This is a genomic window from Oscillospiraceae bacterium, from assembly GCA_025757985.1.
GTDB lineage: Bacteria > Bacillota > Clostridia > Oscillospirales > Ruminococcaceae > Gemmiger.
This window is the reverse complement of record CP107210.1, coordinates 1,779,913-1,837,583: the sequence shown is the minus strand read 5'-3', so window position 1 is coordinate 1,837,583 and position 57,671 is coordinate 1,779,913. Positions and strand designations below refer to the sequence as shown.

Sequence of the window (57,671 nt, the reverse complement as noted above, 5' to 3'; positions counted from 1 at the left end):
ACTTTATCTTCAATGCGCTGCTCATCTTCGGCATAGGGCCGTTCCCGCGCATGGGCGTGGCCGGCGCTGCCATTGCCACGGTGCTGTCCCGCTTTGTGGAGCTGGCCATCGTGGTGGTGGGTGCCCACCGCAGCAGCGACCGCTACCCCTTCCTGCGGGGCATCTACAGCAGCTTTGCGATCCCCGGTGCGCTGGTGCGGGACATCCTGATCCGCTCCACGCCGCTGCTGGCCAACGAGCTGATGTGGGGTGCCGGGCAGGCTGTGCTGCTGCAGTGCTACTCGGTGCGCGGCATTCAGGCGGTGGCCGCACTGAACATCTGCAACACCATCGCCCAGATCTTCAATGAGGTGTTCCTCTCGCTGGGCAACGCCACGGCCATCGTTGTCGGGCAGGAGCTGGGTGCCGACCGGCTGACCGGGGCGCGCCGCACGGCCTGGCGTATGATCACCCTGAGCCTTACCAGCTGCGTTATTATGGGTACGCTGCTGGCACTCTGCTCGCCCTATATTCCGCGCATTTATAATACCGAGGAATCCATCCGCCTGCTGGCGACCGAGCTGATCTGCATGGCGGCGCTCTGCATGCCGCTGTACGGCTTTTCCAACTGCGCGTATTTTACGCTGCGGTCCGGCGGCAAGACCTTTATCACCTTCCTGTTTGACAGCTGCTTTACCTGGGCTGTCTCGGTCCCTCTGGCCTACGGCCTGTCCCGCTTTACCGGGCTGAATATCGTTGCGATCTATCTGCTCGTCAATGGTATGGACATCGTCAAATGCGCCATCGGCTTTGTGCTGGTGAAAAAAGGCATCTGGGTGAAGAATATTGTAAAGGAATAGTTTCCTTACCGCAGGCCGGTGCCGGGCATCGGCCTCTATAAGTCCCATGAAGGAGATGTACACCCCTATGACCACCGCACACAAAAGCCGCGTGCTGGATATGACCCGGGGAGACCCATTCCGACTGGTGCTGCAGTTCTCGCTGCCGCTTTTCTGCTCAAATCTGCTGCAGCAGGTCTACAACCTGACCGACACCGCTTTGGCGGGGCATCTGCTTGGCTCCGCCGCTCTGGCGGAGATCGGCGCTACCGCCGCACTGTACGGGCTGATCATGAACTTTGCCTTCGGCATGAACAATGGTCTGGCATTGACGGTCAGCCGCTGCTTTGGGGCAGGGGAGCGAGAGGGCATCCGCCGCGCCGTCGGCTGGATGGTCACCCTTTCGGCGGCGGTGTCGATAGTGCTGACCACAGTGTCGCTGCTGGGACGCGGTGCGCTGCTGCAGGCGCTGCAGGTCCCTGCCGAGGTGTGGGACGGCGCAGCTGCCTACCTGACTGTTATTCTGCTGGGCATCCCGCTGACAATGCTGTACAATATGGAGGCCGCCCTGCTGCGCGCTGTGGGCAACAGCGTTACACCGCTTTTGTTCCTCCTGTTCAGCAGCGTGCTGAATGTCGGCTTGGACGCCGCCTTTATGGGCCCGCTGGGCATGGGGGTGCGCGGTGCCGCTGTAGCCACGGTGTTGGCGCAGGGCATCAGCGCCGTGCTGGGCGCAGTGTATCTGGTCCGCAGCTATCCGGAGCTGCACTTCACCCCCGCGCATTTCAAAAAGTCTGCCCGCCGCGCGGTCATGAATATGTTCTGGGCCGGTATGAGCATGGGCCTGATGAGTGCGATCTACAATCTGGGCAGCGTGGCGCTGCAAAGCAGCATCAACGCGCTGGGCAGTGTCTATATCACGGCCCAGACGGCGGCCCGCCGCATGGCAGAGATGTACTTTATCCCGGGCGGTGCGCTTGGCATCGGTGTGGCAACCTTCAGCAGCCAGAACCTCGGCGCAGGCCGCCGCAGCCGCATTGGTCAGAGCGTCCGCGCAGCGCTGAAGATCTATTTTGTCTGGTGGCTTTTTGTTCTGGCGTTTACCTTCCTGCTGGGCGAGCCGGTGCTGCGCCTTATCACCGGCAGCAGCGATGCGCGCATCATCTCCAACGCGATGCTGTATCTCAAGATCAGCGTACCGATCATCCCGCCTATGGCCGTACTGGTGATCCTGCGCAATATGCTGCAGGGCATCCGCCACACGGTCGAGCCGCTGCTGGCCAGCGCGCTGGAGCTGATCGGCAAGGTGATCTTCGCAGTCTGGCTGGTGCCGGTCTGGGGCTACCGCGCTGTCTGCTTCTGCGAGCCAACGACATGGATCATCTGCTTTGTGTTCATCCTGCTGGCAGTCTGGCGCTGCCGCAGCGACCTGCAGGACGCCTGCCCACCCGATAAAACACCGGCCTGAAAAAAATCTCATATTTCGACCCGCACACCCTTGGCAAACCGGATAATTTCTGGTATACTATATAGTACATCTGTGCGGGCCGTTAGCTTAACGGTTAAAGCCGGCGGCTCATAAACATTGGATGTTAGGATTTCGTTCCTCGTAAAGTAACGATTCAACGCAGATTATTCGCTTTTTCTCAAGACGATTTCCGCTTTCATCTACAATTCATCTACGAGCACCTTTCGGCTCCTCGGTGGATTGTAATATGCGGGCCATTAGTTCAGCGGTTAGAACTCTCGGCTCATAACCGAGTTATCGCAGGTTCGAATCCTGCATGGCCCACCAAAAAAAGACGTGCAAGCGTAAAGCTTGCGCGTTTTTTTTATCTTGCGGAATTTTTGTTTTTGTAAAGCGTCTCGCTCATCTGGCTGCGGATGGAATCCTGCCGCTTGTGGTAGACCTGCGTATAAATTGCCAGTGTCGTGCTGGGTTGGGCATGGCCCGCCTCAGCCGCCACTGTAGCGACACCGATGTCCGGGTTGGAGAGCAGGATACTGACAAAGGTGTGACGAAACATATGCGGGTGGATTTTGCGGATGCCCGCTTTCTCAGCCACGCGGTCAACAATTTTGCCATAGTGGTCGGGGCTGATGGGCCAGCCGAAATCATTGATAACGATAAAATTTTTCCCGCGCAGCTTTTGCAGGGATTCCCGGTACGATTCCCACTTTCCGTCCATGCAGGTCTGCCAAGCACTGCCCATACGGTGCTTTTGTGCAAGCCATTGGTCACGGTAGGTTTTCAGATATTCCATAAATTCGGGTGCTACATCTATGTCACGGACGTTGTCCTCTTTCGTGGTCGTTAGGTGATAGCCTTTGTTCACTATGAGCAGTGACTTATCCACATGGACGGTGCAGTGGTCGAAGTCAATATCTTCCCATGTCAGCCCGGCTAACTCACCGCGCCGCATTCCGGTATTCAGCAGCCCCATAACGATGACTTGCTCCAGTGCGGAACAGCGCGGCAGCACCTTAAAAAGAGCCTCTACTTCTTCCGGGTGCAGGCAGTCTACCGGGCGGCTGCGCGTACCTTTAACCGCGAGTGTTTGGGTATCGTTGTCTATGCCGTACTCGCGTTCGGCATATTGCATTACGAGCCGCAGAAAGATGGCATACTCCTTGATGGTTTTTCGTGCAATAGGGCGGTGATCCAGTTCAATATGAAACAGCTTTTCGGGCTTACATTTGAGAGCTGCTGCAATTTCCTGTGCTGTTTTTAGTGTGGTACGCTCTCCGCGGAACACTCGCTCTACAGATTTTGTCTGTATGGAGCATTGTGCTGCAATTTGGGGACAGGACAGTTTCTTATATTGCTTTGCGTTGGGTTTCAGCACCGCATACCCTTTCACGCTGCGCACATCGGCCTCACCCAGCAGATCCAGAAACTTCTCGCATTCGCGCTTATTTACCTTTGAAATCGGCATTTCTGCAAATGCCGGGCTGATTTCACAGATTCGCCGCAGCATGGTTTCCTTACCTGCTGTGGTGTTGGCTTTATTCTTATGCTGTTCGTAGTCGCCCTCCAGACGAACGGAGGGATCAAGCATCGATTTTTTGGAATCAATGTATGCTCTTGCTGCATCTCGAAAGGGCGTGTTTTTGCCATCTTTTTCATCGTCGGCTTTCTGTTGCTCTGCGCGTTCAAAAACGAGTGCGGCTTCAATGGCAGCGTTTTCACGCTGGCGGTGGGTTTTCAGTACAGTGGGGTTAAAGTCAAAGCGCCCATATCGCCGCACCCTTTTTCCGTGTACGGTCACATTAGCGGTCAGTACATAATAGGGGGCGCTGCGTTTGGGTATCATAAGTTTTGCCGATGCCATTATTCCGATTGCTCCGTTTTTTTTGTTGTAGTAGGCCGCCAGCTTGCCAAGGTTAATGTACCACTTAACACCGGACTGAAATGCAAGGTCCGGATTCTCGCGGCAGACACGCCGAAGATAATATGGCGGCAGGTTCATAATCTCGCTGGCCTGTTTGATGCTGACAATCTGCGGCAGGGTGATTTTTTCAATTTCGCAGGCGGACGCCTGCGGCGGCATTTGCACAGGTTCTTTCATCGTTCTTCACACTCCACATAGTAAATTGGCTTTCGGTTGTGGCGGCGCAGCAAGCGTGCGTCCAGCCCCGTCAGAAAGAGTTCATATCGTAGATTAGTTTCGGTCGTAATCAGCACTGCACCGTAATTTTGCAGAAAGCGCAGGATGCGGTATAAGGTTGCAATGTCGTGACTCAGTCGGTCAAGGCTCTGCACCATGACGGCGTTGACCCGGCCCTGCTGCACGGCGGTGAGCATGGCAAACAAATCAGGTCGCCAGAACTCGGTGCCGTACTTCTGCTCCATGCAGGAGTTGACAATGATGTAGCCGCGCCTGTCGGCTTCGCGCATGACTTCTGCAAGCTGTTCTTCCAATGCGGGCAGGTTCTGTGCGGCACTGCGGGCAAAAGCCCACACTTTGTATTCTTTCATGGGCGCACCTCAGAATTGATCCATCAGAGGGAGACGAACATCAAATCGCGGCTTGCCGAAAGATGCCCGCGTGAAGCGGTCACCGACAAAGCGTTCAAGGCCGCTGTTGATGAGCTCGTCGTTTAGGTCACATTCTGTGGTGATGAGATAAACATCATTTTGACGCAGAATTTCAATAACTCCCACCAGTATGTAGCTGTTGCGGCTGATCTGCTCCAAATCGCGCACCATCACGGCTTCGACCCGACCGTTCTCTACTGCGTTCAGCATGGTTCGCAGACCGATGCGGTCTTTCAAGGTGTTTCCGCTGCAATGGTCAAAAGATGTGCCGCGCACAAGGAATCCATGCCCTGCTGCCTCGTCGATAAGGTCATACAGCCGGTCAAAGGCAATGCGCGGATCGCTGTTGGCGCAGCGCACATAAATCCAGACATCGTGGTTTCGCATAAGGTACATCTCAGGTTCCTCTTTTCACAAAAAGTAATCCGGGCGCTTCTGCTCCCGAATGAATTGCTGCACATCTTCAATTTTCTCGGTGATTGGGCAGGTCGGCAGCGCTGCCAGCGCGGCGTCATGGTACTTGCCGCCGATACCCGCACGTTCGTCCAGAATAGCGACCACACAAGAGTCCTGCTCGGTACGGATGGCACGGCCAAAACCCTGCCGCAGTTTCTTCTGCATTTCGGGGATGACTTCGGCGTTTATGTAGTCGCGCAGATTCGGGTACTGCTGGCGCTCATAATCGCTGACCGGGTCGGGTATCGGAAACGGCAGCTTTGCGATAATCAGCAGTGACACCATATTGCCGGGAAAGTCGATACCCTCCCAGCAGGAACCAGCCGCGAACAGAATGCCGTTTCCGGATTCTTTGAACTGCTGGATAATTTTGCCGCCGTTGCGCCACGCCTGATAAGTCGGATATGTCCACTGACAGTCTGTTAGTGCGCGGACTTCTGCCATCTGGCGGTACGCTGTGAACAACACCAGCGCATGACCGTGGCAAGCATCCACCAATCGGACGATTTCTTCGGCCATTTTGCGGTTGTCCATTCGCGCTTTTACGCGCGGTGGAAAGTACAACAGACATTTTTTCTTGTAGTTAAACGGAGAATCTGCACGGAAATGACGCAAGGGGCGATAGGTTGTCAGCCCCAAAAGCTGTTCCGTGTGGCTGAAATCCCCGGCTGCTGCCAGCGTGCCGGAGGTCAGAATCGCGGGTTCGCGTGCGTTCCACAGCGCACTACGGAGCAGCTGCGGTACGCGGCTGCTGGCTGCGCAGAATGTGGGCTGCCCATCGGCATCGTAGTCGATGTAAAGAATGCGCGTCGGCACCTCCAAAAGAAAAAGGCGCAGGAGGCTTTCTGCTTCTCCCAGCCTGTTCAGCAGGTATCGCGGCACATCCGGCAATCCGCCAGCATTTTGCAACAGTGCTATACAATCGATGAGAGCAGCGCGGCGGAACGGTGTAAGCACGAACGGTTCGCTCACTTTTCTTCGCAGCTTGGAAAACCCCTGCGTGCAGGAGAACGACAGCGTAAGGAACGCCGTCCGCAGCTGTCTGGCAAAATCCTTGTAGTGCGCCTGTTGTAATAAAAGGCACAATTCATCCATGGCGCGCGAGGATAGTGTTTCCGTGTACATTTGACGGGCGGCATCGGGTAATTTGTGCGCTTCGTCCACCACCAGCGCCTGATAACTGCGCAGGAGCAGTGGTCTATCTTCAAGTCGGTGCGATGCGTCTGCCAGCAAATAATTGTGATTGCAAATTTGGATATCGGGCTTCATGGAATCCCGCAGATATTGCTGGTAGCGGCAATCCTCGCGCATAAAGCAATCGCGCGAGCAGGACGGTGGCACACAAATGCGGCAGCGGTCATACCGGGAAAGTTCCGGGATATGATCCATGTCCAGAATGTTTTCTGCAATGTGCAAGCTGTTCCGTTGCCTTTTTCTGCTTGGCTGCACCAGCGATGCTCTTTCGGCAAGGCGGGCGTCACAGACAAAGCGTTCCTTGCCCTTGCGGACAACGGCTGTGATGGGTGCGGTAATGATACCTTCGTCCAGCAAGACAGCGGACAGGTCGGGCAGATATTCCGTAAGAATTGCATCCTGCAAGGCAACGCTGGAAGTGGAGATAACGATAGGCAGTTTCATCCGTTCGGGGCGATGCATCTGCCAAAGGATACAGCCCACGAGGTAAGCCAGCGTTTTGCCGGTTCCTACGCCTGCTTCGCAGAGGGAAATTTCCTTATTATATAAGGTATCTAAAACTTCATGGCAAAGCGCGATTTGTTCCTCGCGCACCGCCATACCGTGCCGGGGTAAGATCTCCCGGAAAATCTGTTCGGCTATGTGGTGGGATTCCGCATAGCCCGTTGGATAGGTTTGCATTTTACACCCCTGTTTTCCATCCCGTTTAAAGCAAAATGATGGGCAGCAGGCGCTTGGGGTCCTGCTGCCCACGATTTGCCCTAAACGGCAAAAGTAGATAGTTAAGTAAGTGTGCCATATTTGCCGCCCGCACCCCTGACACCGGGAACACAACAGGCAGGCCGCTGGCGGCGGCCGTTCGCTGACTCTGCCGGAATCTTACTGCTTACAATTCCGGCTCGGTCACCCCCTCTGACGCTGGAGGCAGCAGGTGTATCATTATGGCCTTTCCCTTGGCATCTTATGGTTTGCCAAACCGCCCATCGGGTCTGCCGGAAAAGGAACGTACCTGTTATGCTGGGTATTCAGTTGTCAAGGTGCTGGGTAATCATAATTGACTACCAAGCAAAATCGGTCAAAATTGTCTCAAGGATTTTCTTGATTTCATCAGGGACATACAGCAACGCTCTATGTAATGCGAGTGCCTGAACAGGAGTCATGTACATTTTCTTGAACAAGTGGTATCCGTCTGGTAGGGAAAGGCCTCCATTTCGGCCCCGGACTATTTTTATTGGATAGTCCTCGTTTAATGTTGCTATGTCCCTGCTGATAGTATCTGTTGAAACATGGAATTCTATTGAAAGATGCTCCATCGTATCTTTCCGGCGCTTATCTAACAAGCGAATTATTTTCTTTTGTCGCTCGTTAGATGTCATCTTTGAAATTCCTTCCGAATTTGCTTTGCACTTATAATATCGCAAATACCCCGCAACTTTTGCGGAGTTAAACTTTAAATCCGTTCGAATTTTATCTAGATCACTATAATTTATAAATATATGAATTTCTGCTTGTTGGTTCATGTGTTTGCCCGTCAGCATTTTCTGCCGGCATTCTGATGCCACCTCACGATGGATGCCCTTGCCTTCGGCTAGCGCTTCCTACTGCTAAGCGCGTAGCATCCTTTCGCCAGTTGTTGCCCAACCGAGCACACAAAAAAGCCCGCCGCATTTTGAGATGCGACGGGCTTGCAATTTTATCTCACTCAGGAGTCTTTCTACTATTTATGCTCCTGCGTTTTGGACAAGGCTTTCTCCGGGCGGTGCGGCTGATAGAAGAAGCCTAAACATTCCGGCGGCCATTTTTCAACGCCCTCCAAGAAAGAATGTCGAATCAGTTTTTTTGCAACAACTTCCATTCTCTGTGTGGTTTCTTTACGTTTTCCCATATGCGGCCTCCTAAATTTATTGTGATTTACGCCGTACTGTGAGCAATGAAATAGCCACAACAGCCACTGCCACAGCTATACAGTACGCCTTTTCCATATTGGCAAACACAAACAGTAAAAATAAAACCGTTAAAATCAATAAACGTATGCGAACGTGTTTACGCATAGCAGTCATTTCGGCTTCTGTAAGATGCATCTGTAGACTATTTGTAGGGGCAATCGCAAGAATTATACTGGAGCCAACGAACATCAGAATCAAAGCGGTGATAAAATTCAAAAGAGGAACAATATGCAAAGATAATAGTGTTACTGCCAAACTAAGGAAAATGCAGGCAACGCAGCTTTTACAATGATAGCCATTTGTGTATGTACGGAGAAACAGAATACTTACTATCAAAACGATTGTGTTACTCCATTCGCCCAAAAGAGCGCCTACAACAGTGAGAACGCAAAGAACCGCAACGGTGAATGTATGACGGATAAGGTTGTAGAGGCACATTTCTACTTCGTCATCAGAAATATATCCCTTTGCTGCCCAATTTTGGACAACTTTCTTCGCAATTGTTTGCATTTGATGACTCCTGCTTGTTTGAGTTGATTATAGTTTACAAACGGAAAAACTGCACGGGATTTGTAATGAAAAAGCGTTTTTATGTCATAAAATCGGGTAATTATCAATTTCTCCCGTAAAAGTAAACCACCCCTCATCATATTCCATTGCATATTCTCCGTTATACTTGCGTAAAAGAGTTTTTACATTTTCCAAACCAAATCCATGTAATTGTGCGTTTGGCTTTGTTGTCGGGATATACTCTCCGATAATCTTGACCGGCTTGCAAGTATTACGTATCGCAAAGAACAATGTATTTCCAAGTAGTACTTTTACCTGAATCTGACTGTTTTCTCCATAAATTACGCAGGCCTCAATCGCATTGTCAAGAAGATTTCCCAATATCGTAGTAATATCAACCGAATCCAGTTGCAGATTGGATAAATCATTTACCTCAAAATGGATTTGAATATTTTTGTCTTTGGCAATGTATGCTTTCTGATTCAGCAAAGCGTCCACGATAGGATGGTGCGTGTTTACAAGCAGAGAACGAGTAGTTTGCTTTGCTTGAAGTGCAGTAACAAATTCTATGGCATCTTTGTTGTCGCCGTTTTTCAATAGGCATCCAATCGTTTCAAGCTGAGAATTAAAATCGTGTGTGATTTTTCGCTGTGCAGAATACGCTTTTCCCAAGGCTTCCATATTCTGTGCCTGCAATTGAACGGTCTGCTCCAAAGCGAGTTTCTGCTTAATTGCCTCATCGCTGCTATCTACCCAATCAAGCAGTAAGAATACAGCGATATTTGCAACTACAAGAAAAGTGCCGCAAAGAAGAAAAGCACTACTGTTATTAGGAAAATTCAGGCTCGTAAAAATCAATGTAAGAAGAACAACGAAACTGGCCAGTGGGAACAAAAATGTAAGAAATAGAATTGGCCATCGTATCGAACTTGCCCGTTTTAATGGATGAATCTTTTTGACAATAGAGCAGATTAACAATAACAGCAAGTAGTTTATGATACTACTTGCAATAAATGGAAAATATGTCTGCCGTAAGTTTTGAACGCTGATTCCAAGTAGGTAAGCTGAGGCACCTGTCACTGAAAAAGAGATGAAATAATAAACCACACAATATATCAGCACCAATAATGCCAGAAGTGTAATGTTTGTTGCCTTAAAAAGCAGGAAAGCCCAAATAAAAAATACAGCATAAGCGGTTAAAGTATGTAAAACCGTAATACCACTGACAACAAAATTAAACAAGTAGAAGGAAACGCCCAAGTTAACCGCAAAAACGCCCCAAAACTTCCAATCCTTATACCGGCGCGCCATAAATGCATCCATGCACCAGATCAATCCTAATTCGTCCATTGCCACATAAAGTAAGCTCAAACAATATTCCATCTGTTTTTGGCCCTCCACAAAGAATACCGCTGCTTGATTTCGGAATGGTTCTTTTCGCTCGACTTCAGCACAATGCCACCCTTTAGTCTTGTCTCGCCGTATTTAAGCGATTCTATATACTCCATGTTGACAAGATAGCTTTTTTGAATCCGCAAGAATCCCATAGGCTCCAGTTCCGCAGCCATTTGCGTCATACTCGCATAGAATCTGTGACAAGCTCGGTCACTTTGGAGCAAATGCATCTGCATAATACGTTGTTCGGACTCAAAATATAAAATGTTATGTACCGGCACTTCAATATGCTCGGCATCAATAGAAAACGATACAATCTGGTGATTTTTTTTGTATGCTTCCAGTGCATCCTCAAAAATTCGTTCGAAATTCTTATCCATCTCCGGCTTTAGCAGATACCGGAACGCGTTTACCTCATACCCTGCCGGTGCATACTCAATATAATTTGTGACAAAGATGATGATTGCATTCGGATTTTCGTTATGTAATTTTCTGGCCAGATCTATACCGTTATAGGGCTTCATATCAATATCAAAAAAGGCTATATCGCACTGATTTAACGGACTTGCCAGACACTTTTCAACGTCGGTATATTTTACAACAGACACTGCCAGATGGTGCTGTACAGCGGAACGGCTTACCAGTTCGGCGATTTTTTCTGCGGCGAATCGTTCATCATCACAAATTAAAATGTTCATACCTGTTCTCCTGTCGGCTAATTTCCATAGCTTGTTCGTTTCTTCCAACATAGCGTATCCCCCTGAGATAGTCAATGTAATTCCTGTAATATCGTATTTTAACAAAATAATACTACGACAATATAGAAATTGCAAACGGTAGACTATATATGTAAGGGGGAATATTCTATGGAGCGCTATCTTGGAGCCAAAATCAAGGAATTGCGTCAAAGTCGTAATTGGACGCAGGCATATCTGGCTGAACGGCTTAACAAATCTGTATCGACTGTCAGTGGCTATGAAAGCGATGCCCACCCCGTTCCCACCGATGTACTGATTAGTATGGCTGAGCTATTTGGTATTTCGTTAGACGCTTTACTTGGTCTCGAAAGACCAACGGGCGTCTCCACGCAGGGACTGTCAGCTTCGCAGATAAAAATTGTTGAGGCACTGATTCAGGAATTCCGTTCTCCCACAAGCAAGGGAAGTAATCTCAGCAAATCCAAAATGAACATTCTTCACGATATTCTTGAGGATTTTGGCAGAGGTTAGTGATACAAGGCAGCGAGGCAAATGACTTCTGGCGGACAATTTCCCCGTGAAAATAGCACATAATAATATGAAAAGGGTTGCAAATCGTTTTGGCGGTTTGTAACCCTTTTGCCGTTTTCATAGCAAAAAATCCGTCTTGTATGACACTTTCGTTGATTTTTTTCATTCCCAATGGTATGGTTATGGCAAATCAAAGCACATCTTTTCTCAGATTAGAGTTTCTATGTATAATTAAGCGTCGGTGCACAGGCGCTTGTAGTTGTCCGAATATCAACCCTACAAAATCCATTAGATTGGAGGATTACAAAATGACAACCATGAAGAAACGCATCCCCATGTTCCTGCTCGCTCTCGCAATGATGGTGGCTATGGCGGTACCCGCTTTTGCTGCCACTGCTAGAGCTGTCCCGTCGAACACTTTAACTCTTTTTCCGTCCGCAAATAACCATGGCGTTCTGACCGTTGCGACCTATGGAAACGCAGGAAACAATGACCCTGTATATGCGTGGTCCGAGATGACCGATGGGAACCAATCTACAGTTGTAAGCCAAATGTGGATCGTCCAAAACAACGCCAAGGGCTTGATTGTCAAACCCGCGAGCAATCAAAGTTTAAGCCTAAATGTGTACCGCTCTGGGAACTGGCCATGCACAGTTTATAGCATTAGCGACAATAGTTACGAAGATTATATCTTAAATTCGCCTAGTTATGGTAACAACCTTTGTCAGTTTCGTTTGACTTATCGTAACAACTATGCATTGACCGCTTCGAATACTTCGGCTCCCCAAAAATTCTCTAGGGGTTCTGGCTATATTGCCACTTGGACGTCCAGTTCTGGTGCTAATAGTCAGAAATGGTATTACACAACTCCAAACTGAATTTGAGTTCAAATTAGAAACACTATAGTCCGCGCACAAGGGTTGTGCAATTCTTTTCTGATTGCGTCTTTTTTGATTTCATTTCGAATCGTTATTCATTCTTCCCCCAAAATACCCAAGCATATGATATGTATATACACTCTCTGATATGGTTTCCACCATAAAAATGTGTATTTACATTATTCCTAATAGCCAACTGCTTGTTTTCGTAACATTCAAGCAGTTGGCTATTTATAAAAGGAGGAACAATTTTGTGAAAAAGAATCAACATCATTTTATGTACTTATGTGTACTTATAATTTCTATATTTACGCTTTTCATGGTAGGCTGCAATAAGGCAATGTCTGATATTTCTGTAGACGAAAGTAATGTATCAAGTGATTTATCGCAAAAAAGTGAATCTACGAACGACTCTCGTCCGAAGACTATTGACGGAAGAAAAGAAGACTTGAGATTTCTCCAATCAAGTAACAATAATCTCGGAACATATAACAGTGAAGGATTTTATCGGCTAATAACGCTTAGTGAAGGCTCCTCCAATATTGTGTACATTGATTTCAAAAACGAGCAGCTCATTTATTTGTGCAATCAACCGTCGTGTACTCACAGTGATTCCTCCTGTCCAAGTTGGATTGGAAATGGCCTAGAGGGTGGAGCCTTAATAGCCGATGAAAGCGTTTTATATTACTTTGCTAACAATGGCGAGATTTATCAAATGAATCCCGATGGAAACCAAAAGGAAAAAATCGGAACCCGGGCAGCCGGGACACAGCTTGTTGGAGACATAGCGACAGACGGAGATAACTTGTTCTGGATTCAATCACAATCCAACGGAACTGTATCATACTCGGAATTGTATGTAATCAACCTATCTTCGAAAGAAATCTCTCTACTCGCACGATTCGAAGATGCAACTACGTTATGCGCCACATACGGAAGAGCGCTGTTCTTGCGGCACGATACTGTTGATGGGCAAACACTTATTACGCAATATACTGTTGATACTCAAGAAGAACGCACTTTAAGAAGTGGCGATTCAAGTTATGAATATGGCGCTTCGACTCACGATAGATACGTTTATATAGATTATCGAGACAAATCTGTAAAAGAATACTTCTATAAAAGCGGTGAACTTAAAATTCTCCAAGAAAACATTCCGATGGATGGAAACACTCCCATTTATCTGAATGCACTTGTTGACAATCATTTTGTGTTCACAATACATAGGGCAAATGGGAATAGTCCGTATATGATTCATGAGTATAATGTTGTGGATTTAACTACCGGTGAAATATCGCATCTATTGCCAACTGCGGACAATATGGGCGAAGAAACCGCCGCAGAAATTGCTGCGATTACCGAGGATAAGTATCTGGTGCGTTATAAAATTGTAGACACAACATATCACATTTTAATGAATGACGGCACAACATCAATTCAGCAAGGACCGCTGGCTCATTACGCATTTATAGATAAAGATGACTATTGGAATGGCAATCCAAATTACTCTGTTGTAAACATAAACATAAAAGTTTGAAAGGACACAAAAGCTCAACACGTTTGCATGCACGATTACTTTTCAAGGAGTGCTTTACTATGGCTACACATATAGGCACCGCTTCATTTATAACCCTTTCGATTATTGATTTGCAAAAGACATATGTATTGTCAAATAGGCAGTCATTTTTTTGCAAACCGTTTTCATTCAATTAAGCACGCTTTGGCCGGAGTCACACTCACCCTGACGCCGGATCTTTACGGATTACTGGGCCCCAACGGCGCGGGGAAATCCACTTTAATTCACATTATCACAGGTACTCTTGCTCCGGATTCCGGGGAGGTTCTCTGGTGCGGCAAACCCGCAGCGGGTATTGCCTTTCGCCGTATTCTTGGCTATATGCCGCAGCAGCAAGGCCTGTATGACAGCTATACCGGCCACCGTTTTCTTGCCTATATGGCCGCGCTGAAAGAAATCCCGCGGAAATCCGTTGCGTCTGAGGTGGCCCGTGTGGCGGCTGCCGTAAGGCAATGCAGGAAATGACTTCTAGCGGGTAATTTCCCTGTGAAAATAGCACATAATAATTGAAAAGGGTTGCAAATCGTTTTGACGGTTTGCGACCCTTTTGCCGTTTTCATAGCAAAAAATCCGTCTTGTATGACACTTCCGTTGATTTTTTTCATTCTCAATGGTATGGTTATGGCAAATCAAAGCACGGCCTTTCCTAAATTAAAGTTTCTATGTGTATTTAAGCGTCGGTGCACAGGCGCTTGTAATTGTCCGAATATCAACCCCACAAAATCCATTAGATTGGAGGCTTATTAAATGTCAACAATGAAGAAACACATTTCCATGTTCCTGCTGGCCCTCACAATGATGGTTGCAATGGCATTGCCCACTTTTGCGGTGCCAAATGATAAACTCACTCCCGATGACCTTCAAGAACTTGACGCTCCCCATGGGCATTATTTTTGCTATAAAGACAATTACTACTTAAATCAATGGGGAAGCAATCCGGTATCTGGCACACGGGTTACAACATGGCAGAAAACTGGTGACATTACTCAAGCGTGGGATGTTGCCTATACAAATTACGGCGATTGGATTGTTACAACGAACCAGAGACGAGATTTAGCATTAAATATTTATCGCTCTGGGGCTCAACCAGAAGTAAACATAATTGCTTATATCGGAAACGATTATAACGATTGTGCACTGAAGCCTACTAAACTCACACTATCTCGGCAGACCGGAACATACGCCAACTACGGTGTTACAGTTACAAATCAAAATACAACACCCTACAATGAATACGGCAGAATCTGTAGATGGACTAGTAAGCCGACCACTTGGGCTCATTTTGATCGCTTGAATCAAGATTAACTTTTCCCTTTCTATTTAATGTTCCGCCACAGTCAGCATAGTCAATCTGACTGTGGCGTTCTTTTTCACCCATAGATTTAAGTTTAAGATAAATATAAAATTTAGGTTTAGAAACCTCTCACATCTTTACAGTGTTTCTTGCGCTGTAGAAAGGTCTGGTTAGAGTATGAAATATTTGCATACGCGCCTTTTAGCTCTCTGTCTATGTATTACCTTATTTTTTTCTTCTTGTGGAATATATACCGCAGAAAGCTCCCAACAAGATTTTATTTCGTCTGCGGAGAATCCCGAGACAATTCAAGAAGCACCTCTCTCTACAGAAACTCCCCTCTCTTCATCACAAATGAATATCATATCTTCGCATAACGGGATAATTGCTTCTGGTATGGTCGGTAATAAGAATGGATGCTATGAAGTTCTATACAGACCTGTCGGGGATGGCAACATTCTCTATACTGATTACGCATCGAAAAGCCGTATTTATCTTTCAAGTCGTATAACCGGTGAACACAATAACGAGTCTGATTCTAGTTGGCTCAAAAGTACCGTAGGTGGTTGCTATTTCTCGCTTACATCTGAATATCTTATTCTATTCAAATTAAACACCCCTGCTTTTGCTGATAGTGAAACCGATATGCAACGAGGATATATTGCGAAATATGATCTTGATGGCTCCAACCGTCAGATTCTCACATGGCTCGCTCCTAACGAAACTATCGCAGATGGTTGTATTGCTTCGGATTCGGAGAATTTATATTATCTCAACTATTTTGTACAAGAAGATGGAAATAGTTCTCCTCTCTCACTAATACAGCTAAATATAACGAGCGGCGAAAAAGATGAAATCTGTCAGCTTTCACAGAATGCACGACATTTTATCGTAGGAACCTATCAAGATAAAATTGTAATAAAAAACATTTTAAATCCGATTACAATAACCGAAGACCTTTCCAGTGAAGATATTGTTAATGCCTTTAAGCAACAAGTACATGAACTTGTTCTGTTTTCAACTGATGGGCAACAACAGTCTCTTTGTCAATGGCATCAAGGGACTCGTAGTGAAATGTATCTCGATAATAAAATGTTTTTCTGGGATAAGGGGCAACCCGGTTTATACCAGTACGATTTGGGAAGTGGTTCCACAGTCTGCCTATATTCTGGTGCTATTATTAGCGAAAATGGGGATACATACACCAACATAACACTATCTTCGGACGCTTTTGATAACCATATCTTATTAACCGCAATTCCTGATTCCACGGATGTAGGTAAAGCCACCCGTTTTGCATTTGATTTGGAGAAGAACACATTTCAAACTCTAACATTGAGTCGTAATGAATACAATGTCAATATTTTGCAAGAAGGGTTCGACTATTTTCTTGTACAAGCTGGAGTAAAGGAATATTCTGTACCTGATTTAGCCCCAGATGGGCAGGAAATAACCACAAATATGTTGCTTCCTGATGTTTCCTTGATGATTAAAAGCGATTACTGGAATAACATTCCAAATTATATAGCGATAAATGACGATGTGCTATAATCTTACTCCGTTTCATTCAAAGAATTAGTTGATACATATCCTCATATGTAGGGACATAAGAGACTCGGAGATCGTATTATTCTGATTGCATAACAAAATGAACTTCTAATTCATACTTATGATTTATGGATACTGTATTTACCCTTGATTTTCTTTACAAAACCTACATTTCGAATATTCCAATATTTACATGGGGAAAAAACGAGCAGCCGCAAGTGAAAAGAGCGCTGTCGGGCGTGTCGCTCACCCTGACGCCGGGGCTTTACGGATTACTGGGGCCCAACGGTGCTGGGAAATCCACTTTAATTCACATTATCACAGGTACGCTTGCGCCCGATTCCGGCGAGGTTCTTTGGTGCGGCCGCCCTGCGCGGGGCATCGCGTTCCGCCGCGTGCTCGGCTATATGCCGCAGCAGCAGGGGCTGTATGATAGCTACACTGGCCGCCGGTTCCTCGCCTACATGGCTGCGCTGAAGGAAATCCCGCGCAAGACCGTTGCATCTGAGATAGCCCGTGTGGCTGCCGCCGTAAATTTAACCGCCGAATTGGACAAGCGCCTTTCTGCCTATTCCGGCGGCATGAAACAGCGTCTGCTGTTAGCCTCCGCCTTGTTGGGTGACCCCAAGCTGCTGATTTTGGACGAACCAACGGCGGGTCTTGACCCAAAGGAGCGCGTTCGCCTGCGTGAATTGCTGGCAGATATGGCAAAAGACCGCATTATTCTTGTGGCAACGCACGTTGTTTCGGACGTAGAAACGGTCGCTACCAAGGTCATTCTGCTGCGTGCGGGCAAAATTGTGGATGCCGCGCCCGTGCCGGAGTTGATTGAAAAATACGCACCCGGCCAAGGTCTTGAGGATGTCTACCTGAATGTGTTCGGTGAGGGGGACGGCAAATGAGCCTGTTTTTTGCTGAACTCCGCAAAATTTGGGGCGGCAGGGTGTTTCCTGTCCTGTTGGCGATACTGGCATCCGCCAATCTCTTGCTGCTGTGGATGGGCACCCGCCCCACCGCCAAACAGCCGCCCGCCTCTGCGTACCGGGTTGTAGGCACAGAACTGACAGGCAAGACCATGGAGGAAAAAGGCAGCTATCTGCATGACAAATACACCGAGATAGAAAGCCTTGTAAAAATCGGACAGTATTACCGTGAAATGGCATACGGTGGCTATGGCCTTTCCCAGTATCGGCAGGACAATGCCGCTATGTTTGATGCCTATGAGCAGGAATATAATGACAAATCCTACACCCTATTCACAGATGATTTGAACATAGAGTACCGCCTGTTCAGCCAGCTGCAAAGCGAGTATGACACCGTGGCTGCTTACAACGACTTCTTGGAGGGGGTTCAAACCAAGGCCACCCAACTGTCCGGCATCTCCATTTTTCAAAATGACCGTACCGGGTACGATTTAAAAAACATAGAACTGACCGCGCAGGTTTATGCCGGGCTGGCAGATACGCCTATAGAGTATTACCCGCAAAAGGGTTTGTACACGGCCATCAGCTATGCATTCACGGATCTTATCCTGTTGGCGGCTATGCTGCTGCTTGCGCTGATTCTTGTACGCCAAGAGCGCGACAGCGGTTTGTTGAGCCTGATTCGCAGCTTGCCCGGTGGACGGTTAAAGACGGCCATTGCAAAGCTGGCGGCATTTGCTGCCAGCTTATTGGTCGTTCTTACGGTGCTGTATGGGGTCAATCTCGCATACTGTTCGGCATCGTTCAGCCTTGGCCCCATGAACCGCACGATTCAAAGCGTTCCGGCTTTGATGCGCTGTACCATGCAGATTACCGTTGGCCAGTATCTTTTTCGGTTTTTACTTGCTAAGTGGGCTGGTGCGTTTGTGATGGGGCTGTGGGTCATGCTGGCTGCCCTTATCGCCAAACGTGCTGCGGCCGGTTGGATTGGCGCGTTGGCGCTGCCCTTGGCAATGTACGGTATTCGTGCTGCAATTCCTGCCACAAGTCATTGGAACGTTGTAAAATATGCGAATATGGTGAGCCTGCTGCAGACCAATGAGCTGCTGGGAAACTATCGGAATCTTTTCTGGTTTGGTAATCCTGTCAGCCTGCCGCTGGTCGAATGGTTGACGGCAGCCGTTTTGGGTGGTGCGCTATTTGCAGCATTCTGTACGGTATTTGCCAAGGCACAGCTGCTGCCGGCTGCCAAGCACAGCTTTGCACTTACGTTTTCCCGCAAAACGCGTGCGACCTCTGTTACCCATGAAGAGGGCAGGAAGTTATTGTTGATGAATGGGGCCGCAGTATTCTTGGCAGCGTTTCTGGCGTTTGGCATCTATCAGGGCGTGACGGCGGAGAGCTACATAGACGCGGACGAAATTTACTATGCCTATTATATGAAGCACATTTCCGGCCCGTGGAGCGAAGAAAGCCGCGACTGGCTGAAAGATCAGCGCAACGAATTTATTCCCATGCTGGAGACCCAGAAGCGCGTCAACAGCGGTGAATTGAGCAGTGATGCGCTGCTGGCCTACAATTCACTGCAGCAGAAATATTCTGTCTATCAGCGTGTAGTGCAGTCCAACATCAATTACTATCTGAAAGAGAATCCCGGTGCATGGCTTGTCTATGAAACCGGATATAAAAAGCTGTTCGGCTTTACCGGCACCGGCGATGTACAGGATACACTTCTGGCGGGGCTGCTGTGTGCGCTGTGCTTCAGCGGCCTGTTTGCCATGGAACGCAAAGGCGGCATGGATGAGATTCTGGCCTGCACACCATTGGGCCGCAAATACACTGTAAAGGCAAAGCTGCGGCAAAGTACCGCCGTGGCAGCGGTTATATCGTTCGGAACCGTTCTGCCTCACCTGTGGCAGGTGCTGCGTGACTATGGCCTTCCCTCTTTGCTGGGGCCTGCGATGAGTATCTCCGACTTGCAGGCTGTACCCAAGTTTATAACCCTGTCGGATTTGCTGATTTTCTGGCTAATCTGTCGTTTCGCGGCCTGCCTCTGCATGAGCCGAATTACTCTATGGTTGGGACAGAAATTGGGAAATCTGCTGCCTGCATTGTTTATCAGCGCTGTTTCGTATTGCCTGCCCGCGCTGCTGAGCCTTTCCGGAATGAAAAATGGTATCGAGTGGCTGGGATTCTATCCGCTTTTCCATGCAGCCGCGCTCTGGCAAAACCAAGGATATACCGCTGACGGAGAAAGCTATAATGCAATGTGGATTCCGATTTTTCTGGTATGCGCAGCATTCTTCCTCGCATGGGCAATCGGACAGGCTCTTATTGACGATTATGACATGATAGGTGTTCCAGATGAAGTACTATAAAAATCTGTCCATCGATGAAAGCGATTTCTCCGTTCAAAGGCAAGGCTGCCGCATTCACCTGACGACCACAGAATATCAACTATTCATTACGCTGCTCGACCATTCTGGGCACATCTGCTCCCGAAACTTTCTTCTGGCATCTGCATGGAATATCACAGTGCCGATTCAGACGCGAACGGTTGATGTGCATATCGCAAAGCTGCGGAAGAAACTGGATCTAGGCCCGGATGATTTGAAAACCGTAATGGGACGGGGGTATGCGCTTTCAGGATAATGCGCGATGCCCGACAAATGGGTGAAATACATTTTGAAAGTCACATAAAGTATATCATCTATATTAGCGATTATTTTAGAGTTGACTCTCCCTTGCTTCCTTAAAGGAAGCTCTCGTGTTTAGCCTACAAGAGCTTCTGGAGAATACACAATTAGAACGATTTACCTGCTCAACTAGAAAGGAAAAGTGTAAAATGATTACGAAAGAGAAAAACCGCACCAAAATTATTTGTGCAGTAGTTACCGCCATTTCCGCTATTGTAGCAGGTGGAAGCGCTTTTCAACTTCATAACGTCCAGAACATCTCCCAAACAGTAAATGGAAATGTCATCCAAATTTTAGGGGAAACTGGCAGCTATGTATCTGCCGGCACTGATTTAACAGACTCAACTGATGAGCTGATTTCCGCATACAGAAAGGTTCTTGACGAGAACAGTCAGTATCAGGCAAATCAATCAACGTTGCAGGGACAAGTCCAAAGCCTGCAAAACGAAAATGACGACTTGAAAAATCAAATTCAAATACTTAAGGAAACACTATTAAATACATATTCCTCAGACGAAATCAATAGCGTAATTGAGCAGGGTGGATTAAAGCGAGACATTTCCAAGCGCCTTGACAATTTGGAATGCCTTGACAGTGTTAATTGTGAGCAAGTCCCCTCAGTCAAGGATTTATATGGAACCACGCACAGTATATCGTATCGCTTTGAGGCTTCAGATACAGCATGGGCCAAGTTCAAGTTGGATGGTCAATATGATACCTTCGCGGCAAATATTGTCACATCGGAAGATACAAATCGAGATGCAAACATGAGCGTGGAGATCTATCTTGATGATGTTCTCGTTGGGCGTGTTGATGACGTTGTGCGAGATGAACATATTCGGCCTATTAGTGTCAGTGTAAATGGGGGTAATGTTTTGATGATAAAAGTTATCCGAACAAATTCCTGCTATGACAGTCATGCATATATTTGTGATACAACTTTATCTGTGTTGCAGTAAGTAACTTTATTCAAACCGTTGCTGCCATATGGTTAGTTGTGATGTCTATTTTTGTTTCCATGATTGTCGAACGTGCAATCGATGGATTTTAATGTATTTTATAAACGCTCTTTTTCCTTGCGCCTTGAGGATTAAACACCTCTGTGGCGGTCTGTATTTTTCGCTTGTCGCATCAGCACTCAGAATTATAAAGTGATTTCTATCACAGAAAATTTTGTAGTGGATTTACGCGATTTCCATTTGCTCTTACCTCAAAATGCAAATGGCTGCCTGTTGCCCGCCCGGTGTGCCCGACATAGCCAATGACCTGCCCGGCCTGCACCTGCTGACCGGTGGTGACGCAGATGGACGAACAGTGTGCATACAGCGTTTCAAGCCCGCCGCCGTGGTCAATTTGGACATAGTAGCCGTAACTGCCGCCCCAGCTGTCAAGACCGTTGGCAACGGTGACGGTTCCATCTGCGGCGGCGAGGATCGGCGTACCCTCGGCGCAGGCGATGTCGGTGCCGGTGTGGGAGCTGACTTCGCCGGTGATGGGGTCTACGCGATGTCCGAATTGTGAGGTAATGGTACCCGCAACCGGCAGTGGCCATTGCAGGGTGCCTGTCGGTGTGCGGGTGCTGTCCGGGTTCATAAGTTCTCCACCGCCCTGTGCAAAACCGCCGAGCAATTCTGCCCACAGTTCTTCATGCTGCGGGTCTTGCAGGAGTTGCAGGTAGGTGTTCTGGCGAGAGGTAAAGTGGTAATCCAATGCCATCTCGTCGGGTGTTTTGTGGGTCAGTTCGATTACGAGGACGGTTTCGGTTATCTCTATTGTGGTTGCTTTTCCGTTCTTGTCCGTCGTTTCTATAACAGCGGTTTCCGCACGGGTAGAGTAGTCCACTGCGTTCATCGCCCACATGATTTCCCGCAGCTTGTCCATCTGTTCCTCCGTCAGCGCCGCAACGGGTGCGCCCTGTTCGCTGCCTGCCACATACGAAGAAAAGACCGCCAGGACATCTTGCCAGCGGATGTAGTACACGTCATCGTTGGCGGTAATGTCTTGGCGGTCGTGCTGTACTGTATCGGAGATTTCTTCCAGTCTGTCGCGGTATTCCGCCGTCAGCGTCTCTACCGCCTCTTGGACGGTGATGGTATCTGCACTGGGCGCATTGTCGGCAAAAAAGATGCCGTAGGCCGAACCGGACACAAATGCCACAAGACTGATGACAATGATAATGCTGAGTGCCACGCTGATGCCTACGGCAATGGCCGCAACAAGGCTGTGGAGGCTGGCGAGAAAATGACGGATGGCCGAGCGCACCGCCACAGCCGTCTTGCGGGTGCTGCTGGCGGCTTTCTGGATAGCAAGCTGCACTTGACGTGTACGGGTCTGCATTTGTGCTTGGGTTGTTATGCTCCGCACAGTTTCATTTGCGGCGGTTCGCAGTTGGCGCTGACCTTGGGTCACGCCGCGAATGTCGCGCGGCGCGATTTTGGCGGTGACGACCTTTTCTTTTGCCCGCTGTCGGGGCAAATCTGCCCCACAACGCGGACGTTGCTCTGCATCGGGCAACGTACCGTGCCCAGCCTGTTTCGGGCTGACACCGCACTCACTGGCGGTGTGGGCACGGGTAGTCTCAGCCCGCTCTGTTGTGCGGCGTTCCCGGTATTTCTGAATTTGCTTGCGGGTAAACTTGCGCACCTGCTGCACAGTGAAATCGGTGGTCTCCTTTACCATCGAATAAGTTGTATCTGTCACTGTTGACCCAGTGTCTGGGGCTGTGGTATAGTCACCATTCTCCTGCATAGAAGTGATTTCCTGTAGCTTAGTTCGACTTTTCTCTACGGCTTTTGTCAATAACATTTTCTGTGCTATTTTTGGCGCTTTTCTATATGAATTGCTTGTTGCCTCATATTCAGATTTGTTTTCTTCCATGATATCACCTCTGATTATATTTTTTGATTTGATTCAAACTCGCATAAAATCTAACCGTACCGTTTATATAGCCACCAAGCAAAATAGCAACTATAAGTTACTTTTGCACAATAAAACCATGGTCCCATACAAAAAGCTTGAATTATTAACACACATACAAAGTTAGTGCTTTATATTTACATTGGAAAACTTATTAATTTTCTTGGCAATGATTACAAATATCGCTATAATAAGCCTGTAAAAGCACAATAAAGATATCTATCGATATCACAGAAATCATGTCTCATGAATACCCACGCCCGTTAGATGCGACTTTTAATGATTGTCCTGATGAATAAAATCTGCTACAATCAAAAGTAATAGTATAAATTTAGTGAGACTATTCTAAAAATAATTTTTGTGCTTTAAAAGGCATTTATTAGCGCAATGAACGATATAAAAAGTAGAAGGGTTGGTGGAACAGTTTAATGAGACATATCAAATTATCTGAACATATATTTAAAAAAGGAAAATTCATTACCCCGTTTAACAATTTGCCCATGGTGAAAGAATTCGAAGACGAGAAGTCATGGGCTTATGGGCGTATGCCTGAATATCTATGGATCGGGCTTATTTTAAACCACTATGGACGTGATGAGGGTCTGAGGAAGTCTTATAATATAATTTCCTTATTACATAAACTGGCACCAAATCTTTATACAGCAAGACTATCTGAAATATTAAAACTAGACACTGATGTTCAAGAAGCCCTTTTTGAATATGTTGTGTCAATTGGAGCAAAAGAAGTTCTTAATCCTTTAACGGTTTTTCTTACAGTAAGTAAGGCCCCAACTTTCGCAAAATATTTTTATTGCCCGAACGTCAGTGCTTCAGAGAGATGTGAAACTCTAGTTTTCACAATGAGCAGAATAGCAGATCACCAGTCTAATGATGCTACAGATATTAGGTTTGTGGTTCTATATTTTAGTGTGCTTTCAGGGAAATTGCATCTTCACCAAAGTCAAATTGATTTGTTAAGATCTTATCCGGTATGCGATCATGCAGATGAATCAATGCGTATGATTCGTCCAACTGTTCGCGCTACGGAAATGACAATTTTGACTTTTGAGAAGGTGGATTCACTATTTCTGAAAGAATTTTGGAGGTGTGTAAGTGAAATGACTGATTGTAATATATTCGTTACTAAATTCCCATCTGAAAATCGAGAATTTACCGCATATATGGAAAGGCTTCACGAATTATTTGGGTATCTCTCTGATTTATTTGTGACAACAGCTCCGCTTGATGAAAAAATGGTTGTTTTGCTTGGACTTGCGACATATTCATATAAGCGTCTGAAGGAAATTTACGAATTACGGGCATTTAATTCCATTGCCGGTAGAAGTTGTGTGCGCGTTATGATAGAAGACTATATTATGATGAAATACCTTGTAAAAAACGAGCAATCACATGATAATATTTGGCGAGAATATCAGCTATATGGTATAGGGCTATATAAGCTCGTTTTATCAAGATATCGGGAATTCAAAGCATCTGGGGAATCACATTTCGATGAAAAATATATAGAACTATTGGTTAACGAGTTTAAGTCAGAAGAGTTTATCGATATGGATACAAAATATTTTGATAAGCAGAATATTAGACTTAAAGCTGAAAGTGTTAACGAAAAAGAACTCTATGGACTGTATTACGACTACGATTCTTCTTTTGAACATGGGCTATGGGGAGCAATTCGTGAATCCTCTCTACTAAAGTGTGATAATCCTGCGCACAAATGCCATTGTGTTCCGGATGTTGAAGATGAAATCAGATTAAAGACGGTCTTACCTGATTGCATTATGATTATGAATAAAACCGTATCGTTTTTAAATGAAATTTATGGGATTCCACAACAAATGTTGAATGGGGTAATCAATTTTGAACTCAAACCTATTGATAACTAGGATTAAGGGCATCCAAATCGAATACAAAGAATTGCTATCCAAACTTTCTCCCAAATTAAAAAGTGGTCAAGTTCCAGAGGCGCTGGATGAACTCAACTTGTTTTGGCTTCGTCATATCGATGAAGTACAATTGTATCTAAAATATTGGCTCTATGGAGAAGATTGTTATATTTTTACAGCCGCAACATTCATGGATTTTAACGATAACGAACATTTGCCATTTCTATTAATGGGGGAAAAACACATTTTGGATGACCCTTTAGGTAGATATTCAGAACTATGTGGAAAAATGGAGAGGGGTACAGATTCTGAATTCCTTTACCGTCAAGTCATAATAACCTCAGAAGATAATCTAAGGATACTAGAAGGCACCGATGAAAATATTCTTATATTGCCATTGCGGCTATTTAACCAATCAAGAGATTCTCGCGTTCTTTATGAAATTGGAGAGCAAGCTTTTGTCAGTCTCTTTGATGGAATCGATAGTATTAGGGACTACTTTAAAAAGTGTGATAGCATCGATGATATCGTTGCTTATGCTCGTGAAGACATTGGAAGAATTGTTGTGTTTTCAGAAGATGATGATATAACAGTGCCCATAAAAGATCGCTTCATACGAGCATTAGCAGAATTACCTTATATGGTAAATCCTCAAAAGCAAGATGCATATAATTTCTTTATGATGGTATTCGGCTGTATTCAGCAAGCAATTGATATTATAGCGTCTTGTATAGAATACAAATGTACGCCATATATTAGGTATCCTGTGTCACTCCATTATGTCAACCTATTGTCAGAAAATATACTAGATAAAGAATTTATGTCAAAGCTCTGCTTTAAGATGAACATTGCCTTTGCTGTTCATCAACTTTGTGATAAAGATAAACTTGCATCCGTTGGTTTTGAAAGATTCCTTGAAAAGCAGCAACAATATGATTTCGACAAAAAACTTCTTCACGCATTAAGCATGCATGGCATTAACGAAGAAAATTTTGAAAACCGCATAGTTCCACAAATAGTAACTGATGAATTAGAAAAATTCTATAGCACATTACTAGTGTCAGAATAAACAAATAATAGCATGATAATACGACAAAGCTAATCCTGTCAATATTTCCTGCTACTCTCAAATCACTAATTTCGTCAACCACTTTTATCCATGGGAGAATCGTTACCGAGCTTCTCGGCGGCCCTTTATTTTTATAAATCATTGTTTCACTCCTTTTGCTGTTCATCCGGCTTGGTCGTCATCAAGCCATAGAGTTTAGTATTTTTCGGAAAACTGTTGGTGAAAGGCACGATATTGCCCGCACAGCGAATCAGCCCGCAGCCTGCGGGGACGTTCGTGACATAGCCGAGCTGGTTATCCGAAATATTCAGCAGCTTCGCCAGTTCCTCGCGGTCGGTGGCGCTCTGGTTCAGCATGACCAAAAACTCCGAGTTTGCCAGCATCAGGCGGGCGGTGTCGGAGCGCAGCAGTTCGTCCACATTCTGCGTCAGTCCGGTCACAAGTCCGTTGTACTTGCGGATGCGCTTCCACAGCTTGTAGAAGAAATTGGCGCTGTACTCATAGCGGAACAAAATGTAAAACTCATCGCAGAAAATCCACGTTCTGCGGCCTTTCTTCCAGTTCTGGATGACGCGGTTGTAGATTGCATCCAGCGTCACCAGCATACCCAGCGGCATAAGCTGCTCACCCAGTTCGCGGATGTCATAGGCAATGATCCGCGCCTGTGTGTCCACATTGGTGTGCCGGGCAAAGGTGTTCAGTGTGCCGGTAATGAACAACTCGGACGAAAGCGCCAGCCCCTGTGCTTCGGGTTCCGGTTGCATCTGGAGCAGACGGTAAAAGTCCTGCAGCGTAGGCGGTGTGCCTTTATAGCCGTTGCGAATGTAGGGCAGATACACCTGCTCGGTGCAGCGGCCGAGGATGGACTTTTCTTTCGCCGTCACCATGCCGTCACCGATGAGCTGCTCGAACAGCGACAGCACAAATTCCGACTTGCTGACGATGGGATTGCGCTCGTCACCGTAGGCACGGTCCATGTCCAGCGCATTGATGTGGGTGTCGGACGTGGCCGAAATGCGGATGACCTCACCGCCAAGGGCTTCGGTCAGATATCCGAACTCCGACTCCGGGTCGAGGATGAGGATGTCATCCTCGGTAGAAAGCGCGATCTGCACGATTTCTTCCTTGGCGCTCATGCTCTTGCCGGAACCCGAAACGCCCAAACGGAAGCTGTTGCCGTTGAGCAGCAAGCGGCGATCCGCTACGATCATGTTCTTGCTGACGGCGTTCTGCCCATAATACAGACCGTTCGGCTCCATGATTTCCTGCGCCCGGAACGGAATCAGCACAGCGGTGCTTTCGGTGGTAAGGGTTCGCAGGGCTTGGATTTTCCGCAGCCCGTAAGGCAGCACCGTGTCCAGCCCGTCTTTCTGCTGCCAACGCAGCGTGGAAAGCTGGCACAGGTGCTTGCGTGCTGTGGAGTAGAGCGTTTCGGTGTCGCTGTCGAGCTGCTCTTTGCTGTCAGCCAGATGCACCAGCGTCACCAGTCCGAACATCATTCGTTGGTCGCGGGTGGTCAGGTCGTCCAGCATCTCCTTGGTTTCCTTGCGCTGCAACTCCATGTCGTAAGGAATCGTAGCGGTAAAATTGTTGTTGGCATTCTGGCGGCGCTGCCAGTTGGCTACGTTCGTTTCCACGCCCAGCAGTGTACTTTGCAGCTGGCGGGCAGCTTCGTCCGTGGGAACCGGCAGGATGTCGATGGACAGCATCAGGTCGCGGTCAAGGTCGCAGAGTTCCGACACAAAGCTGTCCTTGATGTAGCTGGCGTAATCCTGCAGATACAGCACCCTGCCATACCGCGCATCCAGCTTGAAATGGTCGGCGGCAAACTCCACGCTGTCGGGGCAGAACCAGTCCTTGAAATGCTGCCCGCGCTTGGCGTGTTCGTGGATGTTGAACTCCGCCGCAGCCTGTTCCTCAGCCTTGAAAAAGTCGCGGAAAATATGCAGGCGCTCGGTCAGCGTCAGTTCGGTTGCCACCGAGGAAAGCTGCGCAAGGTGCGTCACCAGATCCGTGCCGACGCGGGCAAAGTAGCTGCGGGCTTCGTCCGCGTTGCGCTTTACCACGCTGACGGTCAGATAACGCTCCCGCACAATGCTGTTGCTGGTGCCGGTGACCTGTGCGGTCAGCATCTGGTTGAATTCGTGACGGTATTCGTCCAGACCATCATCCTTGTCGGGCAGCAGGACGCTGCGCTCAAACTCGGCCTTGTTGATGCGGCGGTTGTAAATTGTGATTTTTGCCGATGCGCCGGAGTCGAGGGCATTGAGCAGTTCCGAGTAGTCAAGGAACATGGACGTTTTGTCCTCTTTGCCGGCGATAGCATAGTTGATGTCGGTAAACGACCATGTTTTGGAATACTGGTTGCCGACTTGGAAAATCCCATCCGCGAAAATGCGGCGGATGGGAATGGCGTCCTGCACACTGCGCGGAATACGGAACTTTTCGCGTTCCATCTTCTGCGCTTTCGACAGGGTTTTAATCAAGCGGTTTCCTCGCTGTTATGCGTATTTTTCTTTATAGGCAAACCTCTCTTTCGCTTCATGCCCGCGCGGATGGCGGGCTGCATGGCTTCGTAGTAATAGCTGTCGGATTTGAAAATAAGGCGCTTCGGGCAGAGGATTTCAGACTTGAACCACGCCCACAGCACCTGTTCGGCGGTCATGCCGTGGTAGGTGAAAAAGCCGCAGGCGGCAAACGGCGCAGCACCCAAGATGCACATCCAGCCGATTTCTTCTGTGCCGACATACGGCTGCAAGGCAAAGTAGATGCCGACAGCCACCGCCACAGCCAGCACCGAGCAGATGAATTGCCGCGTGTTCAGCCCGAAAAAGATATTTTCATGGTAGTCGCGGACTTCTTTCGGTATTTTGATTTCCATAGATTGCCCCCTTATAGTCCCATAATTTCCTTAACGATGCGGTCACAGCCCTTGATGGCACCGACCAGCACCAGCAGGTTGAACACCAGTTCCCCGACATAGGTCCAAACGGCGGTGACAACCGATGCACCGGTATCCACGGCGGGCGGGCTGGACGAGATGGCGGAGAAAATAATGCAGGACAAGGCAATCACCACGCCCTGCAAACAGACCCCTGCATAGCTGCGGATGAAGTTTTTCCCCACGCTGCCGGTGGGCTCACCTGCAAATGTGGACAGCGGTATCGGCGCAATCGCAGCGTACATCCACAGGCTGAACATTCTGCCGTAGACCGTGAGAATCATCGTGAACGATAGAACGGTTATTAACAGCCCGCCGATCAGCGTAACCGCCCACAGGGGGATGCTATCCCAGAATCCCACGCTGTTGATGGCATCGATCAACTCCTGCGGCAGCGATACGCTGCTCATCCCGGAGCTGCCCGATTGCGTAATAATGGTCGATACCATGCCCTGCACAATGGAGAACACCGCCAGCATCAATTCCAGCCCATACGTTACCGCGCCCTTTGCCAGCGCAAAGCGGATGAACAGCTTTAGCGCGTGTTCCGGCTTTTTGACTTCCACAAAGCTGCCGCAGGTTTTCATCACACCAACAGCAAAAAACAGCACCAGCAGCCCATAGCCGATTGCCTGCAAAGCGCCGTGGATGCCGGTCATCACGCCCCAAACCTGCCCGCCTTTGAATGTCTGCGGGCTTTCGGTCAGCAGTGACCAAATCTCCGCTAACTTGTCATTCCATGTAGAGAGTGCGGCGTTCAGGTTCGATACGATCCATGACTCACCCACAGGGCATCACCGCCGTTTCTTTGTGCAAAGCCCTCACGCGGTAATGAGGTCGAGGATTTCCTTGGCGAACGTGATAACCAGCCCACCGGCCAGCGTCAGAAAACCTTGGCTGCGCTGGCTGGGGTCGTGGCTCTGCAACGACAGACCGACCTGCACAATGCCCCACCCCAGCAGGATAAGACCCACCGCGCGGATCAGCGAAAAGATGAATGTGGAGAGATTTTCGACCACGACCAGCGGGTCATCTGCGGCAAAGGCGGGTAGGGCAAAAACAATGCCGCACACCATGACGGCGTACAGCATGAACAGGCTGCGAGAAATTTTTACGGATTTTTTGTTGTTATTCAGCTTCATTTGGGCCTCCTGATTCTTTGTATGGTTGGCTTCATTTCTGCCGCTTCGGCGGGCAGAAAGTCGTCCATATCCAGCAGTTCATAATTTTCGGGTGCGCCGGGCAGATCGTCCAGCGCGTTGTCGGCGGCGGTGTAGTCATAGGGAGCCGCGCCGCCGTCCTCGGTGCAGTGGATGTTCGGGTGTTTGAGCAGATTATATTTCAGGTCAATCACGGGTCGTTCCCCACGGATGAACAGGATGCACTTGCTGTTGTCGAGCAGCCGCACCTCGTCCGGGGTCATGAGGTCGCGCCCGGATTGCTGGTGGTTTATGCTGTAACTGCCGCTGCGTCCCTTGCTTTGGTTATAGCTGGTCGTGGAGATGGTTTCTTTTCCCAGCAGTTCCGAGACATATTTGTGGGTTTCTTTCTCGGTGCCGCCGAGATAGAGGAACTCGTCGCACAAACCGACCAGTGATTCCCAATCATCCTTGTACATAGCCTTTAACTGTGCCATATTCTGCACAATAATCGAACAGAAAATAGCGCGGGAACGCATCGTGGCCAACGCCGACAAAAAGGTGTCTTTCGGCAAGGAAATGTTCGCGTACTCGTCCATCAAGCAATGCACCGGCACAGGCAAGCGTCCTTTGTGTATGCGGTCTGCTTGGCGGTACAGCGTTTGGATAAGTTGGGTGTAGATCATACCTACCAGATAATTGAGGGACTTGTCCGAATCCGGGATGCAGCAGAACAGCGCAATTTTGCGCTCGCCCAATTCCTGCAAATGCAGTTCGTCTGTCATCGTCAGCTTGGCGATGGACGGCAGATTGAACGCGGCAAGGCGCACACCCACGCTGACCAAAATGGACTTGGCGGTCTTGCCAGCCGCTTGTTTGAAAATGCGGTACTGCTTACAAGCGATGCTGTCGGGTTCGCGCATTTCCAAGCGCTCGAACAAGATGTCCAGCGGGGATTGGTAGTTGTCATCATCCTCGTGGACTTCTGCGGCAGCAATCATCTCCATGACCATCGGGAAGTTTTGTTCTTCGGGCGGAGCCTCGTGCAGCAGGTACAACATAAGGGCTTGCAGCAGCGCCGTTTCGGACTTTTCCCAGAAGGGGTCGCTGCTTTTTGAATGTGATGGCGTGGTATTTTGAATCAGATTTTCTATCAAAGTCAACACTTCGCGGTCATCATGCACATACACAAACGGGTTGTAACAGAACGATGCGGCGGGGTTTATGAGGTCGAATACGATAACCTCATAGCCCTTTTGCTTCAACAAATTCCCAGTCTTACGCAAAATTTCAGCCTTAGGATCTGTAATGACCATAGAGCAGGCACATTCCAGTACATTCGGCACGCCATAGGTGCGCGTTTTGCCTGCACCGGAGCCGCCGACAATCAGGATATTGGTGTTGTGCTTGTGTTTGTAGCCGTCTATCCCGATGTGAAAGTGTTGGGTCAGCAGCAGGTTCGGTCCGCGCTTATCCATGTAGAACTTGTTCAATCGGAACACATCGCCCCAAGCCGCCGAGCCATGCTCCGCACCGGGGCGGGTGTTCTTCTGATCCGTCACGGCCACGATAACCGCTACCGCATAAACCACCGTGAACACAAGCAAAAAGCGCGGGCTGTCGCTGACCCACGCCAACGCAAACGGCTCTGCCAGTGCGCTGTTCAGCGCATCCAGCAGAGCCGTTATTTTCATGCCCGGCTTCCAGCGGCAAGCCACCGCCAGTGCTGCCCACCATACAACAGGCAGCGGCAGCAGCCAGACCCACCAAGGGTTCTTTCTCCCCGGCGTGGTAAGTTACCTTTCTTCGCCGCGATAGGGCGGGCGCTTTGTACGCTCAGCATCCCATGCCTGACGCTTTCTCCACAACTTCGGCAAAACTACGGAAAAGTCCTGCGGCATACGTTCCGCCTTGATTTGCGGCAGATTTGCAAACAAATCGCTTTGCAGCGTTTCCCATGCAACCTTATCCGGCATATTTTGAGTATAGAATTCGTTGTAGCTGTACGCCAGCCCGCTGGTATCTATGTAGTGCTTGACTTCCGTTCGCAGCATTTGTCGTTCCCATTCGGTTTCCGGCGCACGGTGGGGTACAAGCTGTTCCTGCATAATTGCCTGATGTAAATCGGCAGACGATTTCAGCAGAGCCGGATACTTTCGGAATAACTTGGCGGCAATTCCTTCCTTTTCAAAATAGGTGTGCAGCTTCTGCCCCGCGTAGGCATACCACGCCACATTCCCGCATCCCATCCACTCAGTATCTCGGAACGGAATGTTGAGCGCCGCAAGGTTATCGGGGTCAATCAGCGCTTGCCGATAAGCATCGTACCCCTGCATAATCAGCCAGTTACGGAAATCGGTAAATCTGTCATCCGAACTGCCGTCATTGATGATGCAGGCTGCCGCGACCATTTTAGGAAAGTTGGCTTTATTGCGATAGCTTTGCCATACGCAATCAAAGCCGAGCAGTTCATCCTGCGGCAATTTCATGAGTTCCGTGTAAAGAAACTGTTTCACGGACGCTTCATCCTGCACATCCGCTTTGGCGCGGACTCGGTCAATGATCGACCAGAATTTTTTCCATGTCATAGCCAGATTCACCAGATAAACAGCGGCGTGTGGGCGTGCAGCAGTCGGGTCAGCGCGTCATCCACGGCATCGGTGTACCCGCCCTCAGCCAAGCGCTGGGTACGCAGTTGGTTGAGGGCTGCTTTTGCCAGCCGATACTCTGCCGCTGACATCGTCAGCTTACCTCCTGCTGGCAGATCGTTCACCCTCAGGATGAGCCGTCCCGTTTCTTCGGCACTGCCGCCGCGGGCGCGCTGGCCGTAGTAGACATCGCCCAGCGCCCGGAGCAGGATACTTTTGTTGGCACGGTCAAGTTTAACTTTACGTTCTGTCATTGTTTTTGCACCTCCTATCGCCAACATACCATAGAACCGCCGCAATAGCTATCTGCCATTTGAAAACAAACAGAAAACATTTATAGCACCTTTTCTTTGCGCCGGATTTTTACCGGCAGCTTGGGCATACGGTCTTTGGGTGCCTCTGCTCGGTTTCGCAGATAGGCGGTAATATCCTGCAGTTCCATGCGCACGCTGGGGCGCTCACCCTTGGCTCGAAGCTGATCGGCGCGCGGCGACGGCGAGTTTGCAAAAAATCTGCTGCTGTCGGAGAAAGGCTCGGACGGACTGGCGTTCTCCGAGCCCAGAGGAAAATCCACAGCGGGCGTGTTCTCGTGGTTGGGGGCTGCATTTTCCAAATTCTGCTGCACGGTATCGACCAGTTCTGCCGTGCCGGTGTCCACGACATCCAACTGCAGTTTTTCAATAATGCGGTTTGCTTTGGACGCATCATCCTGCAAAATAGCAATCTCAATGTGGTCGGGATCCATCTTGTCGCGGATGGGACAGAACAGCAAGCCGTGGAATTTTGCCGCACGGGCAAAGGCGCGCATGTCATACTTGTCCACCGTGAAAAATTTCAGCGGCTTCTGTTCTTTCAGCAGACGGATAAGATGGGTTTTGCCGTGGGTCTTTTTGCTGTCGTGCAGCACTGCCTGTGCGAAAATAAAGAAGTTTTTCGCAGCTGTGCCGGAGATGCGCAGGGCAAACTCTGCACCCTCCAGCGAGTAGCGGACGACCTGGTCTGCGGGTTCAGAGCCGTAATTCATCTGGCATCACCGGCCTTTTCTTTGGGTGAGGGCAAGCGGCTGAACGAATCCACGCCGGGAATAAGCGCAAGGCTGCGCCCGCAGTCCCAATCTACATGGATTTGCCCAGCGTCGTCGATACATTCCACCGTGCCCATAGAACCAGGCGGCACGGGGAACTCATCTTCCATGCAGCTGAGTTGCAGCCGCGTACCGGGCGGGTACTTGCGGCGCAGGTGTTCGATGTAGTCTTTGTTTGAATAATTCATATACATCCTTCTTTCTTGAATTATTTGGATTCGATTCCAAAAAGTGCGTGACATTTTACACTTTTTGGCGTATACTATCATTAAAAGCTGCGGAGGGTTTATTATGCGGATTACCAGAACTGAATACCTGAATAAACTGATTGCGTTTAAGGACAAGCAACTCATCAAAGCCGTAACAGGTATCCGCCGCTGCGGAAAGTCTGTTTTGATGGAAATGTACCAAGATTGGCTGCTGCAGAATGGCGTCGAACAAGACCAAATTATTGCCATCAATTTTGAGGATATGGATTTTGAGGAACTTACCGACTATAGAAAACTGTACGCTTACCTGAAAGACCGTCTTGTTCCCGAAAAGATGACTTACATTTTTCTGGATGAGATACAGCACGTCACGGATTTTCCTAAAGTGATCGACAGTTTGTATATCAAGAAAAATGTAGATATATACGTCACAGGTTCCAATGCCTATATGCTGTCCAGTGAAATAGCCACCCTTATTTCCGGGCGCTATGTGCAAATCGAAATGCTGCCGCTTTCTTTTAAGGAATATATGCAGAGTACCGGCAGTATGGAAGATCGCGGAATAAAATATACCGAATATCTGGAAAACAGTTCCTTTCCCTATGCGCTGGAACTTAAGGGGCATCCGAACGAGATTCGGGATTACTTGGATGGCATTTTCAACACGATTGTCGTAAAAGATATTTTGACACGAAGAAAGATCCTCGATCCGTTGATGTTGAAAAGTGTGCTGCGCTATATTTTTGACAACATCGGCAGTCCGCTTTCCTCCAAGAAAATTGCAGACACCCTGACATCCGAAGGACGAAAAGTTGATGTAAAGACCGTCGAACGCTATCTTGATGCGCTGATCGAAAGCTACATTATCTATCCCGCACAGCGGTATAATGTCAAGGGTAAGCAGTATCTGAAAACCTTGGGAAAATACTATGTCGTAGATATCGGTATGCGATTTATGCTGCTTGGCAAACGCAATACAGACGCAGGTCATATTCTGGAAAATGTGATTTATCTGGAACTGCTGCGGCGCGGTTATGACGTGTATGTCGGAAAGGTCGATTCTTTCGAGGTCGATTTTGTGGCAATGAACGGCAACAGTACTTTCTATTACCAAGTGGCGCTTTCCGTTCGTGACGCGGATACCCTGCAGCGGGAGCTGCGACCCTTGCTGTCCATCCGCGACCACTACCCCAAATATATTCTTACGATGGACGATGACCCGGAGGAACAGTATGACGGCATTCGCCGCATCAATGCACGGGATTGGCTGCTGGGTCTTACAGATTAACGCGTTGTAATATCGGGGCGGCGGTCACGCGTACATTCCTGTTCGCGCTGCTGCTCGGCGCGGTCGCGGCGGGCTTCGGTGAGGTGCTGCTGCACCTCGATTGAATGTTCTGCAATTTTGCGGCAGAGCCGTTCCTCTTGGCGAAGCTGCTTTAGGGCGGTGTTGACCGATTCACGCTGCGATTGTACATCATCGGTTTTGGGTAGTTGCTTACGCCTTGTCAGCAACTGCCCAATTTCTGTTTGCAGGGCTTGTCGGTGAGTTTCCAGCTGCTCCAGCGTGTCAATGTTGTGCTTGGATAGGAACTCCATCTGCCGGATGCGCAGGTCTAACTTGTAGGCATCCTGCCGCACCGCATAGCTGGGGCGACGCGGCTTGCGGGGCAGCGCGCCCAATTCGTACAGGTAACGATAGTACAGTGCCCGCAGCCCGGCCAGCTTGCGATGGGGCTTTTCCCCGCTGCGCAGACGGCCATGTTGGATTGTTGGTGGATTTTCCACATAAGGGTGGGAGCTTTGTGGATACAGGATGCGCGTCTGGATTGCTTCTGGCGTGTACCGCTTGCCCAGCGTTTTGAATCGAACAAAGCGCTCTTTTCCGGGTGGGCGTAACACCGGGTATTTGCGGTTGAATCGCAGTTCGTATCCTTTAACCTGCAGTGCCGCAACAAACTGCCGCCATGTAAGGCTTTGTTGAATCGCTTCGTCCACATCCTGCCGAATAGCCGTGCGCCATGTGGGCTGTCCGTTTTTCTCCGCCAGCCATTCGGCGTAGGGCTTTGCCACATGATGGGAGTTTTCAGTGTCAATGACCGACAGCTTATATTTTCGGCAAAGTTCGTCCGATACCGCGCGGATTTCCGTCACATAGCTTTTACCGTTGCTGTGGTATTTCTTGCCGTCTATCCAGCTGACCGAGTTCCAGACAATATGCGAATGGATATGCCCGGTGTTTAAATGCGTACCGATGACATATTCATACCGTCCGCCCAGCACACGGTCTGCCAGTTCCTTTGCAATTTGGTGCGCCAGTTCGGGGGAAACTTCTCCTGCAGCGAAGCTCTGCACAAGGTGATACCCCTGCACGCCGCCCGACTTGTGCCAGCGTTCCTTGGTTTGGCGCATATCGGCAAAGGCGGTTTCCAGCGTGCAGGCATACGAACTTTCAAAGCAGGATTGCTCTGTTTTATCGCGGTTGGCGGCATAGTCGAGGGCGTCCTGCAAGGATACCGCCGTGGTCTTTTCTTTGTTCATCACATACTTCACCGCCCGATCCAGACGGCGGACAGGGATCACGGATGTGTAAGCCATATTTCATAGAGCCTCCTAGTAGTTTTCTTTTATCTCGCGCCAGACTTCCTTGGCGATGCGCATCATCTCGTCCACGCTTTGCTGCCCCGCCACGCCCGTGCTGTTGGCGCGGTGCGCAAGCTGGTTGGCGTTGTTGCACAAACCGGAAATTTTCCGCACAAGTTCCCCATGATGTGTGCAGGGGCGCGGATGGATTTCTTTGTCCAAGATAAGGGAGCGCAGGTATTCCTCGCGGGATAACCCACTTATCTTGACCTGTTCACAAAGATGGCGGTACTCGCGCTCGTTCAGCCGCAGCGGAATCACATGACCACGCCTGCGCATTACGGGGGTTTGGGGATCACCCCAAAGGTGCGTTTGGATATCCAAACGCTATGCTTGCCAAACATGCCCCCCCAGCGCAATTCATGACACAAGGTCGTCACCCTCCGAAACGGCTTTCTTCAAACCGTCCAAGGTTGTGACAATACGGTTGTATTTCTGTGCCAAACCGATCTGCGCGTTGGTGGTAGCATCCTGATTGCGACTGCAGACCACCAGCATCGGGCAGCGCAACAGCTTATCCCGCACAATGGCGGTGTACTCGCTGCGTTCCATGGCATCTTCCAGCACCAAATACTGGCTGTCCTGCAATTTAGGGCATACCGGCAGGTAGCCCAGCAGGTAGACTTCACGGCAATAATTGCGGAGATGTTTGGAGGTTGCGCCCTCGCTGGCGCAGATAAAAGCCCAAGATCGTTTCATTTTCGTGTTTCCTTTCTGAATTTCGGGAGTGAATCAAATTTGATTCACTATTTTCAAGTTGGCGGTCAAAAGTGAATCAGTTCTGATTCACTTCGGATTCAAGGGCAGTTTTCAGCCGTTCAGTGCTGCGTTGGAAGTAGGCGTCCGACATTTCAATGCCGACAGCCTCATAGCCTTCCTGCACAGCGGCCAGCACGGTGGTGCCCGCCCCGGCAAAGGGGTCAAGGATGCGCCCGCCCGGTTCGCAGATCTGCACCACATCCCGCATAAGCTGCAAGGGCTTTTCGGTGACATGGATGCGGTTCTGGGGATTCGGGTAACGGAACACGCCCGGCAGACACCCAACATTTCTCTCAAGCGGCATTTTGCCGTTCGACCCCCACACAATGTACTCGGACTGCTGGCGGAAGCGTCCTTTCTGTGGACGGCTGGCGACTTTATCCCACACCGCCACACCGCGCCAGGTCCAGCCCGCCCACTGCAAAGCCAGCGTCATGGCGGGAAGCTGCCGCCAATCGATGAACAGGCAGACAGGCGCGCCGGGCTTGGCAATGCGGCGGGCATCCTGCAGCCATGCAGCTGTCCAGAACATCCAACTCAGCTGATCCATCTGGTCGGAATCGAAGTCGGGCAGCGCCTTTTCCTTGCTCATGCTGCTGTACTTTTCGCTGGTGCTGCGGTTCTTGGTGGTCTGGCTGCTGCCGCCGCTGGCATAGGGTGGGTCGGTGATGATGGCATCGAAGCTGTTCGGTTCAAACTGGCGGAGAATCTGCAAAGAATCCCCGTGCAGGATCGACCAGCGGTCACCGCCGCAGTGTTCGGGCATCCGGAAATCGGGGTCGAGAATGTTGAGCGTTTCGGGAGTGTTCTTCAAAGGCATCCTTCTTTCTTAGCGTTCGTTTTCGTGGTGTTTTGTTTCTTTTGGTGCGGTGACTTCCGGCCTTTGGGCAGGCACAACACTGACAGTATCATCTTTCAGGACAAAGCAATCCGCCGTGGTATTGTAAAGTTTTACACCCGGCAGCACCACGGCACCGCCCTGACATACCACATTGCCGGTGAGTTCCCCATAGACACGGGCGTTGCCGCCAATCATGGGCGCACAGAGAGTTTGCGTATCGGCGTTTAAGATGGCATTACCACAGATGCAACTATTGCCGGAAATATATCCGCCGCAAACAATGGCATTGTCCTGCACTACGGCATGGTCAGCGATAACCGCGTTGTTTCCGACATAGGCGGAGTCCCTTGCCACGGCGGAATCCGCAAGTATTGCATCTCCGCCGATGTACGAATCCTCGCAGGCAATGGCATCTTTGCCAATCCATGCAAAGCCCTCTTGGTCGAGATTATCCTCGGTTTCGACAAAGCCGCCCAAATCACCTTTGTGAACATCTGTACCCACATCGGTCAGCGCCCGGATGCGGTGCAGTTTCGGGTTGTCCGGGTGGGCAATGTCGGTGATTTCGTATTTTTTCATCCTCATCGGGCGTCACCTCGGTTCGGTTTGTTTCTGGTTTTGGGCGTCAGTTCGGTTTCGACATACTCGGAGATAACGTTGAGCGCTTTGTGGTAGCTGTCGCAGGACATAACGCGGTTACACATTTCCTTGGCCTTGTTGCTCTGCCCGGCATTTTTCAGCAGCCGGGATGCGCGACCCATGATGGCGAAAATGTTGCCGTCCTGCCCAATCAGCTTCATTTTGGGGCGGATTTCATGGGTAGCGGATTCCTGCTGCATCTCGCGTTCAGGTGTCATCTCGAATCCATCTTCCTGCCAGAAATGCACAGCCAATGTGCCGTCATCCACACGAATATCCCTTTGTTCAAAGCCCTCGCCCCAGCCGTCACTGTACTGGCCAGAGATGTAGTCGCAGAGAACAGCCTGCTCACCCTCGTTCAAGGGCTCCTGCAGTTCCACGTTCAGACAGCCGCACAGCTTGTTACCGTGAATTTCCACGGACGGCACAGCACTTACCACCTTGCTGCGGACAGAATCGTCCTCGTGGTAATACTGCATCAGGTCACCGTTGAAATCTGCAATGTCCTTTTTCACAGCCTCATCAACAGCGTCTGCGTATTGCAGCAGGTCATGGCCGTCCATTGGATAGCCTTCGTACTCGTTGTAAGATTCGTCCTCCCAGTCAGGTTCATCTGGGAAAAATTCCGCAGTCAGCGGAGAATAAAACTTCATTTCCAATTCACATCACCTCGGTTTCTGCCGTACAAATCATGGTTGATCTGCGCGGCGTAGTAGTTTTCAATCGTCAGCGGCGCATTGTAAAGCGCCGCCAGTAAGTATTTCTTGATATTGCGGATATGCGGCGGGTTGTCTTTCAGGCTGTCCAGCACATACTGGATATGCTGAGCTTCAAGTTTCAGGAATCTGGACTTCACTACCTCTGTCGGAAACTCGTCCCCCGCAATACGGATACTGCTGCGTTTGGAACAGACCGTGTCCAGCATGAGTTCCACCAGCTCATCCAATCGAATCCTATCTGCCGGATTGTTCTTTGCCAGAATGTCATACTCAATGTTTTCCCGAATCAAATCCCGATACTGCTCCCGTTCGTCTGCCGTGCGGATAGGATTAGATACGTTTTTAGTTATTTCTTTCTTTTGTTCTTTAGTATTTAATTGTGCAGGATTTGCCTGTACAGGTTTTTCCCGTTTTGGCTTTGCCTGTTTTGGTTGGGCACACTTAGGCGTTGCTTCTTCGGGACCCTGTTCCGGAGGCTGCGGCTGCTCTAAAACCGTGTACTCCATACCGCGCATCTGACCGTTCTTGTCGCGGATGCGGCGGCGGATAATATAACCCGCTGCTTCTAACTCGCGCACGGTGGCACACACGCTGTCCACGCCCTCTTTGCAGATGGACGCCAGCCCTCGCGTGGTATAATCCCAATCTTCGGGCAGAGACAGCATCAAAGATAAAAGCCCCTTCGCCTTGAGCGAAAGAGCTTTGTTGCGCAGATGATGGTTGGACATAATGGTATAATTTTGCGTCTTTTGTACACGGAACACAGCCATTTTCTTTTCCTCCTATGGCCCAAGGTGGGCGAACGAATGTGTATTTTCATTTCATGTTCCTATCGGCAGGCTGCGGCCCGGTGGGCGGCAGTTCTTGCCATCAGGTTGGTTTTTGCCATATCAGCGTAATCTCCATTCTCGATGCCGGGCGGCAGGTCATGCACGGTGTAGCGGTCAGCGTAGATTTTCCGGATGCCGACACTCGCCATGCGCCCTTTGGCGTCGTTGTCCAGCCGCAGTTCTATCGTGGTGATCTCCGGGTGCTGGCGCAGGAACTCCTGTAACGCCAGCGGCTCTTTGTCGGAGGATGAAACCCCGCCCAGCGACAAACGGTATTTATCTGCAGCATCGCCGCAGAGCGTCATCTCTGCCATGGCATCTATGGCGGCTTCAAACACGGCCACGGTAGTGTCGGGCTGCATCGGCGGGATACAGAAACCGTACTGTTTCTGACTGCCGGGAGCCTCGCGCTTGAACGGTTTCCCATAGTCATAAATACCGCGCAGAGCCGCATATTTCGGCACGCCCTGTGGGTCTTTTCCCAAGAAAACACAGTTGTGATATTCTGCACTCTCGTACAGAATTTTTCTCGCAATACAGTACCGGATGGTGGGCAGTGAGATGCCTCGTCCCAGCAAATACCGCGTTACGCGGTCATTATTCAGCGCGGGGTTCGGCAGACGAAACAGCGGGCGCTCGCGCTCCACCGCTTCATGCTGCACAGGGATGTACATTGGGCTTTCTTCACATAACAGCTGCACCGCCTCCACAAACGGTACACCTTCCACATAAATCAAATATTTCAGCGCCGACTTTCCGCCAATGTCGCGGCTTTTCCAATGCCACACACTGGATTCGCCGTTTATCTTGAAGCTGTCATGTTCTGCAAGCTGATATTCGCCCCGCGCACTGCTTTTCACCAGCGAATTGGGTCTATACCGCCGCAGGAACTCGATTGCCGTCATCCGGTTGGCGGCATTGACCTGCTCTTTGCTGACGCTCGGCAATTACACAATGTAAGCGGCGAGATCGCTCATACGTTCGATATTTTCCCACGGAAAATCCTCGCGCCCGAAGTGACCGCCCGCCGCCGTGCAGCTGTAAATAGGATTCAGCAGGTCGAGCTGCTTGATGATGCCCGCAGGGGTCAGGTCATACGCCTTGCGCACAGCGGCCGACAGGCAATCATCCTCGCAGGGGCCACCTGTGCCAAACGTATTCACATCCACCATGACAGGCTCTTTCTCCCCGATGGCGTAGGCCAGCGTGACCTGACAGCGCTGGGCAAAGCCTGCCGCGACGATATTTTTGGCAATAAACCGCGCCATGTACGCGCCGCTGCGGTCTACCTTGGTGGCATCCTTGCCGCTGAACGCACCGCCGCCGTGGGGTGCAAATGTGCCGTAGCTGTCCACCATGAGCTTGCGCCCGGTCAAGCCGGTATCGGCATCCGGACCGCCCTGCACAAACTTGCCGCTGGGGTTCAGGATGATTTCCGCATCATCGGCGGGCATACCGTCAAAGGCCAGCGGGAACACATACTCGTCCAGCAGATCCGCCAGCTTGTCCATATCGGTATCCTCTTTGTGCTGAACCGACACGACCACCGTGGTGATGCGCACGGGGGTATCACCGTTGTATTCCATTGTGACCTGCACCTTGCCGTCCGGACCGATGTCCGGGATGAGGCCGGTCATGCGGGAAATTTCCAACAGCGTTACAAGGCGCTGGGCAGCAACCACAGGCATCGGCAGATATTCGGGCGTTTCGTTGCAGGCGTAGCCGACCATAACGCCCTGATCGCCCGCACCGAGGGTGTCCTCGTCCTCTCCCTCAGCCAGTTCGGGTTCAACCGCGCCCGCAATGTCGGGGCTTTGGTCGTGGATGTAGCAGTCGATCTGGTAGGCTTTCGGGGCATAGCCGACATCCCGCAGGGTGTCGCGGACGATGTTGAACACGTCGGGCTTGGCCGAGGTCGTGATTTCGCCCGCCACAATGATGTGACCGTGGGTTGCCATGACCTCACAGGCCACGCGGCTGGCGGGGTCATTCTCCAGACAGGCGTCCAGCACGCTGTCGGCAATGAGGTCGCACAGCTTGTCGGGATGCCCGCGCATGACGGATTCTGCGGTGTAAAAACGGGGATGCTCGTTTTCCTGCATGGTTTCGGTGTTTTCAAAAATGTCGTTCATTAGTTCTTCTCCTTGCTTGTTGGATGATTTCGGACAAAGAAAAAAGCCCGCAGGCGGGCTGCGGGCGAAGAGTATCGTATTCATATCAGCGCTCCGGGGATTCTTTTGTTTTGGGCGGCGGAGCCATAACGCGGGTATATTCTTCCGGGGTGGTGTGTTCCACACACAGGGTCTTGCCCAGCAGGAAAAACAGCTGCGGGTCGTGGTACATTTCTTCGTAGTGTTTCATCTGCTGCGGCGTAAGGTCGGTAAAATCATCGCGGGTCAGGCCGCAGACGAAAAATGTGCCGTGGATAATGTCATAGTCGCCCAGCATACGATTCAGCGGCAGTTTTTCTGCAATGCCGTTGTCATTACAGACGATACAGGCGCTATCCCGCCAAGGGTACACTGCCTCGATGGTGCCACCGACAACTGCCTGCTCGGCTTCAAGGGTGTGTTCAATGTCGGCTTCGCGGGGGTACTTTCCGGGTTCAACGATCAGCACTTTCATCGGCGTCCTCCTCATCAGAAGTTTCTTTCAGCGCATTTTTCTGCCTAACGGTCAGCAGCACGATACCTGTCGCGGACGCAAGGGAAACGACCACAATAGCCAGCAGCGGGAAACCATCTCCTGTCTGCGGAAGGGTCTGCACCTTGCGCGGCGTAATAACCGGCGTGGGCGCAGGAGTTGGCACCGGAGTTGCAGCGGGCGTCGGCTGCGGTGTGGGCGCCGGAGTCGGTGTGGGCGTGTCCTCGCGGGGCGTAGCTTCGTCAATCATCTGGATCAGGCGTTTGTCGGCGCGCACCCATTCGGCATCCGCATTTTCGCGGACGAACAGGCAAACATTTTCGTCTGCCTGCTGTACCTTAAACTGCACTGATTCGGCAATTTCAAAGCCGGCCGGGGCGGCATCTTCGGTCAGGGTGTAGACGTACTCCTTGTTGCCATCCGACAGCTTGATAAATTCATCCGAGATGGGAACACTATGCGTTTTGTAGTCGGTTGTCCAAGTGTCGACGACCTCATCATTCGCATCACGGATCGTCAGCGTAGCACCCGGCAGCAGATTACCCGCAATGTCCGTTTTGTCTATGTCAAGTACAGGTGCGTCCTGCATAATGACGGTGGCATCGTTGAGTTTTACCCAATCATCGTCGGATTTCACATAGACGATATTGCTTTGTTCGTTACCTTCCTGTACCAGCTTGAACACGATGCTTTCGGCTTCGGTGTAGCCGTCCGGGGCACGAGTTTCGGTCAGGGTGTACGCTTTTTCCAGTTCCAGACCTCGCACGGTGTGCGGCGTTTTTGTGGAAGTCCAGCCCTCGACCAGACTGCCGTCTGCATCGCGGATTTCCAGATTTGCACCGGGCAGCTCCTTGCCGTTGGTGATGTTCTGTTTGGAAATGTCCACACTGGTGCGCAGGTTGGTGTTTGTACCATCTACGATTTGCCATGCAATCTGCTGACCTTCATAGGTGAACTCTACATCCACAGGGGTGCTGTCCAGCAGATACCCGGCAGGAGCTTTGACCTCGACAATGCGGTATCTGCCGCTGTTGCCGGAGTCGGGACAGCTTTCAGAACGGATGGGAACATCCACATCGAACCACGCGAAACCGTTGGCATTGGTGGCAGTGCCGGTGGCCAGCTTTGTACCGGCGTCCAGCAGCTTTGTACCGTCCGCGGAATAAATGTCATCCACGGTGTAGAGTTCATATACGGCTCCTGCCAGATAGGTCAGAGCCTCTCGGTCCTGCTTGTAAATGCCTACACCGATTTTGCTGACTTTATCGCCGGGCTTTTCGGGAACAGGCAGCACACGGGCATTTTCAAACACGAGAATCTGTCCAATCTTGTGGGCATCCGAGGCATCCTTGACATTCACTATGCTGTACGAACATTCCTTGTCGCCGTCCTGCTCGTGGCTGACAATAGTTTTTGCCAGCACAATGTCATCTTTCTGGTTGTCCCAGCCGAATTCCACAGTGTAGCTCTGCTGGGTCAGCACAAAACCATACGGCGCTTGAACCTCGGTAATGGTGTACTTGCCCAGCGGCAGGGTCACGGTGACTTCGCCTTTGGTGCCATCATGGGTGATTTTCAAGAAATCATAGGTTGCCTGTGTACGAGTGGGGCTGAATTTTACTTCATCCACTTGTCCCTCCGCGCCGGTGGTAACAGTTGCCACCAAGTCACCGCCCTTGTACCAGTAGGTGCCTTGGCGGTCGGGTGTGGCAATGTCGGCTGCAGCGTGAATTTCGTACACCGTGCCTACAAGGTTGTCCTGCGTGTAGATGAACTGACCCTCTTGGTAGTCGGTCAGCACATTGCCCAGCTTGCGGATGGTAAGCTGACCGAGCGTCTCGTGATTGCAGTATTTTTCTTCTACGATATACTCGTCCATGTCGTTGGTGGCGTTGCCCACGACCTGCCAGACACGGTCGGATTTGATTTCAAACTCCACCGAGTAGGCAGGATCGTTATAGTATCCTTCCGGACCTTGCAGTTCCTCAATCAGGTATCTGCCCAGCGGCAGTTTTTCGGGTGTTTTCATAAGACCGTCTGCATCGGTGTAGAACACATCCGTTTTCTTGGTGGCGCTGCCGCTGGCGGGCTCGATCATGGAAATGCGGGTCTTATTACCCTTGTCATCTAATTTGTACAAGGCAAAAGAGGTGTTGGCGATTTTGACCGCCTTGCCGGTTTCTGTATCGGTCTTGATAAGCTGCAAATAGCCTTCCAGTTCCTCGTCCAGCACGTTAAAAGTCATATAATTTTTGCTGGGGGTGGTGACGCTGCCCGCGAGAACTGTAAATCGACTCTGCGGGCTGTTGGCGTCCACTGTCACGATGAACGGATCGCACTGGAACACATCCTTGGGGATGGTGGTTTCCACGACAAGGTACTGCCCATAGGGCAGCCCCTCAACGCGGAAGATGCCCTCCTCATTGGTGAACATTTCTGCCAGCCTATACTCGGCAGGCTGATCCGTGGGCATCCAGCCGTTGCCTTTACCGTTGGCGCAGTCACCGTCTGCGGTCAAGGTCGCGTTATAGACGTTGACCGTATCGGTGCTGCTCTCGAACATATTGGCAATGGCTTGCCCCTCGGCGGTGAAATCGTATTTTAGTGTGGCGTTATCGTAGTTGTCCTTGCGGTAGGCGTCCAAAATGCATTGTGCATTGTAGCTGCCATCCGGGTTCTGCTTGAACTGCGCCGCCTTGCTCAGTTTGGAGATGCGGTAAACGGTGAAGCCCGCACCCTCCAGCTTCAGTGCCGGGGAGGGCTGGCCTGTGGTCGAAACCAACTTCTGCAAACTAAAGCCGGATTTGAGGACTTCGTCTTGACTTTCCTGCTCGGCGTGGATGTGGTAGGTGGATTCATCTGCGTAGGTCAGCGTTTTGTAGTGGTTGACCTCATCGCAGAGGTAGCCCTTGGCATAAGACAGATAGTAGCCATCCCACGCCTTGCTGCCGTTCGGCTTGCAGCCTTCGGCTACGGCAGAATACTGGTTTTTGTAGATGTAATCGGTGTACTCGTTATTTTTCCGAGCCAAGTCACTGTATTTTCCGGTGCGCTCCAACTTTTTGTTCAAAAGTGGGTACTTCCCGGTAACATACAGCTTGCCGTTTCCGTCAATGGGCAACACCATCCCGGTAGCGCGTTCGACAAGGTAATATCTGCCCATATACAGGTTGGAAAACGCCAGCTTGCCGTCAGTGATTTTTGCAGAGGCTACCAGTCGGTCTTTCTGCAAAATGGGCAGGTAATCGGTATCCCAACCGCCGTTGGTGAGAACCGTAGTGTGCCAAAGGGGCGTGCCGTTGGCATCGGTAATTTTGGAATAATCTACGATGCCAGAAACACCGTCCGGGTGTTCAATCGTGTCAGCGGCATACAGATCGTACACCGCACCTTCCAGCGTGGTATCTCCGTTGCTGCCCGCAGCCAGATACTGCGCGGCGTCCAGATCCACTTTCGTCAGCAGAATATTGCCGAGGACACGGTCGTTCTGCATCTTGTCGGCATTGGCGTGCATGGTGTAGGAATCTTCGTTGTTGGCGATGCCGGTGGGGTCTGTGGCGTAGGTCTTATCTGCCTTGCGGCTGCCGAAGGTAATGGTGACCACACCCTCGCCGGTGTCGATAAGGGTGCCGCCGCTGTTGGTCGTAGTAATGTCGGCGTTATAATCGGCGTTGCCCAGCCAAATCGTCTGGGCGTCCAATGATTTGGCAATTTCAAAGGCATACGCCCGCTTGCCCAGCACAGAGCCTGCCGTGCCGGGTTCGGTTGCATCCGTCCAATCGCCGTAGTACCCGCTGGGTGCGCGGCTCTCCACGATGACAAACTTGCCCTCGTTGCGCTGGGTGTAATAGATATTGTCAAAACCATTGGCATAGCTGCTGTGGTTTATAACCTTGTAGGTGCCGTCCGACTGACGCTCAACTTTGTATTGGTTATATCCGCCTGTCGGGATATAGCACTGCCGAACCACATCCCACTCAAAAATCTTAAACTCGGCGTCGCCCTTGATGCGCTGCTTGGTTTCACTGTCGATTTTGTCGATGCTGACTTTTACCGACCATTCGTCGTTTTTCATTGGGTAGTCGTTCGAGCTGTTGGCAGGAACCGTAATGGTCTGGTGGCTGCCCAGCGCACCGGGCGTGGAATCAAAGCCGTGCGGGATGGTGACTTCATCGTATGCAAAGGTGATGTTCGCAAGCTGCGCCCGTGCCGCGGCAATGGCAGCGTCCACCATGCCCTGCGCTTCGTTCTGCAGCTGCCCGATGGCCGCATTCTTGGCGGCTTCGGCAGCGGCGTCTGCTTCGGCTTGGCTGGTGAACGGTCCTTCCTGCCCGCTGAGCGTACTGGTGCTGGTCTTGGACACCTCGTAGTGAACCGTCCATGTGGCAGAACCGTCGCCGCCATTCAGATGAAAACTGTCATCCTGCGTGTGACCGCTTGTGGTAATGGTCTGCGCTCCGGCAGGACTCATCTGCCAGCTGCCGCCATCCACATTGCCGCTTGTTCGGCTGGGCGTAACGGTAATGACCGCCCCGTCCACCTTTTCCAGCGTGTTCAGCTGAACCTTGTCGGTGTTGACGGTGAATGTCAGATCAAAGCTGCCGTCGGCAGTCTGGGCGGGAGCTGTCCATGCAGCGGAATAGTACTTCGGTTCCGGAACACTCGGCACATCCGGGATCTCAGTGCCGCCCGCAATTTCTTCACCGACCAGCGCCACAACCTGCCACGCATACCCTGCGGGCGGGTTATAGATGTAGGTGTAGTAGCCGTTTTCCCCGGACTGCGCATCTGTACCGTTTACCAGTTCTTCTGCAGCAGCAATATAGGTCTGCGCAGCGTAGCTGTCGGGATAGTTTTCCATGATCCACTGCTGGGTTTCATCGTAAAGACTGCCAAGGATGTCCGGCTGTTCTTCACAGCCTTCAGGATCATCTTCAAGGCTTGCCACAACAGGACGGTCGTCCAGCATATCCAGACTCAGCTGACCAAGACCGCCCCAGATGTTGACCTGGTTTGCATAGTGGTTGCCCGGCGTATACTGGCCGGGTTCAAGGCGGGACACATGAGAGAAGCTGTAGGTGGGGCAGCCCTTGGGCTGGCCGTTCAGGCCGTGGCTGCAGCAGTAGGCTTCCTGACCGTTGAACCAAATCAGCCATGTGCCGCCCTCTTTGGCAATGCTGGTGATTTTGCCGGTGGCATACGGCGGAGTCGGCCCTGCAGCATAGGCGGCAATGCTGTCATCGCCGGTGTCGGCATACATCTGTGTGGGTGAAGCATCCCCGCTGATCTGTACATGGATAGATTTTGACTGCGAACTGCCGTCCGAATCCGTATAGACAAGCTGCGCCGTAAAATCGGCAGAGGCTTTTACATACAGGCCGGTGGCTGCCGCCGACTGCTCCGAGTATGTCTGGTGCAGGATTTCAGCCTGCTCCTGCTCGTCTGCCGGGATAGGCTCATAATCGGTGGAGCGGTAGCTTAAAAGCTCTACACCGTCCGGCAGTATGATTTCAGATACCGCACCGTCTGCCGGGTATTCGACCTGCGCCAGCAGTGGAACAATGGCATAGTCTGTACCGGGAGTTTTGCCGATTGTGACCGTGTTCTCATCTGCGTTCAGCGCATCGGCATCCATATGGGCATCTACGCCGTCATACAGGTCAGAAACCCACGCGGAGATACCGATTTTTGTTTCGCCGGTTGCCACGGGCAGACCCATGCTGCCAAGGTAACTGCCGGTAGGCGCGTCCGGCAGATCGTTGTAAAGATTCTCGGTAATCTGCACAAGGTTTGGTGCCGTGGTGTCCGCTTCGGCAGTTTCGGGGGTGACCGCTTCGGCATTCTCCGGCGTGGCGGGGGCATCCTCTGCAAAGGCGGGCAGCGCTGCGCCCAGATTTGTGAGCGCAATTCCACCCGCCAGCAGCAGCGACAAGCACTGCTTTATTCTGTGTTTGTTTTTCATACTGGTTCTCCTTTTGTTGCAAAAGAAAAAGCCCGCTGCGGGGTGCAGCGGGCTTGGTTAGCGTTCGGGAGCGTGTTTCTTGGGACATGGCGCGGCTCTGGCCTTGTAGGCTTTTCTGTATTTTTCGTCAGCATCATAGAACTGCTGCGGAGAGATACCGGCATCCAGACATCCCTGCATGACAACCGCAGTGTAGCGGCTGCTGACGGGGAGCAGTTGGTCGCGGTACGGCTCGTTCATCGTGTAAACCATGATTTCATGCGGCGTACCATCTGCATCCGTGACCGTCACGGTTTCCTTGTCATAGAATGTCGGGTAGCCCTCGTAGCAGTCAAGCTGTGATTCGTCATGGTCGGTGACAGACCAGATCAGTCCTTCAACGCTTGCACCCTCTTTGGGCAAAATCGTCAGGTAGCCGCGCCGGAACGCCAGCTCATAGCCATCCAGCTTGGCAGTGCCTACCACCGTTGCTTCGGGACAGCGGTAAGCCATCTGCTCAAAATTCAGATTGGAACCATAGGCAAAGTATTCTTTTCGAGACATTGGGTTTCTCCTTATCTGACCTCATCTGTATGAAGCCGTGGTTGATTGCTGGGATACAGCGACTTGTCGTGCCGCCACGCCTTGTCACCGGGCAGATTTTTCAGCAGGTGCATCCGAACATTTTTGTACTCCGGACCGATCAGCCCCAGCCGCAGCAGAAAGGTGCGGAAAGTGAACGCCGGATTATCCCCGATGGGCGTTTTTCGGAACTGCGTGTACTTCTGGTTGATGCCCTGCGCCGAGATTGCCATAGCCAGAATGATGTTGGCTTTGACTTCGCCTGCGTGCAACGTGGAGTTAAACAGCCGCCACTCGACTGTGCCATGGTAGAACACGGAATGGAGATTTAAGGCATGATACCGGCTCTGGTGGTAGTGATAGTCGCTGCCGTCCCGCCCGCGATACCAGCGGTCTTTCAGCTGATCCATACTCGCGCCGCTGGGCAGCTTGCGGATTTCTTCCAGAATCGGCTCATCCACCGCCTGACAGTAGCTGTCGATGCGGGCAGGGTTGACTTTCAAGGCTGCAAATAGAATGTCCTCTTTTGAGTACATAATGGACAGCACATTTTTGAGGCTGTGCGGCGTGTGCTTGCTTGCGTCCACATGGACGTGCATTCCGCAGCTGTCGTTTACGATGCCCCCTGCGCGGCGTAAGGAACGGACAACCTCCTGCAGCTTTTCCATCTCGCCGTATTCGAGTTTGGGGGAGTTCAGTTCAACCTTGTAGGTTTCTCCGATAAGAACAGACCGCCTGCGGCATTCGGGATGGATGCTGCCGTCCCGGACGATTTTCCATTCTTTGCCGTCCAAATCTTTGACCCGGTAGGCATCGTAGCCACCGCCGGAATGTTCGGCGCGGGTGCCAAACAGGTCGGCCAGCGTTTGGGCTGCCGTGGCGCGGTTTATCCCGGTCAGTTCGATTTCACAGCCAAAATACTGGTCACGGAAATCAAGGGGCAAGCGCCTCACCCCGCAGTTCTGCGTCCATGGCTGCAATTCTCCGCCCGATGGCCTCTACCACGTTGACTGTTACACCGTTGCCTGCCTGCTTGTAGGCTTGATTATCGCTTTGAATGGCAAGCACCGTGTCGATGCGGTCATCTGCCCAACCCTGCAGCCGCAGACATTCGCGCGGTGTCAGGCGGCGGATGCGACCCTCGTACAGAACACCGTGACGGTCTTTTGTGGTAAGTGTATGCATGGGTGCGCCAGGCTTACCGGTGCGTTCGGTGTTGCGGGCGAGGTCGGACTTGATGGGATTTTTGACCGGGCGAACTTCAACAGTGCCTTGTTGGCAGCCCGTTGTAAGTGTATGCGCAATCTCTTTACCAACCCGCCCGCGCCGACTGTTGACTGTGGCGTAACTCAGGTCGATGCTGTCACCGACCTGTGCCAACTGGTAGCCGGTCTTGGTGGCGCACTTGATTGGTACGCTCACCTCATACAACCCGGTTTTTCCGCCGAACCCGCCCGGAGTGGACGCTAGCGTGCAGCTCAGTCCTTCGGGGGAGTAGACGCGCTCCCCTTGGTGGCCACCGTGGGTTTGAATAAGAGAACTTCCTGCTGTTTCGGTGAAAGGAAATACTTTTCCTCTACATCGCTCATCAAGATATCCGACAATGTACACGCGGTTTCTTGACTGGGGGACGCCGAAATCTTTGCTGTTAAGACATTGCCATTCCACACCATACCCCAGTCGGTCCAGCGTGTTGAGGATTGTCGCAAACGTCCTGCAGTGGTCATGATTGATGAGACCCACCACGTTCTCAAAAAGCAAATACGGAGGCTTCCGGGCTTCAGCCAGGCGGGCCAGTTCAAAGAAGAGAGTGCCGCGTGGATCTCCGAATCCTTTTCGAGATCCTGCAATGCTGAAAGTCTGGCAAGGAAATCCGCCGCAGAGCAGCTGGAAGTCCGGCATGGTGCTGGGGTCGGCTTTTCGGGCATCTTCAATGAACCACTCTCCCTTCGTGTCAAACAGGGCGTTGTAACTGCGGTTGGCGTATTTGTCGATTTCGCAGTGACCTACACATGCAAAGCCTCCGGCACGGGTCAGTCCTTCGCGGAAACCGCCGATGCCGGAGAACATATCTATAAATCGAATCACCGATTCGATAACGAAAAAAGAGGCAACCAATGCTGGCTGCCCTTGCTGGTTAAGTATGTGATTTTCAGTATTGCGCATCTACCTCCATTTCGGTGCCATCTGGTTCGCCGGAGTCGACATCAGCGTTTTCCTCCGCAGCTTGCTCGGTCGTAATTCTTTCGTAGTCCTTTTCCGCTTCATCCAATTCTCTTTCAATGAGATGTACCAGAAACTCTTTCTGGCTCAGTTTGCGGTGATAGATTTGCTCGTACCTTGCAAGAAAGGTCTTGATGCGCTGGAGAAGTTCCTCGGATACCTGAAATGCTAACGTGCGTGTTGCCATGTTGCTGACTCCCTTCGGTTTCTCAAAAAATGTGGTTACGGTCTGTTCAATGAACTGCGATGTGGTGATGCCCTGTCGTTCCAGTTCTTCACGGATTTTCTGGTGCAGGTCATCCGGGATGGTTACGGTCAATTTGCTCATTTCAGCTTTCTCCTTTTATGCACCTAGTTTGTTGTTATAGTAAGCGGCCAGTTTTCCAAGATTGATGTACCACTTCACCCCGGACTGGAATGCGATGTCCGGATTTTCACGACATACTCGGCGAAGATAGTAAGGCGGAAGCTTCATGATTTCACTTGCCTGTTTGATGCTGACAATTTGTGGCAGGACAATTTTTTCTACAACGCAACCCGCCGTCTGACGATCAAGCATACATTCGTTCATTTTACATTCTCCTGTTCTTAAGCTGAATTTGCAACCGCTTTTTGTCATTGATAAGTTGTTTTTCGATTGCAAAGCAAGCATATCACAAGTGCGATGACAAAGCTATTCACGAAAACCAACGATAATGAGATGCATAACTCGGCAATTATGCCCATAACCAACAATTTATGATTTTATGTTTATTACCACATGGTAATCACCACCTTAAAGTGAAGCTAAAAAGTTGATTGCGGAAGGCGGAATTATATCTGTTGCTCGGGTGCGAGGAATTGCCCCCGTCAAAGTGACTACCTGCAATTCCTCGCGCACCACCTTGCGGATGCTTTTCTCCAGCCTATCCGTCTGTTCTGCCGCAAGGATACTCTGCACCAGAAACTCCTTGCGGCGGGCTGACGGCATCTGCTGCAGCAGCTCCCATGCGCGGCGGTGCTGCGGGTCGTTGAGGTTCGGACGGAAAACGTACTGCGGGCGTTTCATGCCTCGCTTTTACGGCGCGACACGGCGGTCAACGCACGCTCGAATCCGACCGCGTTCACCTTGTCGTCCAGCAGAAAAATCGTCTTACAAAGGCCGTCCTTGGGGCTGAGGTGGCGGCTCACCACCGATGCGCCGCCGCCCAACAACACGGCGGGGATGGCGTGCAAATCAAAGCCCGCTTCCATAGTGGCAGACAGAAGATGCTCTGTGTACTTGCGACCTTGTTTGTTCACGATGTCGCGCACCGTATCGCTGACCGTGCAGGGCTGACCCGCCAGCATGTTCTCGATTTGGGCATCCGTTAGGGACAGCCCGGTTTCGCGCCGCACCTGTTCCCGAATGTCATCCACGCAGCGGATCATGCCGAGTTCCAAGCTGTGCGCAGTGTCAGCCGCAGGGATGGCGTTGTCGATGCGCATGAGATCCACTGTCCAGCCGCCAAGATCCATGAGGAGCATGGAGGGTTCGTCCTGCAATAGCCCGGTTTCGGTCATAAGGGCGGCGTAGCCTTGGGGGAAGATGGCAACTTCTTCGATAGTGATGCTGTACTCCACACCCTCGAACTTGTAGTTCACAGGCTGGTTGCTTCGTAGCAGATAATCTTTGAACTTGGGTTTGTCGCGCCCAAAGCTGGTCAGCGGCAGCCCCGCCGCAATGCGCACCGAGCATTCGGGCTGCAAGCCGCGCTGCCGGATTTCTTTTGCAATCGCTGCCAGCGTCAGCAGGTAGTAGTTGTCGTTTACGGTCTTGTCCCGCTGGATAGGCTGCCTTCCGGAGCCACAAACAAAAAAGCACCCGCCAAACTCTAAGAGTCCTTGGCGGGTGTAGGGTTCGTGTTCTCCATAGCTTGTCAACCCAGCCGGGAATGAACAGTGGGCTGTTTTGATGGCGTAGTAGCCGTGGTCGATGCCGATAATGATGCTCATGGGAAATACCTTCTTTCATTTCAAAATCTTTCGGGAATCTATAATAAACGGCGGGGGAGAATAAGTCTCCCTCGCCGGAATTTTCTTTGCCAGTCACAGAAATAAAAATAGAGGGGAAATTCCCCACTGTTCGGTGGACCAGGGGCTTTCGACCAGCCCGATTATTTTCTATATGAAAAATGTCTAGTTAAAACTAGTGCAAAGAACTTTTCAAATTCCAAAAGAGATGCTATACTTTATTTTATAGTATAAATCATTTTAATCGAAAGCTGACTAAGCCCCCAATTTAAAGACGAGGAATCACAGCATATGCAAGATTTAATATCTAACCCCCAAAGTCGTCCATTGGTTTTTATAAGTCATCGTTCCACCGATAAAACTGTTGCAGAAATTCTGACGACCTTTTTATGTGGAGTTGGCGTGCCAAAAGACGCTGTATTTTGTTCATCTCTGCCCGGAAACGATATTGATCAGTGCATTTCGAAGGAGGTTAAGGAGGCGCTGAAAAGCAGTGCGGTTAATATTGCAATTTTGTCTGGCGATTACTACGAGAGTGCCTACTGCCTTAATGAAGCAGGAATTCTTTGGTTTCTTGACAATATTCCTGTTATTCCCATTACACTTCCGGAAATTGATTCAACAAATATGCGAGGCTTTCTAGGGAATGAATACAAATTGCGGAGTCTTGATTCTGACGCAGATATTTCTTATATCTACGACACAATTCAAGAAAGTCTGGGACTTTCCTATGTAAAGACTAGTTTCTTCGTTTCAGAAAGTTTAAAACTCAAACACAGCTATTCTAATTATCTGAGTAGTCGTACTACCCATCCTGTGCCAACCCTCCCGCAAAACAATCCCACGCCATCATCAACGGACCTTTTGTCTCGCGTAACCACTGACGATGAAAGAATCATCCTATACTATATTGCGAAGAAGGAAGTTCGTAAAGCCTCTTTCCAATCCATCTCGGATTGGTTGACTCAAAATGAAATTTTTGGCGTAAATATTGAAAATGCGTTTGATTTGCTTTCGTCCAATGGGCTTGGAAAAACTTCAGATGAGAATGCTTCTATATTTGAATTATCAATGGATGTATTTCGGAAACTCACTTCAAATACAATATTATTCGTCACACGGTTACACCCTTATATCAAAAAGCATCAAAAGCTTGCAGCCATCACGTTCAAGAACCTGTGGAAACAAAACAGCCTAGATTCTACACAGAAGCTGTTCGTTGCGTACCTTCAAGATAATAAGGTGAGTCATTTAGGCGCTCGATGGATGGAAGCCAGCCAGATAGCAGATATTGAGCAATGGGAAAACAGAAACGGTATGGATGCTATTCTTTCGCTTGCATACGGAAAATGTCTGGAATTTTTCATAGACAATAATTTAGTCTATGCAAGTGCATGGACTTCCTATGACAATCCTAAAGAATATACATTGTATGCGTCTTTACAGAATTGTTTGTTTGCTCCTTCAAGCGAATATTCAAATCTTTCAAAAGAGATAAAAGAGGAATATCTTTATCCGTTGCCATTTTGACTTTAACAATTTTACGCGTCACAGAATGTGCGCTTTACCAAAGACAACTGTACTTTTTTATTTGATTCTGATAAATGTGCTATTTAATTGCTAAAAAATGTGATGTCCACGGCTGCATTGCACTGAAAACCACTCACGGCCAACATCTGGCGGACTTCAAGTATGCATTGGATAACGCTGTCAACGGCAGCAGAATCCAGTTTGTGACCATCAGCCGCCCGACAGCTTATGGTAAATACGCGCCGTATCGTTTTGTACACAGTGAAGCGGAGCTTGCTACGCAGGTGTGGGCTATGCACACATAGTCAACACCCTCTTCATAACTTTTAATCTCACTTTTCTTGTTTTTATGGGACTCATGTTAGACAATTAAAAGAATTGCATTTGCTATTTTAGAGAAAAGCGGTTATAATCAATACAATATTATGTATCCGTCTGCGTATACTTGTTGGCACTTCTTTTTGATTCACAAGTCTCTGTGTAATGTTTTTCTTTATTTCCAATAGTAGATTGTTACTAAGATTATTAAGCGAACCCTAAGATTCCATTTGGGAGAGGAACTATTTATGAAAATCAAGCAGTTGGTTTTGCAGAATTTCATGATTTTTGACTCTATCGATGTCGAATGGTCGTCAGGAATTAATGTAATAATAGGCGAAAACAGCACTGGAAAGACTACGCTCTTAAAGGCGTTATATTCTTTGGTAAAACCATATGGACGAAAAGACTTTTCAAAGTCTACTCAACCGCAGCAAGAAGAGATGATTGTTCGTAAAATGGTCGGTGTCTTTCGTCCCGATGGGGGTAAAATAGGGCGGCTAGCAAGTCGTAGGCAAGGCTCTTCAAAAAATCTAACGGCTCAAGTTAGTATGCTAGAAGGAGACTGCATCTCAGTCTCTTTCGGTAGTCGAAGCTCAAATCATGCAGATATTTCCATTCATTCGTCGGGAAAAGTTAAGCCTATCGATCCTGTGTACCTTCCTCCCAAAGAAATGATTTCTGCGACGGAGCACTTTCAAAGTTTGTATGAAGAGTATCATATTGATTTCGAAGAGATGTATTATGATTTAACAAAGCTTCTTGACAAGCCTTTGAAAAAAGGGGCAAATACAAGCGAACAAAACGAAGTGCTTTCAAAATTTGAAGACAGCATAAAAGGGAATATTGTTCAACGAGACAAGAAGTTCTATCTTAACGTAGAGGGAAAAGGCTCTTTTGAAATGGGGCTGGTTTCGGAAGGTTATAAAAAGCTGGCAACTATTGTTTATTTGATTCAATCTGGAAGTCTCAGTAAGGGATCCGTTCTATTTTGGGATGAACCCGAAACAAATATGAATCCTAAAATGGTTGAACCTATTGCTCAGGCTCTTGGTGCTCTTTCACGAGCAGGTGTACAGATCTTTGTTACAACGCATGACTATTTCACAATGCAAAGCTTAAATCTTATCGCTAAATATCCTCATGGAAAACCCGTAGATGTTCAGTTCGTTTCCCTGTACCATGATAGTGATGGTAAAATCATGATGGAAAAAGCGAAGGATATCAATGATTTAACCCATAATTCCATTATGGAAGAATTTGATGCGCTATATAACCGGGAGCAAGATTTGATATATGATATTAACTGAAGGAAACTTACGTTTTACTTTTTCGTCGGATTATGCGATTAAATTTGATGACACATTCTTTTATCGTAAATCTTTTAACCCTATGCCCGGAGCTAAAGGTGTGGATTTCATTTGCGATTCCAATGATTTCTTACTTTTTCTTGAGGTAAAGGATTGTCTTGGCAGAGAAGCTGAGAACCGCTGGAGGATAGCCCCGAACAATGAAAAGAGAGACTCCATTCCATCAAGTACCGATAAATCAGACAGAGACAGTTTAGATATTGAAGTCTCTCATAAAGTTGCTATGACA

Annotated in this window: 56 protein-coding genes and 1 tRNA gene (2 of these 57 only partly in view); 20 read left to right on the top strand and 37 right to left on the bottom strand. The window is 49.8% G+C overall.

Translation table 11 applies throughout. The features are described from left to right. From OGM67_09090 to OGM67_09080, 3 genes are all read left to right on the top strand, one after another. Nucleotides 1–839, top strand: the 3' portion of a protein-coding gene (locus OGM67_09090) for an MATE family efflux transporter (GenBank protein UYJ33742.1). It extends 568 nt beyond the left edge of the window; only the last 839 of its 1,407 coding nucleotides appear in the window; the start codon falls outside the window, past its left edge; its stop codon occupies nucleotides 837–839. A 67-nt stretch (nucleotides 840–906) separates the two neighbouring features. Next, entirely contained in the window at nucleotides 907–2,286 is a 1,380-nt protein-coding gene (locus tag OGM67_09085) for an MATE family efflux transporter (protein ID UYJ33741.1), read from the top strand. A gap of 251 nt (nucleotides 2,287–2,537) precedes the next feature. After that, nucleotides 2,538–2,613, top strand: a tRNA-Ile gene (locus tag OGM67_09080). Between the two features lie 37 nt (nucleotides 2,614–2,650). Here the strand turns inward: OGM67_09080 and OGM67_09075 are convergent. The 9 genes from OGM67_09075 to OGM67_09035 form a co-directional block, all read right to left on the bottom strand. After that, complete coding sequence (locus OGM67_09075) at nucleotides 2,651–4,387, bottom strand: site-specific integrase (GenBank protein ID UYJ33740.1); 1,737 nt, start codon at nucleotides 4,385–4,387, stop codon at nucleotides 2,651–2,653. Continuing rightward, nucleotides 4,384–4,797, bottom strand: coding sequence for a recombinase family protein (locus OGM67_09070; GenBank protein UYJ33739.1), 414 nt, complete (start codon nucleotides 4,795–4,797; stop codon nucleotides 4,384–4,386). The genes OGM67_09075 and OGM67_09070 overlap by 4 nt, the downstream gene beginning before the upstream one ends. A 9-nt stretch (nucleotides 4,798–4,806) precedes the next feature. Beyond that, nucleotides 4,807–5,253 carry a recombinase family protein gene (locus tag OGM67_09065; GenBank protein ID UYJ33738.1) on the bottom strand — a complete coding sequence of 149 codons (447 nt, stop codon included), beginning with the start codon at nucleotides 5,251–5,253 and terminating at the stop codon, nucleotides 4,807–4,809. 15 nt (nucleotides 5,254–5,268) lie between these two features. Continuing rightward, nucleotides 5,269–7,188, bottom strand: coding sequence for an ATP-dependent DNA helicase (locus tag OGM67_09060; protein ID UYJ33737.1), 1,920 nt, complete (start codon nucleotides 7,186–7,188; stop codon nucleotides 5,269–5,271). Between the two features lie 377 nt (nucleotides 7,189–7,565). Further along, entirely contained in the window at nucleotides 7,566–8,027 is a 462-nt protein-coding gene (locus OGM67_09055) for a DeoR family transcriptional regulator (GenBank protein UYJ33736.1), read from the bottom strand. 197 nt (nucleotides 8,028–8,224) lie between these two features. Next, nucleotides 8,225–8,392 (bottom strand): hypothetical protein, encoded by a 168-nt coding sequence (locus tag OGM67_09050; GenBank protein UYJ33735.1) that lies wholly within the window; start codon nucleotides 8,390–8,392, stop codon nucleotides 8,225–8,227. Nucleotides 8,393–8,408: 16 nt separating this feature from the next. Further along, nucleotides 8,409–8,963 carry an accessory gene regulator B family protein gene (locus tag OGM67_09045; GenBank protein UYJ33734.1) on the bottom strand — a complete coding sequence of 185 codons (555 nt, stop codon included), beginning with the start codon at nucleotides 8,961–8,963 and terminating at the stop codon, nucleotides 8,409–8,411. Nucleotides 8,964–9,047: 84 nt separating this feature from the next. Beyond that, on the bottom strand, nucleotides 9,048–10,346 hold the full coding sequence (locus OGM67_09040) for a GHKL domain-containing protein (protein ID UYJ33733.1): 1,299 nt from the start codon (nucleotides 10,344–10,346) through the stop codon (nucleotides 9,048–9,050). Then, complete coding sequence (locus OGM67_09035; protein UYJ33732.1) at nucleotides 10,331–11,107, bottom strand: LytTR family DNA-binding domain-containing protein; 777 nt, start codon at nucleotides 11,105–11,107, stop codon at nucleotides 10,331–10,333. Before OGM67_09035 ends, OGM67_09040 begins: the two co-directional genes overlap by 16 nt. Before the next feature lie 117 nt (nucleotides 11,108–11,224). Between OGM67_09035 and OGM67_09030 the strand changes: the two genes are divergently transcribed. The 10 genes from OGM67_09030 (at nucleotide 11,225) to OGM67_08985 (ending at nucleotide 21,461) form a co-directional block, all read left to right on the top strand. Continuing rightward, nucleotides 11,225–11,587 (top strand): helix-turn-helix domain-containing protein, encoded by a 363-nt coding sequence (locus OGM67_09030; GenBank protein ID UYJ33731.1) that lies wholly within the window; start codon nucleotides 11,225–11,227, stop codon nucleotides 11,585–11,587. Between the two features lie 308 nt (nucleotides 11,588–11,895). Beyond that, complete coding sequence (locus tag OGM67_09025; GenBank protein UYJ33730.1) at nucleotides 11,896–12,465, top strand: hypothetical protein; 570 nt, start codon at nucleotides 11,896–11,898, stop codon at nucleotides 12,463–12,465. A 253-nt stretch (nucleotides 12,466–12,718) separates the two neighbouring features. Continuing rightward, entirely contained in the window at nucleotides 12,719–14,002 is a 1,284-nt protein-coding gene (locus OGM67_09020) for a hypothetical protein (protein ID UYJ33729.1), read from the top strand. Between the two features lie 123 nt (nucleotides 14,003–14,125). Next, complete coding sequence (locus OGM67_09015; protein ID UYJ33728.1) at nucleotides 14,126–14,506, top strand: ATP-binding cassette domain-containing protein; 381 nt, start codon at nucleotides 14,126–14,128, stop codon at nucleotides 14,504–14,506. 282 nt (nucleotides 14,507–14,788) lie between these two features. Next, nucleotides 14,789–15,346, top strand: a complete 558-nt coding sequence (locus OGM67_09010; GenBank protein UYJ33727.1) for a hypothetical protein — start codon at nucleotides 14,789–14,791, stop codon at nucleotides 15,344–15,346. A 166-nt stretch (nucleotides 15,347–15,512) separates the two neighbouring features. Next, complete coding sequence (locus OGM67_09005; GenBank protein UYJ33726.1) at nucleotides 15,513–16,886, top strand: hypothetical protein; 1,374 nt, start codon at nucleotides 15,513–15,515, stop codon at nucleotides 16,884–16,886. Between the two features lie 215 nt (nucleotides 16,887–17,101). Next, a complete protein-coding gene (locus OGM67_09000) occupies nucleotides 17,102–17,785 on the top strand; it encodes an ATP-binding cassette domain-containing protein (protein UYJ33725.1) in 684 nt (227 codons plus the stop codon). A 173-nt stretch (nucleotides 17,786–17,958) separates the two neighbouring features. Beyond that, entirely contained in the window at nucleotides 17,959–20,184 is a 2,226-nt protein-coding gene (locus OGM67_08995; protein ID UYJ33724.1) for a hypothetical protein, read from the top strand. Next, nucleotides 20,171–20,458 (top strand): winged helix-turn-helix domain-containing protein, encoded by a 288-nt coding sequence (locus tag OGM67_08990; protein UYJ33723.1) that lies wholly within the window; start codon nucleotides 20,171–20,173, stop codon nucleotides 20,456–20,458. Before OGM67_08995 ends, OGM67_08990 begins: the two co-directional genes overlap by 14 nt. 193 nt (nucleotides 20,459–20,651) lie before the next feature. Further along, a complete protein-coding gene (locus OGM67_08985; protein ID UYJ33722.1) occupies nucleotides 20,652–21,461 on the top strand; it encodes a hypothetical protein in 810 nt (269 codons plus the stop codon). A 202-nt stretch (nucleotides 21,462–21,663) separates the two neighbouring features. Here the strand turns inward: OGM67_08985 and OGM67_08980 are convergent, their stop codons facing one another. Next, entirely contained in the window at nucleotides 21,664–23,250 is a 1,587-nt protein-coding gene (locus OGM67_08980; protein UYJ33721.1) for a M23 family metallopeptidase, read from the bottom strand. Between the two features lie 668 nt (nucleotides 23,251–23,918). On the opposite strand from OGM67_08980, the gene OGM67_08975 reads away from it, so the two are divergent. Together OGM67_08975 and OGM67_08970 are read left to right on the top strand one after the other, a co-directional pair. After that, nucleotides 23,919–25,322: a DUF5677 domain-containing protein gene (locus OGM67_08975; GenBank protein ID UYJ33720.1), complete on the top strand. Its 1,404-nt coding sequence runs from the start codon at nucleotides 23,919–23,921 to the stop codon at nucleotides 25,320–25,322. 31 nt (nucleotides 25,323–25,353) lie between these two features. Beyond that, nucleotides 25,354–26,391 carry a hypothetical protein gene (locus OGM67_08970; protein UYJ33719.1) on the top strand — a complete coding sequence of 346 codons (1,038 nt, stop codon included), beginning with the start codon at nucleotides 25,354–25,356 and terminating at the stop codon, nucleotides 26,389–26,391. A 146-nt stretch (nucleotides 26,392–26,537) separates the two neighbouring features. On the opposite strand, the gene OGM67_08965 is transcribed toward OGM67_08970, so the two are convergent. The 9 genes from OGM67_08965 to OGM67_08925 all read right to left on the bottom strand — a co-directional run bounded on the left by OGM67_08965 (nucleotide 26,538) and on the right by OGM67_08925 (nucleotide 34,391). Further along, nucleotides 26,538–28,847 (bottom strand): TraE family protein, encoded by a 2,310-nt coding sequence (locus OGM67_08965; GenBank protein ID UYJ33718.1) that lies wholly within the window; start codon nucleotides 28,845–28,847, stop codon nucleotides 26,538–26,540. A gap of 26 nt (nucleotides 28,848–28,873) precedes the next feature. Continuing rightward, a complete protein-coding gene (locus OGM67_08960) occupies nucleotides 28,874–29,272 on the bottom strand; it encodes a PrgI family protein (GenBank protein ID UYJ33717.1) in 399 nt (132 codons plus the stop codon). Between the two features lie 11 nt (nucleotides 29,273–29,283). Continuing rightward, nucleotides 29,284–30,120 carry a hypothetical protein gene (locus tag OGM67_08955; GenBank protein ID UYJ33716.1) on the bottom strand — a complete coding sequence of 279 codons (837 nt, stop codon included), beginning with the start codon at nucleotides 30,118–30,120 and terminating at the stop codon, nucleotides 29,284–29,286. Nucleotides 30,121–30,153: 33 nt separating this feature from the next. Next, nucleotides 30,154–30,423, bottom strand: coding sequence for a glutamyl-tRNA amidotransferase (locus OGM67_08950; protein UYJ36216.1), 270 nt, complete (start codon nucleotides 30,421–30,423; stop codon nucleotides 30,154–30,156). A gap of 47 nt (nucleotides 30,424–30,470) precedes the next feature. Next, nucleotides 30,471–32,165 (bottom strand): type IV secretory system conjugative DNA transfer family protein, encoded by a 1,695-nt coding sequence (locus OGM67_08945; GenBank protein ID UYJ33715.1) that lies wholly within the window; start codon nucleotides 32,163–32,165, stop codon nucleotides 30,471–30,473. A 102-nt stretch (nucleotides 32,166–32,267) separates the two neighbouring features. After that, a complete protein-coding gene (locus tag OGM67_08940) occupies nucleotides 32,268–33,059 on the bottom strand; it encodes a DUF4240 domain-containing protein (GenBank protein UYJ33714.1) in 792 nt (263 codons plus the stop codon). A gap of 8 nt (nucleotides 33,060–33,067) precedes the next feature. Continuing rightward, complete coding sequence (locus tag OGM67_08935; GenBank protein ID UYJ33713.1) at nucleotides 33,068–33,373, bottom strand: hypothetical protein; 306 nt, start codon at nucleotides 33,371–33,373, stop codon at nucleotides 33,068–33,070. Between the two features lie 80 nt (nucleotides 33,374–33,453). Beyond that, complete coding sequence (locus tag OGM67_08930; protein UYJ33712.1) at nucleotides 33,454–34,143, bottom strand: PcfB family protein; 690 nt, start codon at nucleotides 34,141–34,143, stop codon at nucleotides 33,454–33,456. Next, on the bottom strand, nucleotides 34,140–34,391 hold the full coding sequence (locus OGM67_08925; protein ID UYJ33711.1) for a DUF4314 domain-containing protein: 252 nt from the start codon (nucleotides 34,389–34,391) through the stop codon (nucleotides 34,140–34,142). Before OGM67_08925 ends, OGM67_08930 begins: the two co-directional genes overlap by 4 nt. A 103-nt stretch (nucleotides 34,392–34,494) precedes the next feature. Between OGM67_08925 and OGM67_08920 the strand changes: the two genes are divergently transcribed. Beyond that, a complete protein-coding gene (locus OGM67_08920; protein UYJ33710.1) occupies nucleotides 34,495–35,700 on the top strand; it encodes an ATP-binding protein in 1,206 nt (401 codons plus the stop codon). On the opposite strand, the gene OGM67_08915 is transcribed toward OGM67_08920, so the two are convergent. From OGM67_08915 to OGM67_08830, 18 genes are all read right to left on the bottom strand, one after another. Further along, nucleotides 35,697–37,010, bottom strand: coding sequence for a relaxase/mobilization nuclease domain-containing protein (locus OGM67_08915; protein ID UYJ33709.1), 1,314 nt, complete (start codon nucleotides 37,008–37,010; stop codon nucleotides 35,697–35,699). The genes OGM67_08920 and OGM67_08915 overlap by 4 nt on opposite strands. 15 nt (nucleotides 37,011–37,025) lie before the next feature. After that, nucleotides 37,026–37,334, bottom strand: a complete 309-nt coding sequence (locus tag OGM67_08910; protein UYJ33708.1) for a MobC family plasmid mobilization relaxosome protein — start codon at nucleotides 37,332–37,334, stop codon at nucleotides 37,026–37,028. Nucleotides 37,335–37,415: 81 nt separating this feature from the next. After that, nucleotides 37,416–37,754, bottom strand: coding sequence for a hypothetical protein (locus OGM67_08905; GenBank protein UYJ33707.1), 339 nt, complete (start codon nucleotides 37,752–37,754; stop codon nucleotides 37,416–37,418). Between the two features lie 76 nt (nucleotides 37,755–37,830). Beyond that, nucleotides 37,831–38,634 carry a site-specific DNA-methyltransferase gene (locus OGM67_08900; protein UYJ33706.1) on the bottom strand — a complete coding sequence of 268 codons (804 nt, stop codon included), beginning with the start codon at nucleotides 38,632–38,634 and terminating at the stop codon, nucleotides 37,831–37,833. Between the two features lie 9 nt (nucleotides 38,635–38,643). Next, on the bottom strand, nucleotides 38,644–39,234 hold the full coding sequence (locus tag OGM67_08895; GenBank protein ID UYJ33705.1) for a hypothetical protein: 591 nt from the start codon (nucleotides 39,232–39,234) through the stop codon (nucleotides 38,644–38,646). Nucleotides 39,235–39,236: 2 nt separating this feature from the next. Next, the gene (locus OGM67_08890) at nucleotides 39,237–39,947 is read right to left on the bottom strand and encodes a hypothetical protein (protein UYJ33704.1); all 711 of its coding nucleotides are present in this window, start codon (nucleotides 39,945–39,947) and stop codon (nucleotides 39,237–39,239) included. After that, the gene (locus tag OGM67_08885) at nucleotides 39,944–40,783 is read right to left on the bottom strand and encodes a DUF6017 domain-containing protein (GenBank protein UYJ33703.1); all 840 of its coding nucleotides are present in this window, start codon (nucleotides 40,781–40,783) and stop codon (nucleotides 39,944–39,946) included. The genes OGM67_08890 and OGM67_08885 overlap by 4 nt, the downstream gene beginning before the upstream one ends. A 59-nt stretch (nucleotides 40,784–40,842) precedes the next feature. Beyond that, nucleotides 40,843–41,790: a DUF3991 and toprim domain-containing protein gene (locus OGM67_08880; GenBank protein ID UYJ33702.1), complete on the bottom strand. Its 948-nt coding sequence runs from the start codon at nucleotides 41,788–41,790 to the stop codon at nucleotides 40,843–40,845. Next, nucleotides 41,791–42,975 carry a methionine adenosyltransferase gene (gene metK, locus OGM67_08875; GenBank protein UYJ33701.1) on the bottom strand — a complete coding sequence of 395 codons (1,185 nt, stop codon included), beginning with the start codon at nucleotides 42,973–42,975 and terminating at the stop codon, nucleotides 41,791–41,793. 85 nt (nucleotides 42,976–43,060) lie between these two features. Then, a complete protein-coding gene (locus OGM67_08870) occupies nucleotides 43,061–43,468 on the bottom strand; it encodes a DUF3846 domain-containing protein (GenBank protein ID UYJ33700.1) in 408 nt (135 codons plus the stop codon). Continuing rightward, a complete protein-coding gene (locus OGM67_08865; GenBank protein ID UYJ33699.1) occupies nucleotides 43,449–49,448 on the bottom strand; it encodes a SpaA isopeptide-forming pilin-related protein in 6,000 nt (1,999 codons plus the stop codon). Before OGM67_08865 ends, OGM67_08870 begins: the two co-directional genes overlap by 20 nt. A gap of 57 nt (nucleotides 49,449–49,505) precedes the next feature. After that, nucleotides 49,506–49,991, bottom strand: coding sequence for a gamma-glutamylcyclotransferase (locus tag OGM67_08860; protein UYJ33698.1), 486 nt, complete (start codon nucleotides 49,989–49,991; stop codon nucleotides 49,506–49,508). An 11-nt stretch (nucleotides 49,992–50,002) separates the two neighbouring features. Beyond that, a complete protein-coding gene (locus OGM67_08855; protein ID UYJ33697.1) occupies nucleotides 50,003–50,953 on the bottom strand; it encodes an amidoligase family protein in 951 nt (316 codons plus the stop codon). Continuing rightward, nucleotides 50,943–52,175, bottom strand: a complete 1,233-nt coding sequence (dcm, locus tag OGM67_08850) for a DNA (cytosine-5-)-methyltransferase (protein ID UYJ33696.1) — start codon at nucleotides 52,173–52,175, stop codon at nucleotides 50,943–50,945. Before dcm ends, OGM67_08855 begins: the two co-directional genes overlap by 11 nt. Beyond that, nucleotides 52,162–52,560, bottom strand: a complete 399-nt coding sequence (locus OGM67_08845; protein UYJ33695.1) for a hypothetical protein — start codon at nucleotides 52,558–52,560, stop codon at nucleotides 52,162–52,164. Before OGM67_08845 ends, dcm begins: the two co-directional genes overlap by 14 nt. Nucleotides 52,561–52,575: 15 nt before the next feature. Further along, nucleotides 52,576–52,803 (bottom strand): hypothetical protein, encoded by a 228-nt coding sequence (locus tag OGM67_08840; protein UYJ33694.1) that lies wholly within the window; start codon nucleotides 52,801–52,803, stop codon nucleotides 52,576–52,578. Nucleotides 52,804–53,007: 204 nt separating this feature from the next. Continuing rightward, nucleotides 53,008–53,280 carry a plasmid segregation centromere-binding protein ParR gene (locus OGM67_08835; protein UYJ33693.1) on the bottom strand — a complete coding sequence of 91 codons (273 nt, stop codon included), beginning with the start codon at nucleotides 53,278–53,280 and terminating at the stop codon, nucleotides 53,008–53,010. Beyond that, nucleotides 53,277–54,206, bottom strand: a complete 930-nt coding sequence (locus tag OGM67_08830) for a ParM/StbA family protein (GenBank protein UYJ33692.1) — start codon at nucleotides 54,204–54,206, stop codon at nucleotides 53,277–53,279. Before OGM67_08830 ends, OGM67_08835 begins: the two co-directional genes overlap by 4 nt. 309 nt (nucleotides 54,207–54,515) lie before the next feature. On the opposite strand from OGM67_08830, the gene OGM67_08825 reads away from it, so the two are divergent. From OGM67_08825 to OGM67_08810, 4 genes are all read left to right on the top strand, one after another. Continuing rightward, nucleotides 54,516–55,754, top strand: a complete 1,239-nt coding sequence (locus OGM67_08825; protein ID UYJ33691.1) for a toll/interleukin-1 receptor domain-containing protein — start codon at nucleotides 54,516–54,518, stop codon at nucleotides 55,752–55,754. A 74-nt stretch (nucleotides 55,755–55,828) separates the two neighbouring features. Beyond that, nucleotides 55,829–56,059 carry a hypothetical protein gene (locus OGM67_08820; GenBank protein ID UYJ33690.1) on the top strand — a complete coding sequence of 77 codons (231 nt, stop codon included), beginning with the start codon at nucleotides 55,829–55,831 and terminating at the stop codon, nucleotides 56,057–56,059. A gap of 261 nt (nucleotides 56,060–56,320) precedes the next feature. After that, entirely contained in the window at nucleotides 56,321–57,382 is a 1,062-nt protein-coding gene (locus OGM67_08815) for an AAA family ATPase (protein ID UYJ33689.1), read from the top strand. Then, a protein-coding gene (locus tag OGM67_08810) for a hypothetical protein (protein UYJ33688.1) crosses the window boundary here: on the top strand, nucleotides 57,369–57,671 show its 5' portion. 297 nt of this gene lie beyond the right edge of the window; 303 of the gene's 600 nt are visible here — the first part of the coding sequence; it begins with the start codon at nucleotides 57,369–57,371; its stop codon lies beyond the right edge, outside the window. Before OGM67_08815 ends, OGM67_08810 begins: the two co-directional genes overlap by 14 nt.

What these genes read in the sequence shown, in the direction of transcription:
- OGM67_09035 (UYJ33732.1), bottom strand. Translation starts at nt 11,107, where the DNA reads ATGTTGGAAGAAACGAACAAGCTATGGAAATTAGCCGACAGGAGAACA.
- OGM67_09070 (UYJ33739.1), bottom strand. Translation starts at nt 4,797, where the DNA reads ATGAAAGAATACAAAGTGTGGGCTTTTGCCCGCAGTGCCGCACAGAAC.
- OGM67_08965 (UYJ33718.1), bottom strand. Translation starts at nt 28,847, where the DNA reads ATGGAACGCGAAAAGTTCCGTATTCCGCGCAGTGTGCAGGACGCCATT.
- OGM67_09040 (UYJ33733.1), bottom strand. Translation starts at nt 10,346, where the DNA reads ATGGAATATTGTTTGAGCTTACTTTATGTGGCAATGGACGAATTAGGA.
- OGM67_08930 (UYJ33712.1), bottom strand. Translation starts at nt 34,143, where the DNA reads ATGAATTACGGCTCTGAACCCGCAGACCAGGTCGTCCGCTACTCGCTG.
- OGM67_08895 (UYJ33705.1), bottom strand. Translation starts at nt 39,234, where the DNA reads ATGAAAAAATACGAAATCACCGACATTGCCCACCCGGACAACCCGAAA.
- OGM67_08885 (UYJ33703.1), bottom strand. Translation starts at nt 40,783, where the DNA reads ATGGCTGTGTTCCGTGTACAAAAGACGCAAAATTATACCATTATGTCC.
- OGM67_09060 (UYJ33737.1), bottom strand. Translation starts at nt 7,188, where the DNA reads ATGCAAACCTATCCAACGGGCTATGCGGAATCCCACCACATAGCCGAA.
- OGM67_09030 (UYJ33731.1), top strand. Translation starts at nt 11,225, where the DNA reads ATGGAGCGCTATCTTGGAGCCAAAATCAAGGAATTGCGTCAAAGTCGT.
- OGM67_08945 (UYJ33715.1), bottom strand. Translation starts at nt 32,165, where the DNA reads ATGAAAATAACGGCTCTGCTGGATGCGCTGAACAGCGCACTGGCAGAG.
- OGM67_09050 (UYJ33735.1), bottom strand. Translation starts at nt 8,392, where the DNA reads ATGGGAAAACGTAAAGAAACCACACAGAGAATGGAAGTTGTTGCAAAA.
- OGM67_08980 (UYJ33721.1), bottom strand. Translation starts at nt 23,250, where the DNA reads ATGCAGGAGAATGGTGACTATACCACAGCCCCAGACACTGGGTCAACA.
- OGM67_08975 (UYJ33720.1), top strand. Translation starts at nt 23,919, where the DNA reads ATGGTGAAAGAATTCGAAGACGAGAAGTCATGGGCTTATGGGCGTATG.
- OGM67_08960 (UYJ33717.1), bottom strand. Translation starts at nt 29,272, where the DNA reads ATGGAAATCAAAATACCGAAAGAAGTCCGCGACTACCATGAAAATATC.
- OGM67_09005 (UYJ33726.1), top strand. Translation starts at nt 15,513, where the DNA reads ATGAAATATTTGCATACGCGCCTTTTAGCTCTCTGTCTATGTATTACC.
- OGM67_08900 (UYJ33706.1), bottom strand. Translation starts at nt 38,634, where the DNA reads ATGCCTTTGAAGAACACTCCCGAAACGCTCAACATTCTCGACCCCGAT.
- OGM67_08835 (UYJ33693.1), bottom strand. Translation starts at nt 53,280, where the DNA reads ATGAAACGCCCGCAGTACGTTTTCCGTCCGAACCTCAACGACCCGCAG.
- OGM67_08840 (UYJ33694.1), bottom strand. Translation starts at nt 52,803, where the DNA reads ATGAACGAATGTATGCTTGATCGTCAGACGGCGGGTTGCGTTGTAGAA.
- OGM67_08870 (UYJ33700.1), bottom strand. Translation starts at nt 43,468, where the DNA reads ATGAAAGTGCTGATCGTTGAACCCGGAAAGTACCCCCGCGAAGCCGAC.
- OGM67_08940 (UYJ33714.1), bottom strand. Translation starts at nt 33,059, where the DNA reads ATGACATGGAAAAAATTCTGGTCGATCATTGACCGAGTCCGCGCCAAA.
- OGM67_09045 (UYJ33734.1), bottom strand. Translation starts at nt 8,963, where the DNA reads ATGCAAACAATTGCGAAGAAAGTTGTCCAAAATTGGGCAGCAAAGGGA.
- OGM67_08950 (UYJ36216.1), bottom strand. Translation starts at nt 30,423, where the DNA reads ATGCTGTACGCCGTCATGGTGTGCGGCATTGTTTTTGCCCTACCCGCC.
- OGM67_08865 (UYJ33699.1), bottom strand. Translation starts at nt 49,448, where the DNA reads ATGAAAAACAAACACAGAATAAAGCAGTGCTTGTCGCTGCTGCTGGCG.
- OGM67_08935 (UYJ33713.1), bottom strand. Translation starts at nt 33,373, where the DNA reads ATGACAGAACGTAAAGTTAAACTTGACCGTGCCAACAAAAGTATCCTG.
- OGM67_09010 (UYJ33727.1), top strand. Translation starts at nt 14,789, where the DNA reads ATGTCAACAATGAAGAAACACATTTCCATGTTCCTGCTGGCCCTCACA.
- OGM67_08830 (UYJ33692.1), bottom strand. Translation starts at nt 54,206, where the DNA reads ATGAGCATCATTATCGGCATCGACCACGGCTACTACGCCATCAAAACA.
- OGM67_08910 (UYJ33708.1), bottom strand. Translation starts at nt 37,334, where the DNA reads ATGCGCAGGCGTGGTCATGTGATTCCGCTGCGGCTGAACGAGCGCGAG.
- OGM67_08860 (UYJ33698.1), bottom strand. Translation starts at nt 49,991, where the DNA reads ATGTCTCGAAAAGAATACTTTGCCTATGGTTCCAATCTGAATTTTGAG.
- OGM67_08985 (UYJ33722.1), top strand. Translation starts at nt 20,652, where the DNA reads ATGATTACGAAAGAGAAAAACCGCACCAAAATTATTTGTGCAGTAGTT.
- OGM67_08915 (UYJ33709.1), bottom strand. Translation starts at nt 37,010, where the DNA reads ATGGCTTACACATCCGTGATCCCTGTCCGCCGTCTGGATCGGGCGGTG.
- metK (UYJ33701.1), bottom strand. Translation starts at nt 42,975, where the DNA reads ATGAACGACATTTTTGAAAACACCGAAACCATGCAGGAAAACGAGCAT.
- OGM67_08845 (UYJ33695.1), bottom strand. Translation starts at nt 52,560, where the DNA reads ATGAGCAAATTGACCGTAACCATCCCGGATGACCTGCACCAGAAAATC.
- OGM67_09025 (UYJ33730.1), top strand. Translation starts at nt 11,896, where the DNA reads ATGACAACCATGAAGAAACGCATCCCCATGTTCCTGCTCGCTCTCGCA.
- OGM67_09085 (UYJ33741.1), top strand. Translation starts at nt 907, where the DNA reads ATGACCACCGCACACAAAAGCCGCGTGCTGGATATGACCCGGGGAGAC.
- OGM67_08905 (UYJ33707.1), bottom strand. Translation starts at nt 37,754, where the DNA reads ATGAAACGATCTTGGGCTTTTATCTGCGCCAGCGAGGGCGCAACCTCC.
- OGM67_08920 (UYJ33710.1), top strand. Translation starts at nt 34,495, where the DNA reads ATGCGGATTACCAGAACTGAATACCTGAATAAACTGATTGCGTTTAAG.
- OGM67_08820 (UYJ33690.1), top strand. Translation starts at nt 55,829, where the DNA reads ATGTGCTATTTAATTGCTAAAAAATGTGATGTCCACGGCTGCATTGCA.
- OGM67_08995 (UYJ33724.1), top strand. Translation starts at nt 17,959, where the DNA reads ATGGAGGAAAAAGGCAGCTATCTGCATGACAAATACACCGAGATAGAA.
- OGM67_09075 (UYJ33740.1), bottom strand. Translation starts at nt 4,387, where the DNA reads ATGAAAGAACCTGTGCAAATGCCGCCGCAGGCGTCCGCCTGCGAAATT.
- OGM67_08890 (UYJ33704.1), bottom strand. Translation starts at nt 39,947, where the DNA reads ATGAAGTTTTATTCTCCGCTGACTGCGGAATTTTTCCCAGATGAACCT.
- OGM67_09065 (UYJ33738.1), bottom strand. Translation starts at nt 5,253, where the DNA reads ATGTACCTTATGCGAAACCACGATGTCTGGATTTATGTGCGCTGCGCC.
- OGM67_08990 (UYJ33723.1), top strand. Translation starts at nt 20,171, where the DNA reads ATGAAGTACTATAAAAATCTGTCCATCGATGAAAGCGATTTCTCCGTT.
- OGM67_09015 (UYJ33728.1), top strand. Translation starts at nt 14,126, where the DNA reads ATGTATTGTCAAATAGGCAGTCATTTTTTTGCAAACCGTTTTCATTCA.
- OGM67_09055 (UYJ33736.1), bottom strand. Translation starts at nt 8,027, where the DNA reads ATGAACCAACAAGCAGAAATTCATATATTTATAAATTATAGTGATCTA.
- dcm (UYJ33696.1), bottom strand. Translation starts at nt 52,175, where the DNA reads ATGCGCAATACTGAAAATCACATACTTAACCAGCAAGGGCAGCCAGCA.
- OGM67_08925 (UYJ33711.1), bottom strand. Translation starts at nt 34,391, where the DNA reads ATGAATTATTCAAACAAAGACTACATCGAACACCTGCGCCGCAAGTAC.
- OGM67_08815 (UYJ33689.1), top strand. Translation starts at nt 56,321, where the DNA reads ATGAAAATCAAGCAGTTGGTTTTGCAGAATTTCATGATTTTTGACTCT.
- OGM67_08825 (UYJ33691.1), top strand. Translation starts at nt 54,516, where the DNA reads ATGCAAGATTTAATATCTAACCCCCAAAGTCGTCCATTGGTTTTTATA.